Source organism: Pokkaliibacter plantistimulans, assembly GCF_003194385.1.
In the GTDB taxonomy this organism is placed as follows: Bacteria; Pseudomonadota; Gammaproteobacteria; order Pseudomonadales; family Balneatricaceae; genus Pokkaliibacter; species Pokkaliibacter plantistimulans.
Map to the genome: position 1 here is coordinate 1 of NZ_LAPT01000010.1, position 45632 is coordinate 45632.

41 protein-coding genes and 1 tRNA gene are annotated in these 45632 nt (G+C 52.7%); 22 read left to right on the forward strand and 20 right to left on the reverse strand.

What is annotated here, in order from left to right:
- The 4 genes from WH50_RS27245 to WH50_RS02975 form a co-directional block, all read right to left on the reverse strand.
- Nucleotides 1-95: transposase (locus tag WH50_RS27245; protein WP_133251223.1), on the reverse strand; the 95-nt coding region annotated here is incomplete at its 3' end.
- A gap of 37 nt (nt 96-132) precedes the next feature.
- Complete coding sequence (gene acuR, locus WH50_RS02965) at nt 133-801, reverse strand: acrylate utilization transcriptional regulator AcuR (protein ID WP_207780155.1); 669 nt, start codon at nt 799-801, stop codon at nt 133-135.
- A 213-nt stretch (nt 802-1014) separates the two neighbouring features.
- Nucleotides 1015-1716, reverse strand: a complete 702-nt coding sequence (locus tag WH50_RS02970) for a YebC/PmpR family DNA-binding transcriptional regulator (protein WP_110185953.1) — start codon at nt 1714-1716, stop codon at nt 1015-1017.
- Between the two features lie 110 nt (nt 1717-1826).
- Complete coding sequence (locus WH50_RS02975) at nt 1827-2813, reverse strand: 2-hydroxyacid dehydrogenase (protein WP_110185954.1); 987 nt, start codon at nt 2811-2813, stop codon at nt 1827-1829.
- Between the two features lie 224 nt (nt 2814-3037).
- On the opposite strand from WH50_RS02975, the gene WH50_RS02980 reads away from it, so the two are divergent.
- From WH50_RS02980 to WH50_RS03005, 6 genes are all read left to right on the forward strand, one after another.
- Nucleotides 3038-3679 (forward strand): TetR/AcrR family transcriptional regulator, encoded by a 642-nt coding sequence (locus tag WH50_RS02980; protein WP_110185955.1) that lies wholly within the window; start codon nt 3038-3040, stop codon nt 3677-3679.
- 240 nt (nt 3680-3919) lie between these two features.
- Nucleotides 3920-4792: an N-carbamoylputrescine amidase gene (gene aguB / locus WH50_RS02985; RefSeq protein WP_110185956.1), complete on the forward strand. Its 873-nt coding sequence runs from the start codon at nt 3920-3922 to the stop codon at nt 4790-4792.
- A gap of 1 nt (nt 4793) precedes the next feature.
- A complete protein-coding gene (gene aguA, locus WH50_RS02990; RefSeq protein WP_110185957.1) occupies nt 4794-5900 on the forward strand; it encodes an agmatine deiminase in 1107 nt (368 codons plus the stop codon).
- Nucleotides 5901-6061: 161 nt separating this feature from the next.
- A complete protein-coding gene (locus WH50_RS02995; RefSeq protein WP_104155180.1) occupies nt 6062-6301 on the forward strand; it encodes a Trp family transcriptional regulator in 240 nt (79 codons plus the stop codon).
- 157 nt (nt 6302-6458) lie between these two features.
- Complete coding sequence (locus WH50_RS03000; protein WP_110185958.1) at nt 6459-7871, forward strand: anthranilate synthase component I family protein; 1413 nt, start codon at nt 6459-6461, stop codon at nt 7869-7871.
- A complete protein-coding gene (locus tag WH50_RS03005) occupies nt 7868-8530 on the forward strand; it encodes an anthranilate synthase component II (RefSeq protein WP_110185959.1) in 663 nt (220 codons plus the stop codon). Before WH50_RS03000 ends, WH50_RS03005 begins: the two co-directional genes overlap by 4 nt.
- Before the next feature lie 114 nt (nt 8531-8644).
- On the opposite strand, the gene WH50_RS03010 is transcribed toward WH50_RS03005, so the two are convergent.
- On the reverse strand, nt 8645-9235 hold the full coding sequence (locus WH50_RS03010; RefSeq protein WP_133251224.1) for a hypothetical protein: 591 nt from the start codon (nt 9233-9235) through the stop codon (nt 8645-8647).
- Nucleotides 9236-9522: 287 nt separating this feature from the next.
- Complete coding sequence (gene ppsA, locus WH50_RS03015; protein ID WP_412053321.1) at nt 9523-11853, reverse strand: phosphoenolpyruvate synthase; 2331 nt, start codon at nt 11851-11853, stop codon at nt 9523-9525.
- 517 nt (nt 11854-12370) lie between these two features.
- Here ppsA and ppsR point away from each other — a divergent pair.
- Nucleotides 12371-13198 carry a posphoenolpyruvate synthetase regulatory kinase/phosphorylase PpsR gene (gene ppsR, locus WH50_RS03020; protein WP_110185962.1) on the forward strand — a complete coding sequence of 276 codons (828 nt, stop codon included), beginning with the start codon at nt 12371-12373 and terminating at the stop codon, nt 13196-13198.
- Between the two features lie 380 nt (nt 13199-13578).
- Here the strand turns inward: ppsR and WH50_RS03025 are convergent.
- Together WH50_RS03025 and WH50_RS03030 are read right to left on the reverse strand one after the other, a co-directional pair.
- Nucleotides 13579-13654: transfer RNA gene (locus tag WH50_RS03025), tRNA-Gly, on the reverse strand.
- A 250-nt stretch (nt 13655-13904) separates the two neighbouring features.
- Nucleotides 13905-14291 carry a DUF3461 family protein gene (locus WH50_RS03030; RefSeq protein WP_243409974.1) on the reverse strand — a complete coding sequence of 129 codons (387 nt, stop codon included), beginning with the start codon at nt 14289-14291 and terminating at the stop codon, nt 13905-13907.
- A 314-nt stretch (nt 14292-14605) separates the two neighbouring features.
- On the opposite strand from WH50_RS03030, the gene WH50_RS03035 reads away from it, so the two are divergent.
- The 3 genes from WH50_RS03035 (at nt 14606) to WH50_RS03045 (ending at nt 18699) form a co-directional block, all read left to right on the forward strand.
- On the forward strand, nt 14606-14815 hold the full coding sequence (locus WH50_RS03035) for a cold-shock protein (protein WP_104155174.1): 210 nt from the start codon (nt 14606-14608) through the stop codon (nt 14813-14815).
- 250 nt (nt 14816-15065) lie between these two features.
- The gene (gene lon, locus WH50_RS03040; protein ID WP_110185963.1) at nt 15066-17492 is read left to right on the forward strand and encodes an endopeptidase La; all 2427 of its coding nucleotides are present in this window, start codon (nt 15066-15068) and stop codon (nt 17490-17492) included.
- Between the two features lie 151 nt (nt 17493-17643).
- Complete coding sequence (locus tag WH50_RS03045) at nt 17644-18699, forward strand: amidohydrolase family protein (protein WP_110185964.1); 1056 nt, start codon at nt 17644-17646, stop codon at nt 18697-18699.
- 23 nt (nt 18700-18722) lie between these two features.
- Here the strand turns inward: WH50_RS03045 and folM are convergent, their stop codons facing one another.
- From folM to WH50_RS03060, 3 genes are all read right to left on the reverse strand, one after another.
- Nucleotides 18723-19433: a dihydromonapterin reductase gene (gene folM / locus WH50_RS03050; protein ID WP_110185965.1), complete on the reverse strand. Its 711-nt coding sequence runs from the start codon at nt 19431-19433 to the stop codon at nt 18723-18725.
- Nucleotide 19434: 1 nt separating this feature from the next.
- Nucleotides 19435-20445, reverse strand: coding sequence for an NAD(P)/FAD-dependent oxidoreductase (locus tag WH50_RS03055; RefSeq protein ID WP_110185966.1), 1011 nt, complete (start codon nt 20443-20445; stop codon nt 19435-19437).
- Nucleotides 20446-20664: 219 nt separating this feature from the next.
- A complete protein-coding gene (locus tag WH50_RS03060; RefSeq protein ID WP_110185967.1) occupies nt 20665-21561 on the reverse strand; it encodes a TIGR01777 family oxidoreductase in 897 nt (298 codons plus the stop codon).
- 223 nt (nt 21562-21784) lie between these two features.
- Between WH50_RS03060 and WH50_RS03065 the strand changes: the two genes are divergently transcribed.
- From WH50_RS03065 to folX, 3 genes are all read left to right on the forward strand, one after another.
- A complete protein-coding gene (locus tag WH50_RS03065) occupies nt 21785-22786 on the forward strand; it encodes a YbgA family protein (RefSeq protein ID WP_243409975.1) in 1002 nt (333 codons plus the stop codon).
- A gap of 66 nt (nt 22787-22852) precedes the next feature.
- A complete protein-coding gene (folE, locus tag WH50_RS03070) occupies nt 22853-23410 on the forward strand; it encodes a GTP cyclohydrolase I FolE (RefSeq protein WP_110185968.1) in 558 nt (185 codons plus the stop codon).
- An 89-nt stretch (nt 23411-23499) separates the two neighbouring features.
- Nucleotides 23500-23880, forward strand: a complete 381-nt coding sequence (gene folX / locus WH50_RS03075) for a dihydroneopterin triphosphate 2'-epimerase (RefSeq protein ID WP_110185969.1) — start codon at nt 23500-23502, stop codon at nt 23878-23880.
- A gap of 79 nt (nt 23881-23959) precedes the next feature.
- Here folX and hemH read toward each other — a convergent pair whose 3' ends face one another.
- Nucleotides 23960-24961 (reverse strand): ferrochelatase, encoded by a 1002-nt coding sequence (gene hemH / locus WH50_RS03080; protein ID WP_243409976.1) that lies wholly within the window; start codon nt 24959-24961, stop codon nt 23960-23962.
- A 168-nt stretch (nt 24962-25129) separates the two neighbouring features.
- Here hemH and WH50_RS03085 point away from each other — a divergent pair, with 168 nt between their 5' ends.
- Both WH50_RS03085 and phrB read left to right on the forward strand, forming a co-directional pair.
- Nucleotides 25130-26065: a MerR family transcriptional regulator gene (locus WH50_RS03085; protein ID WP_110185970.1), complete on the forward strand. Its 936-nt coding sequence runs from the start codon at nt 25130-25132 to the stop codon at nt 26063-26065.
- Nucleotides 26066-26099: 34 nt separating this feature from the next.
- Nucleotides 26100-27509 (forward strand): deoxyribodipyrimidine photo-lyase, encoded by a 1410-nt coding sequence (gene phrB / locus WH50_RS03090; RefSeq protein ID WP_110185971.1) that lies wholly within the window; start codon nt 26100-26102, stop codon nt 27507-27509.
- Nucleotides 27510-27545: 36 nt separating this feature from the next.
- Here phrB and WH50_RS03095 read toward each other — a convergent pair whose 3' ends face one another.
- On the reverse strand, nt 27546-28160 hold the full coding sequence (locus WH50_RS03095; RefSeq protein WP_110185972.1) for an HAD family hydrolase: 615 nt from the start codon (nt 28158-28160) through the stop codon (nt 27546-27548).
- A 264-nt stretch (nt 28161-28424) separates the two neighbouring features.
- Between WH50_RS03095 and astA the strand changes: the two genes are divergently transcribed.
- Entirely contained in the window at nt 28425-29471 is a 1047-nt protein-coding gene (gene astA, locus WH50_RS03100; protein WP_110185988.1) for an arginine N-succinyltransferase, read from the forward strand.
- 89 nt (nt 29472-29560) lie between these two features.
- Here the strand turns inward: astA and rraA are convergent, their stop codons facing one another.
- The 3 genes from rraA to WH50_RS03115 all read right to left on the reverse strand — a co-directional run bounded on the left by rraA (nt 29561) and on the right by WH50_RS03115 (nt 33465).
- Nucleotides 29561-30064, reverse strand: coding sequence for a ribonuclease E activity regulator RraA (gene rraA / locus WH50_RS03105; RefSeq protein WP_110185973.1), 504 nt, complete (start codon nt 30062-30064; stop codon nt 29561-29563).
- A 189-nt stretch (nt 30065-30253) separates the two neighbouring features.
- Nucleotides 30254-32134, reverse strand: a complete 1881-nt coding sequence (locus WH50_RS03110; RefSeq protein WP_110185974.1) for a methyl-accepting chemotaxis protein — start codon at nt 32132-32134, stop codon at nt 30254-30256.
- 287 nt (nt 32135-32421) lie between these two features.
- Nucleotides 32422-33465 carry an NAD(P)-dependent oxidoreductase gene (locus WH50_RS03115; RefSeq protein ID WP_165838286.1) on the reverse strand — a complete coding sequence of 348 codons (1044 nt, stop codon included), beginning with the start codon at nt 33463-33465 and terminating at the stop codon, nt 32422-32424.
- Between the two features lie 176 nt (nt 33466-33641).
- On the opposite strand from WH50_RS03115, the gene cobO reads away from it, so the two are divergent.
- Nucleotides 33642-34253, forward strand: coding sequence for a cob(I)yrinic acid a,c-diamide adenosyltransferase (cobO, locus tag WH50_RS03120; RefSeq protein ID WP_110185976.1), 612 nt, complete (start codon nt 33642-33644; stop codon nt 34251-34253).
- 192 nt (nt 34254-34445) lie between these two features.
- Nucleotides 34446-35342, forward strand: coding sequence for a thioredoxin family protein (locus WH50_RS03125; protein ID WP_110185977.1), 897 nt, complete (start codon nt 34446-34448; stop codon nt 35340-35342).
- Between the two features lie 141 nt (nt 35343-35483).
- On the opposite strand, the gene WH50_RS03130 is transcribed toward WH50_RS03125, so the two are convergent.
- The 4 genes from WH50_RS03130 to WH50_RS03145 form a co-directional block, all read right to left on the reverse strand.
- Nucleotides 35484-36548, reverse strand: a complete 1065-nt coding sequence (locus tag WH50_RS03130; protein WP_133251225.1) for an alpha/beta hydrolase — start codon at nt 36546-36548, stop codon at nt 35484-35486.
- Nucleotides 36549-36691: 143 nt separating this feature from the next.
- Nucleotides 36692-39247, reverse strand: a complete 2556-nt coding sequence (locus WH50_RS03135) for a PqiB family protein (RefSeq protein ID WP_110185979.1) — start codon at nt 39245-39247, stop codon at nt 36692-36694.
- The gene (locus WH50_RS03140; protein ID WP_243409977.1) at nt 39240-39869 is read right to left on the reverse strand and encodes a paraquat-inducible protein A; all 630 of its coding nucleotides are present in this window, start codon (nt 39867-39869) and stop codon (nt 39240-39242) included. Before WH50_RS03140 ends, WH50_RS03135 begins: the two co-directional genes overlap by 8 nt.
- Nucleotides 39866-40645: a paraquat-inducible protein A gene (locus tag WH50_RS03145; protein WP_110185980.1), complete on the reverse strand. Its 780-nt coding sequence runs from the start codon at nt 40643-40645 to the stop codon at nt 39866-39868. Before WH50_RS03145 ends, WH50_RS03140 begins: the two co-directional genes overlap by 4 nt.
- A gap of 635 nt (nt 40646-41280) precedes the next feature.
- Here WH50_RS03145 and WH50_RS03155 point away from each other — a divergent pair.
- From WH50_RS03155 to WH50_RS03170, 4 genes are all read left to right on the forward strand, one after another.
- Nucleotides 41281-42297 (forward strand): amino acid ABC transporter substrate-binding protein, encoded by a 1017-nt coding sequence (locus WH50_RS03155; RefSeq protein ID WP_110185982.1) that lies wholly within the window; start codon nt 41281-41283, stop codon nt 42295-42297.
- Nucleotides 42298-42489: 192 nt separating this feature from the next.
- A complete protein-coding gene (locus WH50_RS03160) occupies nt 42490-43695 on the forward strand; it encodes an amino acid ABC transporter permease (RefSeq protein WP_243409979.1) in 1206 nt (401 codons plus the stop codon).
- Between the two features lies 1 nt (nt 43696).
- On the forward strand, nt 43697-44794 hold the full coding sequence (locus WH50_RS03165) for an amino acid ABC transporter permease (protein ID WP_110185983.1): 1098 nt from the start codon (nt 43697-43699) through the stop codon (nt 44792-44794).
- Between the two features lie 45 nt (nt 44795-44839).
- Nucleotides 44840-45568, forward strand: a complete 729-nt coding sequence (locus WH50_RS03170) for an amino acid ABC transporter ATP-binding protein (protein ID WP_165838287.1) — start codon at nt 44840-44842, stop codon at nt 45566-45568.
- Nucleotides 45569-45632: the final 64 nt, after the last annotated feature.

Consider the following 45632-nt stretch of genomic DNA (forward strand, 5'->3'; position numbering starts at 1 on the left):
TGACAGGCCTCCGTTACGGAATAGCCTTTCTCGGTCACTAACGCGACGGCCTCCAGCTTGAACTCTGGAGTAAAGGACTGACGACGTTTGCTCATAAATAAGACACCTCACTGAGCGCGTTAGAATAACGCTTTACTGAGTGTCCGAAATCATTGAGCCACTACAGTTCGCGCTTATCATCCTGAGAAAACCGCTGTAAAACACGTCCAGAGGTGCCGCACTGCACTGCAAACGAGCACGCAGTACCGCCCCTTCCCAGCCGATCCAGAAAAACTGAGCCAGCTCCTCAGCATCCAGTGCAGCTGACAACTCCCCCTGCGCCTGAGCAGCCTGCAGGCAAACGGTCAAGCGTTGCTGCCAGCTATGCAGGATCGCATCCAGCTGCTGGCGAAAATCATCCGGCAATACCGCGACTTCCTGCCCCATGTTGCCCACCAGACAACCACGGCGGAATCCATGACGTGCCATTCCGGCGCTGGCATCCGCGACGAACTCATCAAGACGCTGCAACGGTGATAGCTGTGTATTGAGCAGATGGCGGTCCAATTTACGTTCAAAATAGCGGGCGTAACTGTCCATCACCGCACGACCGAAAGCCTCCTTGCTGTCGAAATAGTGATAGAACGATCCTTTGGGCACCCCGACCTGCTTTAAGAACCCTTCCAGACCGGTGGCAGTGAACCCTCGCTCGGTCAGCACTTCCATGCCCCGGCGAATCAGCGCCAGACGTGTCTCCAGCTGGCCATCGGGCTGCTTCGGCGGACGCCCGCGGCGGCGAGGCGCATTATGGGATTCTGTCACGAGTACATCCACCTATTTATAGACTGATCGTTTATTAAAATAGCAGACTACTCGCTCAACAGTCACCTGTCCAGCCGTCGTCAGCCGAATTGAAAAGCAAGGAATAGCGTAAAGAAGGGGGCACGGTGCCAAAAACACCTGAAGACAGACAAAATAAAACCGGCCTGAGCCGGTTTTGTTGTCGTATGCAGAGCCATGTCAGCTTCGTGAGACTTAGCCTGCCAGACCTACATAGATATTCTGCACGTCGTCGTCTGCTTCCACCTTTTCCAGGAACGCTTCAACTTCAGCCAGCGCGTCACCTTCCAGTGAAACAGGATTCTTGGGCACATAACCCAGTTTGGCGCTCTGCACGCTGTAGCCAAACTCTGGCAGCGCTGCCGCTACGGCCATCAGATCAGAAGGGTCGGTCATGAACAGTACTTCGCCGTTCTCGCCTTCTTCCAGATCCTGAGCACCGGCTTCGATAGCAGCTTCTTCTGCATTGGCATCGGCCTTCTCGGCAGTGGCTTCGATCAGCCCCAGATAGTCAAACGTCCAGGCGACAGAACCTGAGCTGCCCAGCTGACCATTACGGAAGGCAACACGCATGCCGGAAGCAGTACGGTTTTTGTTATCGGTCAGACACTCAACGATGACGGGAACCTGATGCGGCGCGTAGCCTTCGTAGGTCACCAGCTCATAGTTGACAGTTTCATTCAACAGACCCGCGCCCTTCTTGATGGCACGCTCGATAGTATCTTTAGGCATGGACGCTTTACGCGCCTGCTCCACTGCCATACGCAAGGCAGCATTGGTATCGGGATCAGCACCCGCACGGGCTGACACGGTGATTTCACGTGACAGCTTGGTAAAGATTTTGCCCCTGGCGTTAGCAGCCTCGGCTTTGCCTTTGGCTTTCCACTGTGCACCCATCGCTGATTACCTGCTTAGCATCTCTAATCGGTATCGCCGTCAGTATGACTGTACGACTACAAAAACAGGGCCGAAGTATAAGCCCTGTTTATCGAGGGAGCAAAATCAGGTCAGTTAAGGGCATCGCGGGCACTGCGGCCACTCAATACGGCAGCAATATTTTCCAGCGCACGCAGGCCCATGGCATCGCGCGTTTCTATTGTCGCAGAGCCCATATGCGGCGCCATGAAGACGTTGGGTAACGCGCGAAAACGCAGATCATATTCAGGCTCGGCAGCAAAGACATCCAGGCCTGCAGCAGCGATATGGCCGGACTTGAGTGCCGCCAGCAGGTCGTCCTCATTCACCAGCTGACCTCGTGCGGTATTGACCAGAATTGCCCCCTGCGGCAATTGCTTGAGCCGGTCAGCATTGATGGCACCAGTGGTCTCGGGGCTGGAGGGTGCGTGTAACGAGAGGAAGTCACAGTGCGGCAGCATCGCTTCAAGGTCACTGAAATAGGTAGCGCCGTGCTCCAGCTCCGGGCTCAGGCGCGAGCGGTTGCAATAGAGCACCTTCATATCGAAACCACGGGCACGACGTGCCACTGCCTGACCGATGCGGCCCATCCCCCAGATACCCAGCGTCTTGCCACTGACCTCGGTGCCGAGCAAGTCACCCAGGCCAAAACGCCGGCGCCAGCCGTTATCCATGACCTGCAGGTACTCTCGCATTCGCCGTGCAGCACCCAGCAAAAGCAACATCGCCATATCGGCCGTGGCATTGGTCAGCACATCGGGTGTGTTAGTGGTGACAACACCCAGTGACGTTGCCGCAGCTACATCCAAGTGCTCATAGCCAACACTGCTGGTGGCAATGATTTTGATCTGCGGCGCCAGTGCCATCAGCGTCTCGGCTTTGACAGGAATACGGGAGGAAACAAGAATGGCCTGAATCGAGGGATTAGCCTTTACCACTGCAAGCATTTCTGCCGGTGTCAGCTGCTTTTCCTGGCTTAGCAGAGCATCAAACTCGGTCACGGCACGCTCAGCCACGGCAGCGGTCAAGGGGGCAGCACAGAGTAAACGGGGAGCATTGGCAGTTGATAAGACAGACATAGGGTAATCCTTGATAACAATGGCAGACCGGCTTGGAACACACAGCGATAACGGGAAAAGTCATACATCACATTACCCAGCTCTTGTAATGTTGGACGTTACGCAAAACAACGCGGCCGCGTGGCCAAGTGATGAAGAAAGGTACGTTACTTGTGCTGCTGGTCTCACCGGCTATACTGCCGACCACAGCAAAGCCGATATTCATCTGTCAGAGAGCAGTTACGATGGCCACCCGCTCTTCCACACGCCGCCCTCGTGCCAGCAGTCAGGCCCGTATCGACACTATTCTCGAGGCCGCTCGCGAGCTGCTCAGCAGTGAAGGGCTGGCCAATCTGTCGATCTATGCTATTGCGGCAAAAGCCGATATTCCTCCGTCTTCGGTGTACCACTTCTTCCCCAGTATCAGTGCGGTTCTGGAGGCACTGATTTCTTCGGTTCATCAGGCATTTCTTACAGCACTGGACTCTCCCCCCGCAACCGGGCTGATCCACAGCTGGCATGATCTGGCAGCTCATATCGAAAAGCAGGTTCTGTCGGTCTATCAGCATGATGAAGCCGCGCGGCAGCTGATTCTGTCCAGCCACGGTATGAGCGAGGTGATGTTACGAGATCGTCAACATGACGTGGAACTGAGCCATGCCGTAGCCGCCTTGTTTAACCACTACTTCAAGCTGCCACCCCTACCTGCAGATATCGACATTTTTGATCTGGCCATGCAGCTGGCAGACCGTATCTACACCCTGTCCATCCAGCGTCACGGAGAGATCACGCCGACTATGGCAGCCGAAGGGCTACGGGCCTATCAGGCCTATCTTGGTTTGTACTTGCCGCCCTTGTTACAGCGTCAATCGGGCAACGCTCAATAATCGATACTTATCGATATTTTTCCACTTCTTATCAGTGATTATTTTAAATTTCACTTTTAATACGGATAAATATCGACTATAAAACACCCCAACAGCATATCGCCTTTATCAACGGGTTGCGCGCTACAGCACCTGACCCTATGAGCAAGGCGCTTGTATGCATCAGTTACTCGCGCCAGATGCTTGTCTCGATACAGCATCGGCAGACAGCCTTCACGAACCACAGATATGAGGTTTGCCATGAGTCGTAACGTTACCGTCGCAGCTACCCAGATGGCCTGCTCCTGGGATAAAGAAGCCAACATCGCCAATGCTGAGAAACTGGTTCGTGAAGCTGCCGCCAGTGGTGCGCAGATCATCCTGATTCAGGAGCTGTTTGAAACGCCCTATTTCTGCCAGAAGCCCAACGCAGATTACCTGCTGCTGGCCACTACTCTGGAAGACAACCCTGCCATCCAGCATTTCCAGAAACTGGCTAAAGAACTGGAAGTGGTACTGCCCATCAGCTTCTTTGAACTGGCTGGTCGTGCCCGCTTCAACACTGTCGCCATCATCGATGCCGATGGCAGCATGCTCGGCATTTACCGCAAGAGCCATATTCCTGATGGCCCCGGCTACCACGAGAAGTATTACTTCAACCCGGGCGACACCGGCTTCAAAGTCTGGCAAACCCGTTATGCCAAAATTGGTGTAGGCATCTGCTGGGACCAGTGGTTCCCCGAGTGCGCGCGCAGCATGGCATTGATGGGGGCAGAACTGCTGTTCTACCCCACCGCCATTGGCAGCGAGCCACATGACAAGACCATCAACTCACGTGACCACTGGCAGCGTGTGCAGCAGGGTCACGCGGGTGCCAACGTCATGCCGCTGATTGCCTCTAACCGTATCGGCAACGAAGAGCAGGATGGCTACGACATCACCTTCTACGGCTCATCTTTTATTGCCAACCAGTTTGGTGAAAAAGTGGCCGAGCTGAATGAAACCGAAGAAGGCATTCTGGTGCACAGCTTTGACCTCGATGAACTGGAAAAAATCCGCAGCGCCTGGGGTGTGTTCCGCGACCGCCGCTACAACCTATACACGCCTGTCACCACTCTGGATGGAAAAGCCTGATATGAGCATTTTGACCAGCACTCCCCGCCAGGACGGCTTCCACATGCCAGCTGAGTGGGCTCCCCACAGCCAGACATGGCTGATCTGGCCAGAGCGTACTGACAACTGGCGCGAAGGTGCCAAGCCGGTACAACTGGCGCATGCCACTCTTGCCAAAGCGATCGCTGAGTTCGAGCCTGTTACTGTCGGCGTCTCGGCTGCGCAGTATGAAAACGCCCGTGCACGTCTTGATCACCCCAACATTCGTGTGGTGGAAATCTCCAATGATGATGCCTGGGTGCGCGATACCGGCCCGACTTTCGTTATCAACAAAGAAGGCGAAGTGCGCGGCGTCGACTGGGACTTCAATGCCTGGGGCGGCCTCAATGGCGGCCTGTATTTCCCCTGGAAGCGTGACCAGCAGGTGGCGGGCAAGATTCTCGAAATCGAACGCTGCCAGCGCTATGCCCTGCCAGGCTTTGTACTGGAAGGCGGCTCCATCCATGTGGACGGCGAAGGCACAGTGATCGTCACTGAGGAATGCCTGCTGAATACCAACCGTAATCCACATCTGGATCGGGCGGAAATTGAAGACGTACTCAGGCAGCATCTGAACATCGACAAGGTCATCTGGTTGCCCACGGGCCTCTTCAATGATGAAACCAACGGCCACGTTGACAACTTCTGCTGCTACATTCGCCCTGCAGAAGTGCTGCTGGCGTGGACTGACAATGAGCAGGATCCCAATTACGCCTTGTGCCGCGCGGCACTGGACGTGCTGCAGCAGGAGAAAGATGCCCAGGGACGTGCCTTTGTCGTCCATACCATACCGATCCCCGGTCCGCTCTATGCAACTGAGGAAGAGGTAGCGAGCGTTGATCTGGTCGAAGGCTCGCAAGAACGCACGACCGAAAGCCGTCTGGCCGGATCCTACGTCAACTTCCTGTTCGTCAATGGCGGTATCATCGCCCCCTGCTTTGATGACCCCAGAGACGAAGAAGCCAGAGCAGTACTGGAACGCATCTGCCCTGACCACAAGGTAGTGATGATCCCGGGTCGCGAATTGTTGCTCGGTGGCGGCAATATTCATTGCCTCACCCAGCAGCAACCCGCCCCAGTCCGGGGCTGATGTCGCAGAGACGCCGGTCTCTGCAAGTACAAGAAGCATCGCCTCGGCGGTGCTTTTTTTATTTCCAACGCGAGTCACTCATAACAATTCATCACCATCCCGATGACGACAGAGCAAATTCGTCCTTGCCTTCCGAAAAAATACCTGTATCGTACTAGTACATGAATACAGATACCTATCTAATTGAATTAATTGATCATCTGCTGACCATGAATGATCAGAGCAGTATGGAGAAGGCGTTACGCAGCTTGCTGACCCCCTCTGAGCTGACGGAAATCAGTAAACGTCTGCAGATATTCAAGATGCTGGAGCAAGGTATTCCCCAGCGTCAGATCGCCGAGACCCTGGGTGTCGGCATTGCCACAGTCACTCGCGGCTCACGTGCTTTACGTGGTGAGTAACGCAGTCAAGGTGCGTCAATCTAGATAGTCAGCACAGGAAAACATCATGCCCTGCCGCCCCAACTCACAGCGATGGCGAAGCTCAACGCACTGACGTTTCGCCCACTCCAGCCATTGCATGGCTGGCTTTATGCTGCTTCTGTGAGATACCTGCACCATGTCATCGGAATATTCCAACAAGCCAGCCATGCTTGAGCTGCCGCGCAAACCGCATTACATCACCCTTGCGACCGACATCGATTTCTTTGGCCTGTTCAAGAAGATCGAAAAGCAGTTCGATATCTGCTTTATGCTGGAGTCGCTCGGTGAGGAAAGCTTTATTTCCCGCTGCTCCATCATCGGCTTCGATCCTGAAAAGGTGCTGTCTGCCCGTGATAAAGCCCTGACCATCACTGAGCGCGATGGCAGCAAGGCAGAGTATGCCAGCGACAACCCTTATTACCTGCTGCGCGATGTTATTCCGCAGAACATCATCTCGCGCAAATACGCGGGTGGCCTGACAGGTTTTATCAGCTATGACGCCATGAACTACTTCGAGCCGACATTGAAGCTGAAAACCAGCGACATGTTCGAGTCGTTCAAATTTGGTCTGTACAAGGATGGCCTGATTCTCGACAAGATGACCGGCGAGGTGATCTATTTCTACTACACCGACAATCGCTACCAGCTGGTACTTGATCTGATTGAGCAGGACTATGTGGGCAATGGCCCACTGAAGATCACCGCCACCGGTGAAACCATGAGCCGTGAGGAACATGCTGCCGCGGTAATGAAGGTCAAGCAGGACATTATTGATGGCAAGATTTTCCAGACAGAGGTGGGCTTCAAAAAACGTTTCCGTCTCGAAGGCGACACCATCAATCTCTACGAGAAATTGCGTGAGGTGAACCCGTCACCGCAGATGTATTACGTCAAGTTCGGTGAGCAGAAAGTCATCGGCGCCAGCCCGGAGTTACTGTTCCGCCTGCGTCAGGGCGAGATGGAAACCTTCCCTCTGGCAGGCACGGCACGTCGCGGCAAGGACGAGCAGGAAGACACCATGCTGGCGCGTAAACTGCTGAACGATCCCAAAGAAATCGCTGAGCACAATATGATCGTCGATCTCCATCGCAATGATATTGGCCGCGTGGCCGAGTTTGGCACAGTCAAAGTGCGCAGCCTGATGGACATCAAGCGATTCAGCCATGTGCAGCACATTTCCAGTGAGATCGTCGGTATCATCGCCCAGGACCACGACATGTTTTCTGCGCTGGCCAGCAACTTCCCGGCAGGCACGCTCACTGGCGCACCCAAGATTGAAGCGATGAAGATCATTGATGATCTGGAGACCGATGGCCGCGGTCCTTATGGCGGCGCACTGGGTCATTTCTCCTTCAATGGTGACTGCACCTTTGCCATCCCCATACGAACGGTCTTTGCCAATGGCACAGAAGCCTACGTGCAAACCTGTGGCGGTAATGTCTACGACTCCAACCCTGCCGATGAGTATGAAGAAATTCAGCGAAAGTTTGCCGGCACCAAAAAGGTTCTGGATATGTTCAGCAGTGAAGGTCAGGAGGCGTCAGCATGAAAGTCTATATCATCGATAACTACGACTCCTTCACCTACAACCTGTATCAGTTCGTCGGCGAGATTCTGGTTTCAGCAAAGAAGCAGAAGCGTGTCGATGACTTTGAGGTTGTGGTCAAGCGGAATGATGAAGTAACGCTGGCCGATCTGCGTAAAGCCGCCCCTGATCGCATCATCATTTCCCCCGGCCCCGGCTCACCCGACGATGAAAGCTACTTTGGTGTATGTGCTGATGTCATTCGCGAGCTGGGCCAAACGATCCCACTGCTGGGCGTTTGTCTGGGTATGCAAGGTATCGTTCACGTATTTGGTGGCAGGATTGTCAAAGCGCCCTTGCCGATGCACGGTAAAACCAGTGCCATCACCCACAACGGCACCAGCGTTTTCAGGAATATTCCCGATCAGCTAGAGGTCATGCGCTACCACTCACTGATTGCAGAAGCAGAAACCTTCCCGGAATGCCTGACAGTGACCGCTGCCGTGGGCAGTCTGGCGGCGAAAGACTTCGATCAGCTGAATGTGATCCGTACAGGTGGCGCCTTCGAAGTAATGGGAGTCCAGCACAAAACCCTGCCCATCCACGGTATTCAGTTCCATCCTGAATCCTTCGCAACCGAAGGCGGCAAGGAGCTGATCAGTAACTTCCTGTTCAACTGCTGATCTTCAGCAGTCACAACATAAAACGGCAGCTTTTCCGGCTGCCGTTTTTATTTGCGTTGCTCACTGCCTCAATTTCACTTCAACGGAAGTAGCATCTGGCAGTGCTACTGAGAGCTACTGGATATTGTTCTTTTTGACCTGCTCATCCCAATAGTCTTTCAACCGGATAATATCGCCGTCATCGGGAAAAGCCTTCAACGCCTCCACAGCATAACTCTGCGCAGTCAGAGCATTTTCCTGCGTGTTTGACAGATGCTTGATGACCGCCTGACGTGGATTGGTCAGGGTCACTGCGTAGGTCGTACCACCCTCTTCGTATACCAGCACGTTGTCGTTAGACATTTCCCCCAGCTCAATGTGATAGAGGTTATCTTTGCCATCCATCCGCGTTGCGCGCGGTGACAACAAATCCCGCTCTATCGTGAAGCCAAGGGGTCGGGTGTAGATAAACAGGGTGTCAGTATTAAGGTCAGCCATATTTGCTACCAGCTCGACCGGCTGACTGACATTGACCCAGGGAATTTCACCCAGATTGGAATAATTCAAGGTGTAGTCATTGTACGGGGGGATTTGTTTGTAACCTTCTTCGGTTTTGATATACAGCCCTGGCTGCGAGAAGTCTTCGGCATACGCCGCTCCACTCACCATCACCCACAGTGTCAGCACAGCCGCACGGCACTTGCTCTTTATGGATTGCTGTAGCATTCCCACTCTCCCGTTCCCTATTCGAACCCAGATCAGCTACGCATGTCAGTAAAGCAGCTGAACCCCGAATGTCACTGCGGTCGACATCTTAACAACCCCGCTAAGGCGTCCCAAGCGATGGTAGCGATTTTCACAATCCCGACATGGGTTGCAGGCAACTGTTACATTAGTGGCGTAATGCCCCCTACTTCTCATATCAGCACTTGAGAAGTGCACACAAAAAAACACCCAGCCCGATAAAGTCCAGGCTGGGTGCTTTTTCTGTCTATGGTGAATCAGCGGGTCGCTTACGCGCCTTCGGCCAGATAGAACCAGGTATCCAGCACAGAGTCAGGGTTGAGCGATACTGTATCGATACCCTGCTGCATCAGCCATCTGGCCAGATCAGGATGATCTGAAGGCCCCTGGCCACAGATACCAATATATTTGTTGTTACGCTTACAGGCCTGAATGGCCATCGCCAGCAACTTCTTCACAGCCTCGTTACGCTCATCAAACAGATGGGCAATGATGCCGGAATCACGATCCAGACCCAGCGTCAGCTGCGTCAGGTCGTTAGAACCAATGGAGAAACCATCGAAGTATTCGAGGAACTCATCGGCCAGCAAGGCGTTGGCGGGCAGCTCACACATCATGATCACACGCAGCCCATTTTCACCACGCTTCAGACCATTTTCAGCCAGCAGATCGATTACCCGGCTTGCCTCGCCCACGGTGCGCACGAAAGGCACCATGATCTCAACGTTGGTCAACCCCATCACATCCCGCACCTGCTTCAGAGCACGGCACTCCAGTTCGAAGCAGTCACGGAAGTTGTCTGAAATATAACGGGATGCACCACGGAAGCCGAGCATGGGGTTCTCTTCACCCGGCTCATAGCGGCTACCGCCGATCAGATTTTCATACTCGTTGGACTTGAAGTCTGACAGGCGCACGATCACCTTTTTCGGCGCAAATGCAGCGGCCAGTGTAGAGATACCTTCAACCAGCTTGCTGACATAGAAGTCGACAGGAGAACCATATCCGGCAATACGCTTGTCGATGGCCTGACGTACTTCGCGAGGCTGTTCATCAAGATTCAGCAACGCCTTGGGGTGTACGCCGATCATACGATTGATAATGAACTCCAGACGGGCCAGACCTACTCCTTCGTTAGGCAGAGAGGAGAAATCAAAGGCGCGATCAGGATTGCCCACGTTCATCATGATCTTGAACGGCAAACCGGGCATGGAGTCGATACTGTTAGTCTTCAGCTCAAAGTTCAGATGACCCTTGTAGACGCGACCAGTATCCCCTTCGGCGCAGGAAACGGTAACTTCTTCACCTTCCTGCAGCTTCTCGGTAGCGTCACCGCAACCGACGATAGCTGGAATACCCAGCTCACGCGCGATGATGGCTGCGTGACAGGTACGCCCACCGCGATTGGTGACAATAGCAGCCGAGCGCTTCATCACCGGCTCCCAGTCTGGATCGGTCATGTCGGTCACCAGCACGTCGCCCGGCTGAACTTTATCCATATCAGCGATGCTGTTGACGATACGCACCGGACCTGCACCAATGCGCTGACCGATACTGCGTCCCTCAACGATAACGGTGCCTTTTTCCTTCAGCAGATAACGCTCCATGACGTTCTGGTTGGCACGGCTTTTAACTGTTTCAGGACGTGCCTGGACGATGTACAGCTTGCCGTCGTCACCATCTTTGGCCCACTCGATATCCATCGGACGGCCGTAGTGTTTCTCGATAATCAGCGCCTGACGAGCCAGAGACTCCACTTCCTCATCAGTTACACAGAAAACCTGACGATCTTGCTTGTCGACATCAACAGTAACGACTGACCGTCCGGCACGCGCCTCTTCACCGTAGATCATCTTGATAGCTTTGGAGCCCAAAGTACGACGCAGTACAGCGGGGCGGGCGGCTGCCAGGTTAGGCTTGAATACATAGAATTCGTCAGGGTTGACCGCGCCCTGCACCACAGTTTCACCGAGGCCATAGCTAGCGGTGACAAAAACCACCTGATCGAAGCCAGACTCTGTATCCAGCGTGAACATAACGCCTGCAGCGCCTGTCTCACTGCGCACCATCCGCTGTATGCCAGCAGACAGGGCAACTTCCCCATGATCAAAACCATGATGAACACGGTAAGAAATAGCACGGTCGTTATACAGGGAAGCAAATACTTCCTTGATGGCGTGCTTTACGTTCTCAAGACCACGGATGTTCAGGAAGGTTTCTTGCTGGCCGGCAAAGGAAGCGTCTGGCAAGTCTTCTGCCGTAGCAGAAGAGCGCACGGCTACCGCAAGTTGCTGGTTATCTGCTGAAAGCTCTTCCCACGCAGCATTGATGGCCGTTTCCAGCTCGGGCTGGAATGGGGCTTCCATCAACCAGCCACGAATCTTCTTGCCGGTTTCTGCCAGAGCTTTTACGTCTTCGACGTCCAGCTCTTTCAACGTATCAGCAATGCGGTTGGCCAAGCCACCATACTCAAGGAAGTCCCAATAGGCCTGGGCAGTAGTAGCGAATCCATTCGGTACGCTGACGCCTGCAGACGCCAGATTACTGATCATTTCCCCCAGAGAAGCGTTCTTACCTCCGACACGCTCCACATCATTCATTCCTACCTTGTCGAAAAACAGAATATAGTTTGGCAAGGTGCAACCCCTTTGTAATCGTCTGATGCTTATGCCAGACCGCATCGACCCCCTATCTTCCCTCACTGGCTGTTGCATGATCTGCATTTCACCACAGTTCTGCAGTAGATCTACACTGAACCAGAGACTTTCCAACCAGCTACTTTCTTCTGATACTTGGTAACCAGATCAGAGCACCATATTCAAAATATATGTTCTATATTAAATGGCGGCTTGGAATAAAAAGAGGATCGTTATGCCTGACAAGGGCCATGATACTGAATTTTTTTTTGGATTTCTCCAAGGTCATCAAATGTAATTTCACTACAGGTCTGACCAATTTTTATATCATTTTAAAATCAACAGGTTACACATGAAATCAACCATTTCATGGCTTAAATTAGGCGAATGACAAGAGACTCAGACTTTTTTCTTGTCATTTTACAAGTTATGAAACTCAGTAAATTTGCAGCACAGCTGCAGAATAGAAAGGAAGTTGCAGATGCGTCGCACCGCTTTTTTTATTTCTGATGGAACAGGGATTACTGCCGAGACGTTGGGAAATAGTTTATTGGCTCAATTTGATAACATCGAATTTGACCAGATTACCCTTCCTTATATTGATACTGCAGAAAAGGCATTTAATGCAGTCAAGCAAATCAATAAAACAGCTCACTATGATGATGGCCGACCCATTATTTTTGACACGATTGTTAATACTGAAATAAGAGCGATTATTTCTGAAGCAGATGCCTTTATGGTTGATATTTTCGGCACCTTCCTTAGCCCGCTGGAAGAAGAGTTGAATTCAAGATCAAGCTATACGGTTGGCAAATCACATGGCATTCACGAAGAAAGGAAGTACAAACAAAGAATAGACGCGGTAAACTTTGCCCTGGATAACGATGACGGCATCAGAACTCGTCACTATGACCAGGCAGATGTGATTCTGGTTGGCGTCTCTCGTTGCGGCAAGACCCCGACATGCCTGTATTTGGCGCTACAGTTCGGCATACGAGCGGCCAACTACCCTTTGACAGAAGAAGACATGGATGACGGCATGCATCTGAAAATGCCCAACGCATTGAAAAAGCACAGACATAAATTGTTCGGCTTAACCATAGAACCACCTCAGCTGGCAGCCATACGACATGAACGTCGCCCTGACAGTAAATATGCCGCATTTGAGCAATGTGAATTTGAGGTCAGAGAAGCATCCGCTCTATTTGCACGGGAACGAATTCCCTTTATTGATACAACCAGTCTTTCCATAGAGGAAATATCAACTCGGATATTGGCACAAACAGGACTAGAACGACGAATGAAGTAAACAAGGACGTTCTTGACTGGATTACACTGCACTTATTTAGCCGATGTCTTTTAGGCTGGCTTGGTGATTACTTTTTCCAAGCCAGTTTCACTGAGCCCGGTTAAAGTTTGGATTAGACTGGTACAAACCTCGTCGACAAAGTCAGTTCTGGACAACAAGACTCTCTCACAGGTAGGAAGTTTTACAACAAAGCGGCCAAATGAAGCTATTTCGTGTCTACCAAGTAAGCTCCAAAATAACTTCACTACAACACAGACGATGTAGATGGAGTTGAAAAACTTAAAAGGCGAAGATGAGGCGAAGGGCAGCACGCAGAAGAGGAAAAATTCAGGCACAAAAAAACCGCATCATGCGGCTTTAGTTTCATACATCTTAATTTTTGGAGCGGGAAACGAGACTCGAACTCGCGACCCCGACCTTGGCAAGGTCGTGCTCTACCAACTGAGCTATTCCCGCTTTTTGACCTACAACACCGATTAACGTTGCGTCTGGCGTTGAAGTGGTCGCTATAGTACACAGGTGACCTTAGCTTGGCAACTGTTTGATTTCACGCATTATGATCAGACAGAAGCTTACGGGTCAGATACGAATGCTTCTGCCACTGCTACTCGTAACACCGTCAAGCAACAACTGCATTTCAGCTACTCAATACACGTTATGGGGCTGTTAAACAGCCCCAAACACCATTAAAGCACGAGACGACGTATTACTTCATATTCTCGATCTGAGCACGCAAATCAGTGATCTTGCGGCTGACAACTTTTTCGAGGTGATCCAGCTCTTCAAGCAGTAACTCTTTTTCACTCATCTTACGCTGATCTTTGGCAACCAGGCTGTCCAGCTCATCAACCGCACGCAACAGGAATGGATTCATTTCACTTACCTCGCGGTAGTGCTGTGCCCCTTCATTGATACGAACAGTTTTAACATAACGTTTGAATTTAAACTTTCTGGAACGTGCGAACCACTCACCTTTATCACGTTTCAGGTAGATCTTGATGACGTCTTCATCACCTTCCTGACGAAGGGTGTACTTTTCAATATCAGCAACGTCTTCAATGCCCATTTCAGCCAGATGGCGGTACTCAGTCATATTCAGCTCCAGTCTCAGACTAATACTTTGGTCGTATTCTATCAGAACTGCGATTGTGATGTTTATTAAAAACGACACCTGTTTCAAACATTAGGATAAAAATTTGATTCACGACAGCCTATTGCCAGAGGATTCCACTATAGGATGATTCAAATGGTTACAACGGCCATTGTGCTTTAGAGTGATCTCACCTATTCTCGGTAACAGATTAAGTCTTCTGCCAGCAAGGTTATCAGCTTAGATTACGAACCTTTTCTGTTAGAAAGCCTTGATCAAGCTTAATGAAATTGTTTATCGATCTGACAGGAGAGGTTATGTCTGATCCGCGCCAAGGTACCGTTAAGTGGTTCAATGACACCAAAGGTTTTGGTTTCATCGCTCAAGATAGCGGTCCTGATGTGTTCGTCCATTTCAGTGCCATTCAACAGAAAGGCCGTAAAACCCTGGTAGAAGGCCAACGCGTCAGTTTCGATCTGGCGGAGAGCCAAAAGGGTTTGCAAGCTTCTAATGTGAACGTGCTCTGATTTGTTGGGTGGCGCCGTCTGGCGCCATCTCTTCCCTTAAAATCAAGCGCCCAGTTACCCTTTTTCCTTGCTTCATCCTCTGCTCCAAACCCTCTCTTCTGCTCTGCACTTTAATTCTATCAAGACGTACCCATCTAAAGGTTCATGTTCAGAGCGGCTTGAGTGCTCACTTAGCCATACATTGGCAAATGTAGTGGTACGGCCTTTCAACAGGCTCTGAAAACTCCCCCGTTAGAATTGGAGTTTATGAATGTCCGAACAGGAAGCCATTTCCCCTGAAGTCATCAGCGTAGAACAATCGGGGTCAAACCTGATCCTCCCTCATCAGGCACTACCTGATAAATTACACTTGCTGCCCGTCAATAATCGTCCTTTCTTTCCCGCTCAGATACACCCTTTAATGATCAGTGCGGAACGGTGGCAGGAAACGCTGGACCGCGTTATGCGAACACCTCACCAAATGGTGGGACTTTGCTATGTGGGTGATCAGAACCCAGACACGCTGAGACCAGAAAACTTCTCTGCCATTGGATGCATCGTTCGCGTACATAAGGTGAATGAGCTGGAAGGACAGATCCAGTTTATTGCACAAGGTATCAAACGATTCCGCATTCGAGGCTGGCTAAGCAGAAAAGCTCCCTATCTGGTCGAAGTCGAGTACCCGGATCCCAAGGAAGAAGACGCAGACGAGCTGAAAGCGTATGGCCTTGCCGTCATTCAAGCGATCAAGGAACTACTTCCCCACAACCCTTTGTATAGCGAAGAGTTGAAGCAATACCTGAACCACTTCAGCCCGAATGAACCCTCTCCTCTTTGTGACTTCGCTGCTGCCATCACCACATCAAAGGGCAATGAGCTACAGGAAATTCTGGATACGGTTCCACTAGTACGACGGATGGAGAAGGTACTGGTCCTCCTGCGCAAAGAACTGGAGATGGTGCGCTTACAGAGCTCTATTAGAGAAGAAGTAAACAGCAAGATCCAGGATCGACAACGGGAGTTCTTCCTCAAAGAACAACTGAAAGTCATTCAGCGCGAATTGGGACTGGAAAAGGATGACCGCAGCAATGATCTGGAAATGTTCCGCGCCCGACTGGAAAAGCTAACTCTTTCAGAGCCCGTCAGTCAGCGTATTGAAAGTGAGCTGCAGAAGTTATCGGTACTGGAAACGGGATCGCCAGAGTACGGCGTTACCCGCAACTACCTGGATTGGATAACATCAGTGCCCTGGGGCGTGCATGGCAAAGATAAGCTTGATCTTAAACGTGCCCGGAAAGTGCTGGACAAACATCACGATGGTCTTGCCGATGTAAAAGAGCGCATTCTCGAGTTTTTAGCACTGGGCGCGTGGAAAGGTGAAGTCAGTGGTTCAATTGTATTGCTGGTTGGCCCTCCGGGGGTGGGCAAGACATCAATCGGCAAAGCGATTGCGGAATCACTTGATCGCCCCTTCTATCGTCTCAGCCTTGGTGGCATGCGGGATGAAGCCGAAATAAAAGGCCATCGCCGGACCTATATTGGTGCGATGCCGGGCAAACTGGTTCAGGCGCTAAAAGAAGTGGGTAAAGCCAACCCGGTTATCATGCTGGATGAAATCGACAAGCTCGGCGCGTCATATCAGGGAGATCCTGCATCCGCCCTGCTGGAAGTGCTGGACCCTGAACAGAATAGCGAGTTTCTGGACCACTACCTGGATGTGCGGCTGGATCTGTCCAAAGTGCTGTTTATCTGCACTGCCAATCAGCTCGATAGCATTCCTGGTCCATTGCTCGACCGCATGGAGGTCATTCGACTGGCAGGTTATTTAGCGGAAGAAAAAGTAGCCATCGCCAAACGTCACTTGTGGCCCAAATTATTGGAGCGTGCCGCTGTCGACAAAAAGAAAGTCAGCATCAAAGACGGCGCACTTCGTGAACTGGTGCAGCATTACGCTCGTGAAGCGGGCGTGCGGCAACTGGAAAAATTACTACAGAAAATATTGCGCAAAGCAGTACGAAAACTGGTCGAAGATCCAGCGCTGAAAGATGTCAGCATCTCCAGCAAAAATTTGGTGGACTATGTAGGCACCCCTTACTTCCGGCCTGAAGAAGTGATGTACGGCACCGGCATAGTCACTGGTCTGGCCTGGACGGCGATGGGCGGAGCGACATTGCCCGTTGAAGCCAATCAGATCCACCAGATCAATAGAGGCTTTAAACTGACAGGCAAGTTAGGCGATGTGATGAAGGAATCTGCCGAGATTGCCTATAGCTATGTGAGCAGCCATATCTCGGACTATGCCGGAAGCCCTGAACCCTTTGAGAAAGGCTTTATCCATCTCCATGTGCCGGAAGGAGCCACTCCTAAAGATGGTCCAAGTGCTGGAGTGACTATGGCTACCGCTCTGATATCACTGGCGTTGAACCAGCCCCCTAAAAAAGGCATTGCCATGACAGGAGAGCTGACGCTCACCGGCAAAGTCCTTCCTGTGGGCGGTATTCGGGAAAAAGTGATTGCTGCCAAACGCAGTGGGATTTTTGAACTGGTCCTCCCTGATGCCAATCAGCGAGACTTCAATGAGCTACCCGATCACGTCAAGGAAGGTATCACAGCTCATTTCGCGAAATACTACAGTGATGTGTTCAAAGTCGCCTTTGAAGCAACAGCCCTCTCTGGCAAGGTGAGCCGCAAAGGGTAATACCTGTACTAGTGCTCCTGATCGGTATGGCAGGAGCACTAATCTTCCTTCTTTCGAGTTTGCTCAACCAGAATAACGCAGAGTCCTTTCCGGTTTTCTCCTCATACTATTTTTCATACAGTAGCTGCATTCTTTTGACAGGAATTCATGCATGAAGCAGCGCCCAACAACTGCCCCCCGCAACCGCATACTCAAGCAGGCACTGCTTTGTGGCATAGGGCTTGGGCTGAGCATCTCTTCCTTTTACGCACCACAAGCTCAGGCACGCGAGTACCGCTACACGGATAGCCACCTCCATTACGTCGACTTCCTGCAGTACTCCCAGGGTATGCAGGCACTGTTACGACAAATGGATAAAAGCAATGTGGACTATGCCCAGATTATGGGTCTTGGCGTAGTAAAAAAATGGCAAGAGGACGAGCCGCAAAAGCCTCAATACCTGATGGCTGACGATGCACGAGTCTACTGGTACAGCGCGACAGATGAGTTAGTCGCCCGAGCAGTAGAACAGTTGCCTGCCCGTCAACGTGCCCGGTTCTTTCCTTTCATTACTGGCTTCAACCCTACCGATATGAACGCGGTTGATCACATTGAACGCATGCTCACCTGGCACCCCGGGTTGTTTAAAGGAATAGGAGAAGTACTGCTACGTCACGATGATTTAACGGCACTCACGTATGGTGAAACGCCTCGCGCCAACAACAAAGCCATGGACCGCGTCTACTCTCTGGCAGCCAAGCACCATCTGCCCGTGTTGATCCACAGCAATATCACCTCTGTCTATCACCCTGATCCGATCTATAGAAAGGAATTGGAGGAGGCAGTATCAAGGCATCCTGACACCACCTTTATCTGGGCACATGCAGGCACCAGTGAAGCCATCAATCGCGAGCAATATCTGAAGTTCCTGCCTTCTTTGGTCAGTGAATTACTGCAGCGCTACGATAACCTCTATATCGATCTGTCCTGGAGCGTTCTGCACCCTTACATTCTGGATGATAAAAACAAGCCACGAGGTGAATGGCTGAGCCTGATCCGCAAATATCCACAGCGCTTTACCATCGGCTCGGATTTGATTGGCTACTTCGACGCGCTAGGCTCAACACTTGAGGACTACAATCCCCTGCTGGATGCCTTGCCTACAGAGGTTGCTAATGACTTAGCGCGCGACAATTTTCTGCGTCTGATGGGGGTATCACCACGCTGAACATCAGCATGTAGAGAGGCAGGCTATTTGAGATGCCTGCCGCCGTGCAGGGGTAAGCTGGCACCCGTGACATAAGGGCTGTTGAACAGATAAAGAATGGTATCCAGTACCACCTGTTCACCAGGCACAATCTCCAGCAATGACTTCTTTACAGCCTGCAAGCGATACGCCTCGTCATCATCCTCATTGAAGCAGATCAAGGCAGGGGCGATGGCATTGACCTTGATGGCGGGCGCAAACAGTCTGGCAAACGAGAGTGTCTGGTTTTCCAGCCCCGCCTTGGTTGCAGCATAGGCAGCGTGCTTATCACTGCCTCTGTTTACCACCCAGTCCGTCATATGAATAATGTCTCGTGCGCCGTCATGAGACATAAGAAGTGGCTGGCAAGCACGATTTATCAGATAAGGCGCCAACATATGGAGATTGAACATCTGCTGGAAATGCTCCGCAGCGAGTTCATCTACCTGATGGTCGGGATACCACATCGAGGCATTATGGATGACTGCACGAAGCACAGTCACTTCAGCGGTTAATCGAAGTACAAAATCTTCGATACCCGACAGACTGGAAAAGTCAGCGGGAATCAGTCTGACCCCCGCCTCTTGCAACACATCCAGCTCCGGGCGGGGCGTACGGTAGCTGACTACTACCTGATAACCCATGGCCTGCAAACCAAGCGCGGTAAAGAAACCGATACGCTGGCCGCCTCCTGTAATCAGGACAGTGCCACTCATATCAGGCACCGCAGGCGGCAATCACGCTCGCAGCGCAGCTCATACCGCTAACCCATGCGCCTTCCATCCCCTCGCCTGCAAGCCAGTCACCGCACACGGCGAGTTTACGCTGATAGTCGAAATAGGACGGGGCATCTCCTACTGGCGTGTGCTGGGCATAAAGCCAACGATGGGCCATGAGCGGCTTAACATCTTTCTCGGGAATATCCATGAAGCGCGCAAAGGCCACGCCCATAGCGGAAATAACATCCTCCTTGCTGGCACTGACCTCATCCACACTCCAGCGACGGTTGGCATAGAGGGTCCATATTTCACCCGGATGCTGACGCCCAGGCTTGGCACTATCACGAACCAGCCGGCCTAACACGCGATGACCCTGAATATCCAGCCAGTCAAAAGGTTGTGTAGAAGGCGTCGCCAGTTCAACAGCCAATGCCCAACAGGGGCTGGGTTTTACCCGACGCGAGTATTCCTGCAAAGCAGGTGATGAGTGCAACAAAGGCTCAGCCTGAGGAGCAGGCAGAGCTACGACGATAAAATCGAAGTTACCATAAGAGGACTCTTCGCTGACCGGCGTCAGGTGATGACGGTGTGACTCGATATCAGTAATCCGCACTTTGTTATGCACCGTCAGCGGATGCAGCACTTCTTTGATCAGAGCATGCATATTCGGTGAGCCGACCCATTGCCGCTGGCCTCCGATCAAACGCACACCTTCGCCTGGCATCCACTGCGCCTGGCGAGGCTCCCACGCAGTCGCCACACCAGCGCTTTCCAGCTCGCGCAGCCAGCCAATAAAGTCCGAACCCTGTGCCGTAAAACCGGGAATACCAAGATCAACACCGCTGGCACCTTCATAGCGCTTGGCGCTCAGTCTGCCACCGACGCCACGACTCTTGTCGAACACTTCGACATGATGCCCGGCGTCGTGCAATTCTCTGGCAGCCACTGCGCCAGCCATTCCAGCACCGATTACCGCTATACGCTTGGCACTAAATTCATTATTTTTCATCTTTCATTCATCAGTTAACACGCTCTTCGCTTGAGGGCGAAAATAGCTGAAATCCCGAAACTTGCCTAGGGGTGATCACGACTCTATTACGTCCCTTTGTACCGCCTCTGGCATCCATCAATATTCCGTTGAATACGGATGCAAACCTTTCTATTTAATACCCATCTTGATGACATCCCGATGGCAGCAACCATCTACCCCGCCATCAACAGCTCTTGGTCAGGGAAACAGATCCGAAAGCGCTCCTTGCAGCTGTGGATAGCGAAATGCATAGCCTGCCTCTGACAGGCGCCTGGGAATCACACACTGCCCTTCCGTCACCAGCTCTGCCGACTCTCCCATCAGCAGCCCGATGACAACACCCGGCACGGGCAGCCAGCAAGGGCGATGCAATACGCTGGCCAGTTGCTTACTGAAGGTAAGATTGCTGACGGGATTGGGCGCAACCAGGTTAAACACGCCAGAGAGAGTCGGATGGTTAAGCAGGAAGCACACCGCCTCAATCCAGTCCTGCCGATGAATCCAGGACATCATCTGATTACCCGAACCAATAGGGCCACCCGCCCCCAACCGAAATGGGGGAAGCATTTTGCTGAGCGCCCCCTGTTTGGCATCCAGCACAATACCCGTTCGCAACAGGCAGACCCGAGCCCCGCGATCCTGCGCGTGTAATGCTGCTTCCTCCCAGTCACGACATAACTGATGCGGAAACGACTCCACACCACTGGAGGACTCGTTAAGAATAACGTTGGCAGGCTGGCTGCCATAAAATCCGATAGCGGAACCACTGAGCAGTGTCGGAATGGCCCTTGGCGCCTCTGCCATCCATTTCACCAGCTGACGTGTAAGCCCGATTCGACTCTCTCTTAGCTGTAGCTTCCGCTCTGCAGTCCAGCGCTTGCCGACGATAGGTTCCCCCGCTAGGTTAATCACCGCGTCCCAGGCAGTGGAATCATGCGAAGGTAGCACCTCCACAGCAACCACCTGTGGCGGTAACTTCCGTCGCGCCCTCACAACGCTCCTCACCCAGGCAGTGACCTGATGACCATCAGCGACCAGCCGGTGACAGAGCGCAGTCCCCAGAAATCCCGTCGCACCACTAATCAATATCTGCATATGCATCCCTCGCCAATTCTATGACGACTGCAACAATCACACTTGCCTCAGCCCATCACACTCAACCGCAGCAATCCAATCGGCCAATCTCAACGTATTGCTTGTAAATATGTGCTGAAAACTTTAAAAATTGTACAAAATAAATTTTATGTACAATACAGTAAAACTCAGCTATCGCCGAACGAATCCATCGCCTGCACCTCAAACATTCTGGAGCAGCAATATGACTCACGCCGACATCACCACTCATCATTTAGCCGCGTCAAACATGGCAGGACCAGGTATTACTCTGGGCATAAGCGCCTGTCTGGTCGGCCATGAAGTCCGCTTTAACGGCGGACACAAACAGTCCCACTACTGTTTAGATGTGCTTGCGAAGTATATGACGTTCAAGCCTTTCTGCCCGGAAGTTGGTATTGGCATGAGCGTTCCCCGGCAACCGATCAGATTGATCGGAGATCCTCACACCCCTCGCGCCGTAGGCACCGTCGATCAGACTCAGGACGTTACCGATGCCCTGTATGAATACGGCGTTCGTACTGCGCAGGTCTGTGCAGGCAAAATAAGTGGCTACCTGCTGATGAAGAACTCGCCCAGTTGCGGCCTGCATCGTGTCAAAGTCTATCAGGCTAATGGGCACCCTCATCGCGAAGGCGGCCGGGGGCCTTTTGCTCAGGCCTTGCTGGACAACCTGCCTTACCTGCCTATCGAAGAAGAAGGACGCCTGAATGATGCGGTATTACGTGACAATTTTGTCACTCGCGTCTACACCTATCATGAGTGGCAACAGCTGATGACAGAAGAACTGACGCCGGCGCGCTTGATTGGCTTCCATTCACGCCACAAGTATCTGCTGATGGCCCATAGTCAACAAACGTATAAAACACTGGGGAAAATGCTGAGCAATCTCAAGTGTGCTGATCTGACCACTATTGCCAATCAGTACTTTGCTACACTCATGGAGGCGCTGTCGCAACCCGCCAGCAGAAAAAACCATGCCAATGTACTGCTACATCTGGTGGGTTATCTCAAACGCAGCACCAGCAGCCAGACTCGTTACGACATCGTCGAACGTATACATCAATTCCGCCAGGGCCTTCTGCCACTGGTAGTACCGATAACCCTGATCAAGCATCACATTGATCAGCAAACGCAGCCTTATCTGGCCCACCAGAGCTACCTGCAGCCACACCCAGAAAGCCTGGGCCTGCGTAATTCAATCTGACGCCATAGCTGTACGCAGACACCGTAGTACGCAGATGGCAGCCTTTGACTGAGTGAGAACACAGACATGGATACAGAGTTAGCACTGCATTACCGGGCAATACTGGAACAACTAGGTGAGGACCCCGGCAGAGAGGGTTTACGTGATACTCCCAAGCGTGCCGCCAAAGCCATGGAGTTCCTTACCCGTGGTTACCAGACTGAACTGGACACCATCATCAACGGTGCAATTTTTTCCTCAGACAATGATGAAATGGTCATAGTGCGAGACATTGAACTCTACTCCCTGTGCGAGCATCACCTGCTGCCTTTCATTGGCAAAGCCCATGTCGCCTACATCCCTCAGGGTAAGGTATTGGGCCTGTCCAAGATTGCACGCATTGTCGATATGTTTGCCCGCCGCCTGCAGATTCAGGAAAACCTCACCAAGCAAATTGCTGACTGCATACAAACTGTGACTCAGGCTGCGGGGGTTGCCGTCAGCATTGAAGCCAAACACCTGTGCATGATGATGCGCGGGGTGGAGAAACAAAACTCAGTGATGAATACCTCAGTGATGCTTGGCAGCTTTCGGACCAATCAAGCATCACGCAACGAATTTTTGCAGCTGATCAGAGGCAACTGAGCTGATCAGCTCGGCAGCAGAGCACCTGATACCTCTCTCATCCGGTGCAGTATGGAGCAGGACCCCCCGCCATCCAGAAGGATAGAGTCATGTCGAGCCAGTCATACCAGCTAGAACCCGCCACCATCAGAATCAAGAATTTGCGGCTGCGCACCTACATCGGCATCAAGGAAGAAGAAATCAACAACCGTCAGGACGTGGTTATCAATGTGCGCATTCGTTACGACGCTGAACGTGCAGCTTCAAGCGATGATATGGATAATGCTCTCAACTACCGCACCATCACTAAAGCGATCATTCACTATGTGGAAGAGCACCGCTTCCACCTGTTGGAAAAACTGTGCCAGGAGGTGCTGGATATCGCCCTGACGCATCGCGATGTTCTTGAGGCCTGGGTGGAAATTGATAAACCCCATGCCCTACGCTTCGCCGACTCGGTATCCATGGAGTTACATGGCAGACGATATTGAGTTAGCGCTTCACTGATATACAGCGATCAGCGAGCCACCGTTACAGTGGCTCGCAACCACGTCTTCTAGTGCTAGTGCGTTAAAGATGAGGCTCAAGCAGTGCCACCAGCGCCTTGATATGGCTGATGTCATCGTTCAGGGCTGGCACATAGTGATACTGCTCACCACCGGCCTCCATGAACACCTCTTTATTCTCCCGACCGATTTCATCGATGGTTTCCAGGCAGTCGGCGGAAAAGCCCGGACAAATAACCGCGACCGACTTCACCCCCTGACCAGGCAGGTGCTCCAGAGTCATGTCGGTGTAAGGCTGCAACCATTCTGCCTTGCCAAAACGCGACTGAAACGTGGTCATATATTGCTCTTCACTCCACCCCATACGTTCAGCAACCAGTTGGGTGGTCTTTTGGCAGTAGCAAAAGTAAGGATCCCCCTTCAGGTGATATTCCTTGGGAGTACCGTGATAGGAAAACAGCCACTTTTGCGGGATGCCATAGCGCTCAATATGGCGACCAATGGACTCGCACAATGACGCTATGTAGCCAGCATGCTGGTGATAGGTGTTGATAAAGCGCACTTCGGGCACCCAGCGCCAGCGCTGCAGTTCAGCACTGACAGCATCAAACGTAGACCCGGTGGTAGCTCCGGAATACTGCGGATAAAGGGGCAGTACCACCAGTCGCTCAACTTGCTGATTCTTCAGCTCTGTCAACGCCTGCGCAATGCTGGGATTACCGTATCTCATCCCTAATACCACAGGTGTATCCGTCCCCAGCGCCACCTGAATCTGCTGCCGCTGCTGTTCAGCAATATGCAGCAAGGGAGAGCCATCGCTGGTCCATACTTTCTTGTACAGCGCAGCAGAACGCGACGGCCGCACACGCAGGATGATGCCATGCAAAATCATCCACCAGGGCAAACGTGGCATTTCGATAACCCGAGGATCCCACAGGAACTCCGCTAGATAACGTCGTAGTGCCGATGCCGTTGGGGCATCCGGCGTACCCAGATTGGACAGCAGGATGCCCGTCCGGGTCCCTGCCTGATGATCAAACTCTTTAATCCCTTTGAACTGGCTCACTGGCAGCCTCTCTTACAACTCTTGATCAAGTGACATTGCTGCCACCATAAAGCGACAGAATAACTTATACAAATACTTAATCACGTACAGATATTTGACAAATTGCACAGAACAGCAAACACTCAGCCCTGTGGTAGCAGGATCCACCGCAAACAGAGCACGTTAACCATGTCCGATACACCCATATTACAATCCGACACCCCCCTTCCAGACGAAGAAGCCCTCTTTCCGATCCGTGAGGTATCGCGTCAGACCGGCGTCAATTCGGTCACCCTGCGCGCGTGGGAACGTCGCTATGGACTGATCAAACCATTACGCACCAGCAAGGGCCATCGTTTATACAGCACCGAGCACGTAACACGGGTGCAATGCATTCTCGAATGGCTGGACCGCGGTGTCGCTATCAGCCGGGTACGCGAGCTGCTTGATCGCCCGGAACCCGCCGCTGCTTTAGTGGATGACACTGACAATACCTGGCAACTGTATTTCACCCAGATGCATACCGCGGTTAAAAGCTTTAACGACAACCGCCTCGACGACGCCCTCAATCAGGCACTGGCTCTCTACCCGGTAGAAAGTGTGGTACAGCGCCTGATCCAGCCCTTGCTGACACAGCTGCAACAGGAATGGCTGAATCTTCCTGTCGGCGCTGCACTGGAGAAACAATTCCTGTTTGGTTATCTGCGTACCAAGCTGGGTATGCGGCTGTTTCATGCCAATCGCACTCAACCGGGAAAGACCCTGTTACTGGCAGGCCTGACCAGTGACACAGAGGAGGTTGAACTGCTTCTGCAAGGTGCTATTGCCAGTGCACTGGGCTTTCGCGTGATCAGCCTCGGTACTGCCATCCCCATCAGAGAAATTCCTCTGGCACTGGACCACACCCAGGCCGATGCCCTGCTGCTGCATAGCGATCAGCGTCTGGATCGCTCAATGGTGCTCAGCGAATTACCCAGACTGCGACAGCTCTATCCCCATCTGGCCATCGCCATGCACGGGCATTGCAGCCAGATACACCAACAGGCGTTTGCAGAGCTGGCGATTCAGACGTCAACCGAAGCACCCCATTTGTTGATGCGCAAACTGCTACAACCCGGCAGCTGAACACCCGCAACCGGATTCAGGTGGAGAACTAACGATGCAACTAGTGTGGTTTCGCAACGATCTGCGCACCCTCGATAACACTGCCCTTTACTACGCCTGCAAGCGTGGACAACCGGTCACCGCAGTGGTAGCCATCACCCCGGAGCAGTGGCAAAGCCATGGTGACGCACCAGTCAAACAGAGCCTGTATTATAGAAGCCTGCTGACGCTGAAGTCGTCGCTGGCGCAATTGAATATTCCTCTGAAGGTCATTGAAACTGCCAATTTTACTGGCCTGCCACAACAGATTCTGGATCTGTCACTGCAGCTGGGCTGTACAGCCATCCACATGAATCGCCACTACGAGTGGAATGAACGCCAGTGTGAAGAAGAACTCGCACGCCTTGCTGTGCAGGCCGGGATCGAAATCCAGCGTTACACCGATCAGGTCTTCCATGAGCCCGGCTCAGTGCTGACTGGCAAAGGCGAGTACTACACCGTATTCACCCCGTTCAAGAAAAACATCTGGCCCACACTCACTCAACAGCCCCCCCAAAGCTATCCCGTACCGCCTGCCTGCCCCGCCAGCGCGGTGACAGCCGACGGCATACCGTGCTGGCTGGAAGCTGATGAAGCCGGGCTGCGCGCCGATCTTTGGCCAGCAGGTGAAGAAGAAGCGATCAGACGTCTGGAGCTGTTCGTTGAACGAAAGCTGCCGCTGTACGGGCAGCTGCGAGACATTCCTTCACAACCGGGCACCAGCACCCTGTCTCCCTATCTGGCATTGGGGATCATTTCACCCCGCACCTGCCTGCACTATGCGCTGTCGCGACTGCCAGAGGCACGAGCCCATCAGGGCGCAGAAGCCTGGATCAACGAGCTGATCTGGCGGGACTTTTACAAGCATATTCTGGTGGGCTTCCCTCGTGTCAGTAAACACAGAGCCTTCAAGCAGGATACCGAAGCGCTGGCCTGGCGTCACAGCGACAGTGATCTGCAACGCTGGCAACAGGGACAAACCGGCTATCCACTGGTCGATGCTGCTATGCGCCAGCTCAACCAGACAGGCTGGATGCATAATCGTCTGCGCATGGTAACGGCCATGTTCCTCAGCAAGCACCTGTTACTGGACTGGCGGCTCGGTGAAGCCTATTTCATGAGCAAACTGGTTGATGGTGATCTGGCCGCCAATAACGGTGGCTGGCAGTGGAGTGCATCGACCGGCACCGATGCTGCACCCTACTTCCGCATCTTCAACCCAGTCAGCCAATCAGAAAAGTTTGATCCTGAAGGCCGCTTTATCCGTCGCTTTGTCCCTGAGCTGGCTCATCTTGATAACAAGACGATCCACTCGCCCTGGCTCGCTGGCAAGGTAGCCAACTATCCCGCACCGATGGTTGACCACAAATTTGCACGCCAGCGCGTACTGGACAGCTTTCAGGCCCTGAAAGAAATCTCTGCCTGAACACCAACAGAGCTTAACGTAATTGAAAACGAGTCGTTAAAGAGCGCTCAGCACGTCACTCCAGTCAACATAGTGATGATCCGTCAGCGCGGGCCATAGGGATTCTCTGCCTACCAGAAGCGTTGCCACACCGGCGGCCCGCCCAGCCGAGAGATCATAGTGAAAGTCCCCCACCATGACGGCGGTAGAAGTGCTGGCCTGCCAGAAGCTGAGCAGCTTGTGAATACCCGCAGGGTCTGGCTTAGCTGCCGCATCTTCCCTTGCCAGAATGCAGTCTTCCGCGAAAAACGACAGCAGCTCGCTGTGATGCAGACCTGCCAGAACAGCCTGACGATGATTACGACTCAGCACCCCGACACGATAACCCTGCGCGTGCTTTTCCTGCAGCTTGACCAGCACTTCACGTGCACCGGGCATCACCGTTGACTGCTCGGCAGCACGAACCTCAAAGGCCGTTACGATGGCCTCAGCCTCTCGCTGCTGGGCCTCATCCAGACTGCCGACATACGCCAGAATATCGACTCCGGCCGCAATACCCAGCGCTTCGCGCATCCCGACAAAATCCAGTGGATTACAAATCAGCGTCCCGTCCAGATCAAATATCCAGGAACGATACTGTGCCAAACCAGACGCCATCTCAACAACCGCCATTCGATACTCCCAAGCCCCTATTAACTCACTGAAAATTATCAACTTATTCAACTGTGCCACGATCTTGGCCGAATGCGACCTGGACTGGACTTATTTCTGTATGCTCTTTATAAGAACACGTTTAGGACCTGCTGTACGCCAGACTGGCGAAGCAAGATCCTGCTCTCGATCTTCGCCCAGGACATGGGCGTAACATGCACAGATCGTCAACATGAGCGCAAAGATCAGGCTGGTCAGGACCACTTACTCAACAAAGGTGAAGCTATGCTGGTTATTCGCCCTATAGAACCTGAAGATTATCCGGCGCTGTACACCATTGCCGAAGAATCCGGTGTAGGTTTTACCTCGCTGCCTCTCAATGAAGAAATTTTGCAGGACAAGATCGCCACATCGAAAGAGTCCTTCGCCAAAAACATTACCCAGCCAGGTGAGGAAAACTACCTGTTCGTACTCGAAGATCAGGCCACTGGCGAAATCGTCGGGACCACGGCCATTGTAGCTTCGGTGGGTATGTCATCCCCTTTCTATCATTACCATCGAAGCGTTGTGGTTCACGCCTCTCAGGAACTGGGCGTACATAACAAGATGGAAGTGTTGATTCTCTGCAATCACTACACCGGCTGTACTGAAATTTGCACATTGTTCCTGCGCGAGCCCTACCGTTCAGGTACCAATGGCCGCCTGCTGTCCAAATCACGCTTCCTGTTTCTGGCGGACTTTCCTGAGCGCTTCAGCAACAAGGTGATCGCCGAGATGCGCGGCTACTCTGACGAAAATGGGCAGTCACCGTTTTGGGGCTGGCTGGGCGAGAACTTCTTTAAAATCGACTTCGCTCGTGCGGACTATCTGGTAGGTATGGGTAACAAGGTGTTTATTGCCGAGTTGATGCCGAAATACCCTCTCTACGTCAACCTGCTGTCCAAACAGGCACGTGATGCCATCAGTCAGGTTCACCCCAAGACAAAACCTGCCTTGCGCCTGCTGGAGAAGGAAGGATTTAAGCACGTGGGCTACATCGACATTTTTGATGGCGGCCCTACCGTGGAAGCGGAACTGACCGAACTGAACTCAATCCGCAACAGTCGGCTGAAAGTGGCCCGAATCGGCGATGTGGCGGAAGACGAAGAACTGTATCTGATCAGCAACCGCGGGCTGGAAAACTACCGCTGTACAATTGCGCCAGTCAAAGTGCTGGAACATGACCGCGTACTGCTTTCCCAGCAGCTGGCGGATGCCCTGCAGATCAGCGAAGGCGATAGCGTGCGTATTGTCGCCGTCGATGGTTATTACCGCGAACGCTACCGTCTCTGATATGCGCTACTGACCTTCACCGGAAAACAATCAGGCCGACATGATGTCGGCCTGATTGTTTGCTACTTCGAGGTCAGCAACAACGTCACTTACTCTTCGTCTTCTTCTGGCAGCTCTAATGGTTTGGCAGAGACCAGCACTCCGTTCATGTCCGCGTAGACATACTGACCGGGAATAAACTCCACACCGCCAAAACGCACGGGCACATTGAGATCGCCCAGACCACGACGGTTACTTTTCACCGGGAAGGTCGCCAGTGCATGAACACCGATGTCCATCTCACCGATCAGCCCTGCATCACGGATACAACCGTAGACGATAATACCTTCCCAGCCATTGCTCATAGCCTGTTCCGCCATCAGATCGCCACACAGCGCATGGCGCATGGAGCCGCCACCGTCGACAACCAGCACCTTACCTTCCCCGGGCAACGCAACCTGCTCTTTGACCAGCGAGTTATCTTCAAAACACTTGATGGTAACGATTTCACCACCGTAACTGAGGCGGCCGCCGTAGCAGCTGAACATGGGCTCAACGACACGGACATCATCAGGAAAGGCATCACACAAATCAGGCAGAAGATCGAGACGCATGGGTTGCTCCTTGAGGATCAGATGTAAATATATGCCTGCGCATAGTAGCAGCTTCACACCACAAACTAAGCGAACGATGTGACGAATTAGTCTAATGCACCGCAACAAGCAATCGACTTTCAGCCTGAGTGATCAGATAAACGACAAAGCCGCCCGAAGGCGGCCTTACCACAGTCTGCTATATGCGTATCAGAGTTTGAACTGCCCCATCTCCCGCTTCAGCAGATCAGCGACATCGGTCAGACGTTCTGCACCTTTGCGCGACTCTGCGGCAGCAACGGCCAGTTCATCAGCGACCTCCTTGATGGAAGTCGTATTGCGGCTGATATCATCGCTCACCGCTTTCTGTTCCTCTGCCGCACTGGCAATCTGCACCGCACGATCACTGATCTGATTAATAGAGTCGGTGATTTCTCCCAGGCTGTTGCTGACAGACTCGGCATCGACAACGCTACTGGTGGCCAGCTGACCACTCTTTTCCATGTACTGCACGGCGGTGCGGGTCGTGTTTTGCAACTGTTCGATCATCTTCTGAATTTCTTCAGTCGAGCTGTGAGTACGCTGAGAAAGCACGCGCACTTCATCGGCGACCACAGCAAAACCCCGCCCCTGCTCACCGGCACGAGCCGCTTCGATAGCCGCATTCAGTGCCAGCAGGTTGGTCTGTTCAGCCACCCCCTGAATGGTGGCCAGAATGCTGCTGATACCCTGAGCGTGACGATTCAGCTCATTGATGACGTTGGTTGAACTTTCGATTTCACTCGCCAGTGTAACGATGGAATCACGGTTACGCTTCACCAGCCCCATCCCCTGCTCACAGGACTTCGCCGAGCTGCGGGCTGCGTGTGCCGTCTCTTCTGCATGTTGCGCCACTTCATTCGCGGCCACCGCCATCTCATGCATGGCTGTCGCTACCTGAGTGATCTCCTGCTGCTGCTGGTTGATTTCGTGGTCTGTACGGACGGCATTCTTCATGCCCTTGTCTGCTTCGTCATTAAGGTCATCCGCCGCCTTGGCGACCCTTCTCATGATCGGCTGGATGTGCTCGATAAAAGCGTTAAAGTTGGCAGAAATCTTACCCAGCTCGTCGTTGCTGTTAACAGCCAGACGTTTGGTCAAGTCACCCTGACCGCTGGCCACTTCATGCAAGGCTGCAGAGACCTCGGCCAATGGGCGTAGTAAGCGAGACAGTCCCACCACCGCCAGAGCAATGAAGACTGCAAAAATCACCAGACAGATCAGAATGGCGCTGGTCAGAAGATTATCCAGTGAGGCAAATACTTCATCAGGATCAACCAGTGACATCAGGTACCAGTCACTACCATCAACATGCGTGACCTTGGCCAGCTTACTGGTGCCATCGAGGGTCACCGCTGTCAGCTCCTTAGCCTGATCCAGACGCGGCAACTCGCTGGCATTAATACCGGACACCACGTTGGAGAATGGCTTGAGCACCTGATTTTTGTCTTTGTAGGCGATGATCTGCCCCTTGCCATCGACCAGCATGGCTGTACCCCGCTCGCCCAGGTCAATGGCCAGTACGGTGTTAACGATGTCATTGATAAAGACATCGCCACCGTATACGCCGTAGCGCTTCCCTTCACCATCTTTACCCGGCATCACCACGGTGATCACCAGATCGCTGGTGGTAGCATCAATATAGGGTTCAGTCACCGACAGTTTTTGTGTCTGCTGGGCCAGCTGATACCAGGGACGCTTGCGGGGGTCATAACCCGCCTTCGGAGAGCGGCCGTCGCTGTAAACCATCTCGCCGTCTTCAAAACCTGCATAGGCCACCGAGAAGTGACCGCTGTCATTGGCGATAGATAGCGCCTTGGTCAGGAACTCTTTGGCTGGCTGCGCTTTGGCTACCGTGCTGATTGCACTGAGCTTGCCATCCAGCCACTCGCCAATGCGACCTGCTGTCTGGGTGTTGGTAAGTACCACCTTGGCAACAACGTCAGCTTCCAGGCTTTGGCGGAACTGTAAGTAAGCAGAAGTGGTTAGTAGTGTGGTGACCACCAGTATGACCAGTGAGACAAAGACAAGTAGTTTCCGTTTTAAAGTCATAGTCGATTCTCTGAACAGAATATGAGTTTTGGCTCTGTGCGATTTAATAAGTCGTACGCCAAACGCGCATGATCGAAACGAATAATTACATCTGCCCGGTTTTGTCCGAACGCTCACCTACCAACTCGAGACTTTTCACCAGTCCAGTTAACTGAATGCTGGATCCTTAGGTCATAGCAAGCAGCGGCACCGTGCAACAGACATCTCTGCGGCTCGACATCGCTAACTGTCAGAGTGTAGTACAGGAATGAGCAGGGAGAGCAGACGTCAGCGTGTTACTGACGCCTTCATGCGGATTTCTGAGGTTTTCGGGCGGATTTGCGGCTTGTTCTTCTGCCCCGGTTTGGTTTACTCGGTGCTTTGACTGCGGCAGGAGCCATTTGCTGATGCTGCAACTCAGCGGCCCGGTAATAACGCAGCTCGAAATTTTGCGTTTTCTGCAGTTTTTGCAGCACCTGCAACTGATTAGCTGCCTCCTGACGCTTGGTATAACAAGCGACCCAGAGCAGCACACCACCCTGTTGCTCCCACTGCTGCCACTGAGCATGAGCAGGCAATGCGTCCAGGGAAACTTCGTTTGATCTGGCGGCCTCAGGGACTAGCGCTGCGCTGTTTTCATGCAGCACTGGATAATCAGCACAATGGGCAGCATAGCGTTGAGGCAAGGCTTGCATATCGGCATCAGCAGGTAAATGCCAGACAATCAGAACAGGATGCGCAGGCTCGGTGGCCTCCTCAGTTGTAGCCTTTCCATTGCTTTCAGGCATGTGTAGTGGCTGCGCGCCTGCGCCGACCTCATCGGAAACGGGGTCCGCTGTACACTCATCAACGTGGCTGACAGTGTCATTAATTGTAAGGTCAGCACCGTCCTGAGACAGCGTCGCTGCAACGGGCTGATCTGCAACTACCTCTGTAGTCGCAAGCACCTCTGCAGTAGCACACACCTCTGTAGTAGCAAGGTGGCGTGCAGCCGAGGACAACACTGGAATACTGGCCGCTTCGGCCGAGACGGATGAAGCATGGAATACGGGCAGGCCACGCTCTCTGGCCCAGCCTAGCAACAGGGTATCCAGCTCTGCATCATCAGTGGCAATACTGACAATCTGCCATGGACGACTGAGCACTTCTTCCGGCTGCCCCTTGTGGATCCAGTGGATACCGCCATCACGAGCCAGCAATTGCATGGACTCCGCCAGAACGGGCGCACAGACACTGACATTGCCGCCAAGCGCCAGCAGTGCTCTCACTGCTCTGTCAGCCGCTTCAGCACCTCCCATCACCAGACAGGCGCAACCTTTGATATCAAACGAATTAAACGCAGAATTCATCATAGTCAGGTGATCGACCTTCATTCCTCAAAATCACTGCGTCAGGGGAGCAACGTAACGAACAGTCCCAACACAGCAATGAGCAGCTTTACTTCCCGGTTACAGCCGTTACTGTAGCCGCTCATCAATCCATATTTCTTTTTGCTTTAGCATCGCCCCCTGAACCCGTGGAGGAGTCAATGAGCCAAGCCCCGTCAGACCGTGCCGAGAGACACAAGGCCCGTATGGAGAAACTCAAAGCCCATGTTGATTCTCAAGTGGCTAAGGCTACCGAAGAGCGTGGCATCATCGTTCTTCTGACAGGGAATGGCAAGGGCAAAAGCAGCTCAGCATTCGGGATGGTCGCCCGGGCACTCGGCCATGGGCAGAAAGTCGGCATTGTGCAATTCATTAAGGGCGCATGGGATTGCGGTGAACAAAAATTCTTCGCGGGCCATGACAGAGTAACCTTCCACATCATGGGAACAGGTTTTACCTGGGATACGCAAAACCGTGATGCAGACATCACCGCCGCCAGGCAGGTCTGGGAAGAAGGAAAGCGTTTATTGCAGGATGACAGCTATGACCTGCTGGTATTTGATGAGATTACCTACATGTTCAAATACGACTATCTGCCACTGGAAGAGGTCATTCATGCACTGGTGAACCGCCCTGCTAATCAGAATGTGGTACTGACCGGTCGCGGCGCAGCGAAGGAGCTGATTGAGCTCGCTGACACTGTTACTGAGCTGGGTGATATCAAACATGCGTTTCGCGCAGGGATAAAAGCCCAGCCTGGCGTCGAGTTCTGACCAGTAACGTTATATGACTTGCAATCACTAACATCGCCTCCACATAGTCTGACAACCCAAGCGGCAGCCTGAGTTTGTGTATCGCCATGGTGGGTCTCACTACTCTCTGCCCATAGCAAGAGGGTGGTGGTCGATCCAGCCTGCGTTTAAACTGCAGCACTGCAATCACAATGAATTAACCGAGACTCCGTCATGACAGCAGCCATCGAGCCCGGCACCTCTCCTTTCATCGTCAATGTCACTTTGGACAACGTACGTGAACTGATCGAGCAGTCCTTTCACACACCTGTTCTGTTCGATTTCTGGGCCGACTGGTGCGCGCCTTGCAAGGCACTGCTCCCCATCCTCAGCAAACTGGCCGAGGAATATAACGGCGGATTTATTCTGGCCAAGGTGGATACCGAAGATCAGGGGCTGTCTCCTCTGGTGATGCAGTTTGGCATTCGCAGCCTGCCCACCGTCTATCTGTTCCAGAATGGACAGCCTGTAGATGGCTTCAGCGGAGCTCAGCCCGAGTCACAAATCCGCGCCCTGCTACAGAAGTACACCAAGCCTATCGAGGCAGAGACCAGCGTTGATCCCAAAGAGCTGGCAGAACAGGCCATTGCTGCTGGCGAGCTGAGTACCGCTCAGGCCATTCTCAACGATGCACTGTCAGAGCAACCCGAAAACTATGATCTGTTCCTGTTGCAAGCCAGTGTTTGCGCACAGCTGGGCGATGCGGACAATGCTAAGGCCATCATCAATGGCCTGCCGGACAGCCACAAAAACAGCACTCTGGCGAAAGAGGTGCTTGCTCGCCTGACATTTGCAGACCTTATCAAAGAGGCACCGGAAATGCCTGCCCTGCACACCAGACTGGAAGCGGATGCCAATGCATCTCAGGAGCGTTTCTGGCTGGCCGCAAGACTGGTCATGGCTGGGCAGAACGAGGAAGCCATGCAGCAGTTATTGCAACTGATGCGTCAGGATCGTGCCTTTGGTGATGATGCCGCCCGCAAAACCCTGATTAGCCTTTTCGATATGCTGGGCGCAGCACATCCGCTGGTGAATACCTACCGTCGTAAGCTTTACCAGGCCCTGTATTGATCCTGCCTCGCTACGTTTAGAGCGATAAAAAATGCCAGACCCGTAACCCAGCACGGATCTGGCATTTTCTTTTCCGTATCAATGGTATTCCTGCATCAACCACATCGGTGTCGACACTGCCCCAAAAGCGCGCTATTGAGCTCAGTGGTCTGAGATGAACTCCCCCAGGTCAGCCATCATTTCCTCGAAATAAGGATTAAAGGTCAGGCGGGCCGGATATCGTCCTTCCACTGCGAGTCCATATTCACTGAACCAGGGATCGGGATCCTGCAGACAGCGATTAAAAGCCGTAGTGTCTTCCACGTATGCCAAGCAATTGCGATAGTTCCCCTGCTTTCCATAGTGAGAATTAGCAGGAGAAAAAGTAACGGCAGTATGGGCAATAGCCCTGATTCGCTGCTCCGGGAGATAGCCAGGCCGGGATAACACCCCCGCTTCGCTCAATTCCTCCTGTCCATACCATACCAATCTGCTGTTCGGCTGCCTCAAGCGTAAGAACTGTTGCAAAACAAACTGACTGTTAATAGTGGCATCCGCCTCACTAACAACGATGTACACCGGACAACGGAAGTGCTGGCAGGTATTCAACTGCCGCTTAACCTGCAACGTCAGGTGGTAATACTGATGAATGGCATTGATGCTGAAGGATGAGTAGCGGGCAAAGTCTCGCTCAGGCCGCACGCTGTGCCACTTCCGAAAAGGAAACAGCAGGCGACTGGTCCACACCATGTTGCTGCGACACCGCCAAGCAGGGGCCCACAGTATCAGCCCGGCGATACTCGGCAGATCCAGCCCTTCCAGGGTCGCCAGAACAGCCCCCATGGAATACCCCCCCACCCATACCTTGTCGCACTGTTTCTGCAAATCAGCAATTTGTGCCCTGACCTGACGACGCCAGTTGCCAGCACGTACTTTCAAACTGTCTTCTGCCCGTGAGCCGTGCCCGGAAAGCAGGATCGACCGTGAGCGAATGCCACGTCGTGCCAGCGCTGCGGCAATGTCTCTGAAGGTAAAGGGGCTATCGGACAGGCCGTGAATGAGCAGCACGCCAATACGTTGATGCTCGCTCCCCATCTCGAAGGGCATGACCGCATCAATAGCCTCACTGCGACCAATCCCCATCGCCTCGGAGTGATATTTATCTCGCTCCAGACGCTGACGTGATTGCTGAACGTGCTCGGCAAAACTCATAGACAGCTCAGGCACTGCATACTCTCTTTGCCCTGTTCATCAAAATATCCAGAAAAACTCCTGCCGCAAGTTACACACCGCTCAATGAGCGTAGCCAATTTTGGCAACTTCCCTTCCACTCACCGGAACAACGATACGTCTGGTCCAGTTCTCGCTACTCACTGGGCTCCAGGCTGGGGTGGCAAGGCAATACGCGGCGCCCATTGTTGCCACTCAGGTTGAGGTTCCGCATTGAGCTCGAATCGGCTATTGGGGGCAGCGGGCTGACCCATTTTTTCGCCCTCTGGTGTTGCAAATGAAATCCCGCCCGCCAGCAGCGTCTCGACAGACTGGGTACGAATGGAGGCACCGCTTAACAGGCCAAAATCCATACCGAAGCCGCTGTTATTCCAAAACCGTGAACCCGTCCTGAGCAGCGACCTGTAACGTGGGGTAATAGCCAGCTGAATTAACACCTTGTCCGCCGTATCAGCCAACTGGGTATCCACTACCTTACCCACGGCAACACCCCGGTAGAACACCGTAACCCCCGGGCGTATGGACCCCAGATCACGGGTTTCCAGAATTACCGGGAATCCGCTCAGCTGTTGTTCAACCGGCGCCTGATCCAGACCGGTAAACTGCGTTTTCAGCTGCCCATTCATGCCCTGGCTACGAACCTGCACATAAGCCCCGCCCACAATGCTGTCCAGACCACTAACCTCGGTCAGCTTCAGTTGCGGATGTACTACCCAGAACTCGGTACCTTCTCGCGCCAGACGCTGCCCCTGCAGATCAAGAAAAATCGACGCCGTAATGCTGCTAAAGTTACGGTCCGGCTGCAGCCCTCTGACCTCACCAATTTCCAGCCCATTCCATTTGACCTTACTGCCGACACTCAGACCATCTGCCTGTTGCCAGCGCACCGTCACTATACGGCCCCGCTCCATGGCTTTGTCGAGACTGTCATAGAGGATAAATTCGGTTCCCGGCTTTACGGGTGCCCCCTTTTCGTCATCAACATTGCCAAGGGCAATACCTCCGGTAGCAATGGCCAGCAGTGACTCCGTCTGGATACTGATTCCTCCCAGTCCGCCTTTGATATTGATACCGCTGGCATGCCAGAAACGAGTAGCCGTGTTCACCAGGCGTGCATACTGCGGCCTGACATTCACCTCCATCGTGATCCCCTGACCATCCTTGTCGAGGCTGTATTGCATCACGCTGCCGACTTCAACTCGGTGATAGTAAAGCGGTGTACCCGGTGCTACAGAGCCCAGCTGATGACCATGCAGCGTCAGCTTCAGGCCGGGCTCAGCTTCGTTATATGCAGGCGCTTGCCCCAGCGCGGTAAAGTCAGTGGATGGCTCGCCACCTCCGGGCTCAACAGCGATGTAATTGCCTTTGACGAGGGTATCCAGATCAGAAAAGCCAGAAAGACTGATACTCGGCTTTACTAACCAGAACCTGGAGCCTTTCCGTAAAAAACTCTCGGCCTTGGGATCGAAAAGGATATGTGCATCCACCCTGTTAAAGTCGGGGCTCAGCTCCATTTTCTGCAATGTCCCAATAGGCACCCCGCGATAGACCACCTGAGTCACCCCTTCCACCAGTCCTTGTGCAGAACCAAACTCGATATTGACCTTGATGCCTGCTTCAGCGCTGGCGTAATCGCTGTATAGCGAGAAAATGTGGCCGTTCTGTACAGGTTCGCCTTTGTTATCGTTAGGCGTAGAGAAGGCAATACCGCCGCTTATCAACGAAATCAGTGACTCGGTACGTACCTTGAAGCCGTTCAGACCACCACTGATGTCAACACCGCTGGCATTCCAGAACCGGGTCTCACTGTTAATCAGTTCATCAAAGGGCGGCTGTACATAGATGTCCACTTCAACATTCTGACTGTTATTCGCCAGACGATATTCCTGTACTGTGCCCACCTTGATTTGCTTGTAATACACCGGCGTGCCCGGACTGACGGACCCCAGTGAATCAGCACGCAAGGTAATATGCAGTCCTGGCTCATCCATACTGACTGGTGGCGCCTTGTCGGTGGCGACAAACTCAGTGGTTTCCGTCCCCCCCCCTGGCTGCACGCCGATATAGTTACCCGAAACCAGCGTTTCCAGACCGCTCACCCCTTCAAAGCTGACGCTCGGCGTTACCAGCCAGAACTCGGTACCTGTCCTAAGACCCGACTCTGCAGCCCGGTCAACTTCAGCTTCGACGATGACCGTCTCCAGATCTTTGCCGATGTCGACTTTCTTGACCAGGCCAACTTTCAGGCCTTTATAGCGAATCTCGGTTTTTCCGGCCTCAATGCCCTGCCCGCTTTTAAAGGTGATATGTACTGTGATACCGACATCCGACAGCGTCTTCCACAGTAGCCAACCTCCCATCACCAAAGCCACTAATGGGAGTAACCACACCAATGACCAGCTACGACGCTTACGCACGACCGGTGCAGCGCCTCGTGGCGTGGGCAGTGGTTCGGCACAGTCAATACGATCCTCAGATGAAGTTTGCCGGGCACCACCCAGAGGCTGGCCAACAACGACATCCTCATCTGCTTCTATTTCTTCCGACACTGCTTTCTCTTCCGCTGCCAGACTGGCATCGCCAGTAGCTTCCTTCTGCACTTCAGCCTGTTCTGGCGAGGCAGCCTTTATCCGCTGGTCACTGTCATCAGGCGGTGTGACCGACTTGTCTCTATCGTTACCGGAGGTATCACTCATCTCCAACCTCCTTATCCCATATCAGACGGGGATCGAAGGTCATCGCCGCCAGCATCGTCAGCACCACCGTCAGGCCAAAAGCCGTGGCAGCTGGCCCTGCTTCTATGCGGGCGACCGCACCCAAATTAACCAGGGCCGCCAGTAAGGCAATGACAAAAATGTCCAGCATGGACCACCTGCCAATAAATTCGATCATGCGGTACATCGACGTGCATTGACTGGCATTCAGATGCCAGCCTATCTGAATCTTGATCAACAAAATCACCAAACCAATCAACTTCAAAAAAGGAACGGCCAGGCTGGCAATGAATACCACCGCAGCAATACCGTAAGCACCATGGTGCACCAAGGCCACGACACCTCCAAAAATGGTACTTGGCGTGTCGTTACCTAGCTGGGATACCACCATGATGGGGTACAGGTTGGCCGGCAAAAAACATATCGCTGCCGTAATCAGCAGCGCCCATGTATGCACCACACTGTTGGGGTAGCGGCTATATAAACGGGTGCCGCAGCGGGGACAGTACTGAGCGATCTCGTCGTTATCGACAAAACGGCATAATTTATGACAGAGGCTGCAGGAAGCCATCCCCAGCGAGCGGGCAGAACGGACGTCCATCATCGCTTGTTCAATCCTTCTTCCTTTAACGCATAACGCTCAGTGATAACCTGATCATCTTCTCGAGCAGTCGGAACTGATGCAGGTACTGCCTCATAAGGTACAGGCGCATGAATCCCGTGCTCCAGGAACTCCCAAACCTCTTCAGTATCCAGACTCAACGTCATCAGCAGCGTCATCAGCAGCATGCCAATAAATGCATAAAGCCCAAGACCAATATGGACCGACGCCATATCCAGCAGCTTCACCATGGAAACCAGTACGCCGATCAGATAGACCTCCAGCATTCCCCAGCCTTTTAAAAGGTGCCAGAACTTGAACATGCTTTTGACCCAAGGATTATAGTGGTCCAGGCTGATCGCAATCAGCACAAGTGTCAGGCTCAGCATTTCGATAAAAGGCACTGCAATACTGCATGCAAGCACCAGAAAACTAGTCCACCAGTATCCTTCATTGAACAGTGCCAGTACCGCAGCAATCAAAGTGGCACTATTGGACATACCCAGCACATCAAGGCCGATAATCGGCAGCAAGACCGCCGGAAAAAACAGAATCAGCCCGGTCAGACTGAGAGCCAGCGTACGACGCACCGTATCAGGACGACTGGCATAGAGATGACATCCACAGCGTGGGCAATAGGCATCAAAACGAACATCAATAGCCTGCTTTATGAAAACGGCATCACACTCGTGACACGCCAGCCACTCACCTTCCTCCTGATACAACGCATTCTGCTTGATATCGCTCGTTACCATAACGTCCTTAACACTCACACTCATCTATTACCTGTCTGCCGCCTGCATCAATCAGGCTCGCGCGCTGATGAGACACCTTGCAGCGATCAATGAACAGATACCATCGCTTACAGAAGTTGCTTATCAGAAAATCGGCTCTGCCACTATGTTTAAAGACAATGCTCCCCATTGTGCAAATGAAAAGCCACGCATTATACGTGGCGAGCAAGGCAAAAGTGTCAGTAAGCGTCAATTGTCTGACTCTTCTGCTCGCATACAGGTGATAAACTCTTTCAGCGACAAGAAGAAAGCCACTTTCTGTGTGAAGCCCTCCCGGCAGGGTAGTTCTTACGCACTTGCATCAATGTAGTGCAATTCGTTGTTACCACTTTCCCCATAAGGCGTTACGCAAGAGCCCCACTAGAACACAATCCGACTTTAGTCAACTCTGCAAGAGCACAACTAATCATATGAATTAGACATACTCAATAACGCCAAACTTAATGGTTTTAGACAGATTTTCCCTGCAAAGTCGTATAGTTTGGCATTTCAAGTTACGGTTTTTGAATGAATTTTTCATATACCAAAAATTCAGGCACGGCTTTTGCTATATACCTGTCGAGCTCGCCATTAGCAGATATGGCACTTCCAAACCAGTGATAGACCGAGGAATAACCAAGATGAAGAAGATCGGTTCTGTAGCTGCCGCCGCAGCGGTTGCGCTGACCTTTTCTGTACAGAGTCACTCAGCGACTCTGGATACAGTTAAAGAACGCGGCTACTTGCAGTGTGGTGTCAGCACAGGTTTGCCTGGGTTCTCTAACCCTGATGACAAAGGCAACTGGCAGGGACTTGATGTGGACGTGTGCCGTGCGGTAGCTGCTGCTGCCCTGGGTGATGCCAGCAAAGTGAAGTATGTCCCTCTGAACGCCAAAGAGCGCTTTACTGCGCTGCAGTCTGGCGAAATTGACATGCTGTCACGTAACACCACCTGGACCCTGACTCGTGACACCACGCTGGGTCTGAACTTCACTGGCGTCAGCTACTATGACGGTCAGGGCTTCATGGTCAGCAAGAAGCTGGGCGTAAGCAGTGCTCTGGAACTGGACGGCGCTACCGTATGTATCCAGGCAGGTACTACCACCGAGCTGAACCTGGCTGACTACTTCCGTCAGAACAACATGACCTATCAGCCTGTGGTATTCGATACCTCTGACCAGACCGTACAAGGCTTCGAAGCAGGTCGCTGCGACGTTCTGACCTCTGACCAGTCTCAACTGTACGCACTGCGTATCAAACTGGCTGATCCTTCATCTGCCATGGTTCTGCCAGAAGTCATCTCCAAAGAGCCTCTGGGCCCATCCGTTCGTCAGGGTGACGATCAGTGGTTCAACCTGGTCAAGTGGTCTCTGTTTGCAGCCGTTACTGCTGAAGAAATGGGTCTGACCTCTGCCAACGTTGATCAGATGAAAAACAGTGACAACCCCGATGTGAAACGCTTCACCGGTGCTGAAGGCGACTTCGGCAAGGCGCTGGGTGTCAACAATGACTGGGCTTACCAGATCGTCAAGCAGGTAGGTAACTACGGCGAGATCTTCGAGCGCAACGTAGGTGCCAACACTCCTCTGGGCATCGCTCGTGGCTTGAACGCCCTGTGGAGCAAAGGTGGCCTGCAGTACGCACCTCCCATGCGTTAATGGTTGTGTGATGCGCTTGTTATAGCGCAGCACTTGAAACAAGAGCGGGAATGGATATTCCCGCTCTCAATGCTCAGCTGATGCCTCTCACCCTGCCGTATGCCCTTGGTCAGTGGTGAAGAAGTGTGCGACCCGGTCGCCAGCCACGGCGGAAGCCCGAGTATCGAATTATCCCTTTCAGGAGGTTTGCGAATGTCGTCTGAAGCCAAAAAGCCTCAGGCCCACAGCACCATGCCTAATAACAAGCCGCTGTTCTGGAATGATCCAGAAAAACGTGCGCTGTTTTTCCAGGCGTTGCTGATTCTTGCGGTTGGGGGAGCAATCTGGATCATCGTCGATAACACTCTCGCCAATCTGGAGCAACGTGGTATCACGACCGGCTTTGATTTTCTGTCGAAACCTGCCGGTTTCGGGATTCTTCAATCCCTCATTGAATATAACGAACAAGAATCCTATGGCCGTACCTTTATAGTCGGTTTACTAAACACCTTACTCGTTTCAGGTATAGGTATCGCCCTAGCCACCCTGCTCGGTTTCGTTATCGGTGTGGCGCGCCTGTCTCACAACTGGCTGATTTCTCGCCTGGCACTGGTTTATATTGAGATCTTCCGCAACATTCCATTGCTACTGCAGATTTTCTTCTGGTATTTCGCCGTTCTGCGCGCCCTGCCTAATGCCAAACAGAGCCTGTCTATCGGTGAGAGCGTTTTCCTCAATATTCGCGGCCTGTATATCCCCAGCCCGGTATTTGAAGCAGGCAGCAGTATCATTCTGATCGCCCTTATTACTGGTGTTATCGCATCCTTCTTCGTTTCTCGCTGGGCACACAAACGTCAGGACGACACCGGTCAGATCTTCCCGACTACCTGGGTAAACCTGGGTCTGATCGTGGGCCTGCCTGTCATTGCCTTCTTTATTTCCGGCTCCCCTGTCAGCCTCGAATATCCTGAGCTGAAAGGTTTCAACTTCCGCGGTGGCATCACTGTTATCCCTGAGTTTCTGGCCCTGCTGGTAGCATTGTCGATCTATACCGCCGCCTTCATTGCCGAAATCGTTCGCTCAGGTATCCAGTCAGTCCATCATGGTCAGACTGAAGCAGCTCATGCTTTGGGCCTGCCACACGGTCGTACTCTGAAGCTGGTGATTATCCCCCAGGCAATGCGTGTCATCATTCCACCACTCACCAGCCAGTATCTGAACCTGACCAAGAACTCTTCACTGGCAACCGCCATTGGCTATCCCGACCTGGTATCTGTTTTTGCTGGTACCACGCTCAACCAGACTGGCCAGGCTGTTGAAATTATCTTCATCACCATGGCGGTTTACCTGCTGATCAGTCTGCTCATCTCGGTGTTCATGAACTGGTACAACAAACGCATGTCGTTGGTGGAGCGTTAACATGGAAAAATTCAAACCTTTGCCAAGCCTGCCCGCGCCAGTGAAAACCACCGGTATCATCGGCTGGCTGCGCACCAACCTGTTCTCTTCACCGCTGAACTCGGTGATGAGTCTGATCCTGGGCTACATTGTCCTGTCGCTGCTGATCCCGGCCATTAACTGGGCTTTCGTTAAGGCAGACTGGTTTGGCACCAGCCGTGACGCCTGTACTTCAGGCGGCGCCTGCTGGGTGTTTATCACTTCACGCTTTTCGCAGTTTATCTATGGCTTCTATCCAGAAACCGAGTACTGGCGTGTAGACACCACGTTTGTCGTGCTTGCAGCCAGTCTGGCTTGGCTGATGATCAATCACCTGCCCTGGAAAAAATGGGTGTCGATCTTTGCCGTGTTTGTCTTTCCCTTCGTTGCTTACGTACTTCTGCATGGTGGCCACTTTGGTCTGATGGAGGTCGAGACCCATCGTTGGGGTGGCTTTATGCTGACGCTGGTCATCGCTGTCGTCGGCATTGCCGCAGCACTACCTCTGGGCATCCTGCTGGCATTGGGTCGTCGCTCACAGATGCCTGTTATCAAGAGCTTCTGCGTCGTCTTCATCGAAGTCTGGCGCGGCGTACCGCTGATAACCGTGCTGTTCATGGCCTCCGTCATGCTACCGCTGTTTGTTCCGCAGGACATTACCTTCGACAAACTATTGCGTGCGCTGATCGGCATCACCCTGTTCCAGTCTGCTTATATGGCTGAAGTGGTACGTGGTGGTCTGCAAGCCATTCCCAAAGGACAGTATGAGGCCGCCGATGCCCTGGGCCTGAGCTACTGGCGCAGCATGAGCATGATCATCCTGCCTCAGGCTCTGAAAATGATGATTCCCGGTATCGTCAACACCTTCATCGCACTGTTCAAAGACACCAGTCTGGTGCTGATCATTGGTCTGTTTGATCTGCTGGCGATTGTTCAGGCAGCACTGACCGATCCTAAATGGCTGGGCTTTTCCACCGAAGGTTATGTATTCGTCGCTTTGATGTTCTGGGTGTTCTGTTTTGGCATGTCACGTTATAGCCAGCACCTTGAGCGCAAACTGCACACCGGCCACAAACGCTGAGCCGTACCGGATTTGGAGATTTAGACAATGAGTTCAGAAAACTACATGGTTCAGCTGAAGAACGTGAACAAGTGGTACGGTAACTTCCACGTTCTGAAAAACGTTAACCTCAACGTCAAGAAAGGCGAGCGTATCGTCATCTGCGGGCCATCAGGCTCAGGCAAATCGACCACTATTCGCTGCATCAACCGTCTGGAAGAGCATCATCAGGGCGAAATCATCGTCAATGGCATCACCCTGAACAATGATCTGAAGAACATCGAGTCCATCCGTCGTGACGTGGGCATGGTGTTCCAGCACTTCAACCTCTTTCCTCATCTGACCGTGCTGGAGAACTGCTGCCTGGCCCCCATCTGGGTCAAAAAGGTTCCCCGTCGGGAAGCAGAAGCAACCGCCATGCGCTATCTGGAAAAGGTGAAGATCCCTGATCAGGCTAAGAAATTTCCTGGCCAGCTGTCAGGCGGACAGCAGCAGCGTGTGGCGATTGCCCGTGCACTGTGCATGAACCCCGATGTGATGCTGTTTGACGAGCCGACGTCTGCTCTTGACCCGGAAATGGTCAAGGAAGTGTTGGATACCATGATCAGTCTGGCGGAAACCGGTATGACCATGTTGTGCGTGACCCACGAAATGGGCTTCGCCAAATCCGTGGCCGACCGCGTGATCTTTATGGACGGAGGTCAGATTGTGGAAGAGAACGAGCCTAACGAGTTCTTCAATAATCCACAGAATGAGCGTACACAGCTGTTCCTGAGCCAGATTCTTAATCACTAACAGGCTGTTGAAAAACGTTATTGAGGCAGCCGAGAGAAGGAAGTACCCCGAGGGCACAAGAAAC

Excerpts from the sequence above, each read along its gene's own strand:
- WH50_RS02970 (WP_110185953.1), bottom strand. The coding sequence starts at position 1,716 with ATGGGTGCACAGTGGAAAGCCAAAGGCAAAGCCGAGGCTGCTAACGCC.
- WH50_RS02975 (WP_110185954.1), bottom strand. The coding sequence starts at position 2,813 with ATGTCTGTCTTATCAACTGCCAATGCTCCCCGTTTACTCTGTGCTGCC.
- WH50_RS02980 (WP_110185955.1), top strand. The coding sequence starts at position 3,038 with ATGGCCACCCGCTCTTCCACACGCCGCCCTCGTGCCAGCAGTCAGGCC.
- aguB (WP_110185956.1), top strand. The coding sequence starts at position 3,920 with ATGAGTCGTAACGTTACCGTCGCAGCTACCCAGATGGCCTGCTCCTGG.
- aguA (WP_110185957.1), top strand. The coding sequence starts at position 4,794 with ATGAGCATTTTGACCAGCACTCCCCGCCAGGACGGCTTCCACATGCCA.
- WH50_RS02995 (WP_104155180.1), top strand. The coding sequence starts at position 6,062 with ATGAATACAGATACCTATCTAATTGAATTAATTGATCATCTGCTGACC.
- WH50_RS03000 (WP_110185958.1), top strand. The coding sequence starts at position 6,459 with ATGTCATCGGAATATTCCAACAAGCCAGCCATGCTTGAGCTGCCGCGC.
- WH50_RS03005 (WP_110185959.1), top strand. The coding sequence starts at position 7,868 with ATGAAAGTCTATATCATCGATAACTACGACTCCTTCACCTACAACCTG.
- WH50_RS03010 (WP_133251224.1), bottom strand. The coding sequence starts at position 9,235 with ATGCTACAGCAATCCATAAAGAGCAAGTGCCGTGCGGCTGTGCTGACA.
- ppsA (WP_412053321.1), bottom strand. The coding sequence starts at position 11,853 with ATGAATGATGTGGAGCGTGTCGGAGGTAAGAACGCTTCTCTGGGGGAA.
- ppsR (WP_110185962.1), top strand. The coding sequence starts at position 12,371 with ATGCGTCGCACCGCTTTTTTTATTTCTGATGGAACAGGGATTACTGCC.
- WH50_RS03030 (WP_243409974.1), bottom strand. The coding sequence starts at position 14,291 with ATGACTGAGTACCGCCATCTGGCTGAAATGGGCATTGAAGACGTTGCT.
- WH50_RS03035 (WP_104155174.1), top strand. The coding sequence starts at position 14,606 with ATGTCTGATCCGCGCCAAGGTACCGTTAAGTGGTTCAATGACACCAAA.
- lon (WP_110185963.1), top strand. The coding sequence starts at position 15,066 with ATGTCCGAACAGGAAGCCATTTCCCCTGAAGTCATCAGCGTAGAACAA.
- WH50_RS03045 (WP_110185964.1), top strand. The coding sequence starts at position 17,644 with ATGAAGCAGCGCCCAACAACTGCCCCCCGCAACCGCATACTCAAGCAG.
- folM (WP_110185965.1), bottom strand. The coding sequence starts at position 19,433 with ATGAGTGGCACTGTCCTGATTACAGGAGGCGGCCAGCGTATCGGTTTC.
- WH50_RS03055 (WP_110185966.1), bottom strand. The coding sequence starts at position 20,445 with ATGAAAAATAATGAATTTAGTGCCAAGCGTATAGCGGTAATCGGTGCT.
- WH50_RS03060 (WP_110185967.1), bottom strand. The coding sequence starts at position 21,561 with ATGCAGATATTGATTAGTGGTGCGACGGGATTTCTGGGGACTGCGCTC.
- WH50_RS03065 (WP_243409975.1), top strand. The coding sequence starts at position 21,785 with ATGACTCACGCCGACATCACCACTCATCATTTAGCCGCGTCAAACATG.
- folE (WP_110185968.1), top strand. The coding sequence starts at position 22,853 with ATGGATACAGAGTTAGCACTGCATTACCGGGCAATACTGGAACAACTA.
- folX (WP_110185969.1), top strand. The coding sequence starts at position 23,500 with ATGTCGAGCCAGTCATACCAGCTAGAACCCGCCACCATCAGAATCAAG.
- WH50_RS03085 (WP_110185970.1), top strand. The coding sequence starts at position 25,130 with ATGTCCGATACACCCATATTACAATCCGACACCCCCCTTCCAGACGAA.
- phrB (WP_110185971.1), top strand. The coding sequence starts at position 26,100 with ATGCAACTAGTGTGGTTTCGCAACGATCTGCGCACCCTCGATAACACT.
- WH50_RS03095 (WP_110185972.1), bottom strand. The coding sequence starts at position 28,160 with ATGGCGGTTGTTGAGATGGCGTCTGGTTTGGCACAGTATCGTTCCTGG.
- astA (WP_110185988.1), top strand. The coding sequence starts at position 28,425 with ATGCTGGTTATTCGCCCTATAGAACCTGAAGATTATCCGGCGCTGTAC.
- rraA (WP_110185973.1), bottom strand. The coding sequence starts at position 30,064 with ATGCGTCTCGATCTTCTGCCTGATTTGTGTGATGCCTTTCCTGATGAT.
- WH50_RS03110 (WP_110185974.1), bottom strand. The coding sequence starts at position 32,134 with ATGACTTTAAAACGGAAACTACTTGTCTTTGTCTCACTGGTCATACTG.
- WH50_RS03115 (WP_165838286.1), bottom strand. The coding sequence starts at position 33,465 with ATGATGAATTCTGCGTTTAATTCGTTTGATATCAAAGGTTGCGCCTGT.
- cobO (WP_110185976.1), top strand. The coding sequence starts at position 33,642 with ATGAGCCAAGCCCCGTCAGACCGTGCCGAGAGACACAAGGCCCGTATG.
- WH50_RS03125 (WP_110185977.1), top strand. The coding sequence starts at position 34,446 with ATGACAGCAGCCATCGAGCCCGGCACCTCTCCTTTCATCGTCAATGTC.
- WH50_RS03135 (WP_110185979.1), bottom strand. The coding sequence starts at position 39,247 with ATGAGTGATACCTCCGGTAACGATAGAGACAAGTCGGTCACACCGCCT.
- WH50_RS03140 (WP_243409977.1), bottom strand. The coding sequence starts at position 39,869 with ATGATGGACGTCCGTTCTGCCCGCTCGCTGGGGATGGCTTCCTGCAGC.
- WH50_RS03145 (WP_110185980.1), bottom strand. The coding sequence starts at position 40,645 with ATGAGTGTGAGTGTTAAGGACGTTATGGTAACGAGCGATATCAAGCAG.
- WH50_RS03155 (WP_110185982.1), top strand. The coding sequence starts at position 41,281 with ATGAAGAAGATCGGTTCTGTAGCTGCCGCCGCAGCGGTTGCGCTGACC.
- WH50_RS03160 (WP_243409979.1), top strand. The coding sequence starts at position 42,490 with ATGTCGTCTGAAGCCAAAAAGCCTCAGGCCCACAGCACCATGCCTAAT.
- WH50_RS03165 (WP_110185983.1), top strand. The coding sequence starts at position 43,697 with ATGGAAAAATTCAAACCTTTGCCAAGCCTGCCCGCGCCAGTGAAAACC.
- WH50_RS03170 (WP_165838287.1), top strand. The coding sequence starts at position 44,840 with ATGGTTCAGCTGAAGAACGTGAACAAGTGGTACGGTAACTTCCACGTT.